Origin of the sequence: Streptomyces sp. 1222.5, assembly GCF_900105245.1 — a bacterium.
Lineage (GTDB): Bacteria > Actinomycetota > Actinomycetes > Streptomycetales > Streptomycetaceae > Streptomyces > Streptomyces albidocamelliae.
Window position 1 is genome coordinate 6,866,802 of sequence record NZ_FNSZ01000001.1, and the last position, 55,976, is coordinate 6,922,777.

Below are 55,976 nucleotides of genomic sequence, written 5' to 3' on the forward strand. Positions count from 1 at the left end.
CTCCGCGCGGACAACGTCCTGCTGACGGCCGACGGCCGCGTCGTCCTCGTGGACTGGCCGCACGCCGTGCGGGCCGCCGCCTGGTTCGACCTGCTGGTGATGCTGCCGTGCGTGCGGGCCCAGGGCGGGCCCGACCCCGAGGAGGTGTTCACCGCGCACCCGCTCGGCCGCGCGGCGGACCGGGACGCGGTGACCGCCGCGCTGGCCGCCCTCACCGGTTACTTCCTGCGCGGTTCGCTGAAGCCCGCCCCGCCGGGACTGCCCACCCTGCGGCCCTTCCAGCGGGTCCAGGGCGAGGCCGCCCTGGCCTGGCTCAGGAGGCGGCTGTGACCAGGGCCCGCATCACCCGCAGGTCCTCGCCCATCTCCGGATGCCACTGGACGCCCAGCACCCAGCCCCGCTCCCGCGGCAGCTCGACCGCCTCCACGGTGCCGTCCGCCGCGTAGGCCGACGGCACGAGCCCCGCGCCGAGGGTCTCCACCGCCTGGTGGTGGTACGTCGGCACCGTCACCTCCTCCGGGACGATCCCCGCGTACAGGGTGCCCGGCACCGGCTTCACCGGGTGGCCGCCGAACACGCCGACCACCTCCGCGTGCCCGTCCAGGTGCTGCACGAGGGTCCCGCCGAGGGCCACGTTCAGCAGCTGCATGCCCCGGCAGACGCCGAGCAGCGGCACGCCCGCCGTCAGGGCCGCGTCGATCAGGGCCAGCTCCCAGGCGTCCCGCTCGTGCGCCGGCGGCCCCGTGCGGGGCGAGCGGTCGGCGCCGTAGCGGGCGGGATCGACGTCCGGGCCGCCCGCGATCACCAGCCCGTCCAGGCGGGCGACGGCGGCCGCCGCGTGCGCGGGAGCGTCCGGCGGCAGCATCGCCGCCAGTGCCCCGGCGCGCTGCACCAGCCGGGGATAGGCGGCCGGCAGCAGCGCCGCCGCCAGCTCCCAGACGCCCCAGCGCGCACCGGCCTCCAGGTAGGTGCTCACACCGATCAGCGGTCGTACGGTCATGCTGCCCTTCCCGAAAAGCTCAAAGGTGCCCACACACACCTTTGCAGAAGCGGGCTCAGGTCAGGAAGCCCCGCAGCAGGGCCGCCGTGCCCGCGCAGTGCTCGCGCATCATCTCCCGCGCGCCGTCCGCGTCCCCGTCCAGCACCGCCTCCACCAGCGCGGTGTGCTGGCGCTGGGAGTGCTCCAGGTTGCGCACCAGCAGCGGGATGCAGTCCAGCAGGTCGTTGACGGTGGCCCGGACGGCCGCGTACTGGGCGGTCAGGGACGGCGACCCGCACAGCTCGGCGAGCGTCAGGTGCAGCAGCGTGTCCTGCCGCCGGTAGTCGGCGAGCGGTGCCTCGTGCGTACGGTGCAGCGCCTCCCGGAGCCGGCCGGCCCGTGCGTCCGTCAGCCCGTGCGCCGCGCACAGCCCGGCCGCCCCCACCTCCAGCACCTCGCGGAAACGCAGCACGTCCTCGACGTCGACCCCGGCGACGCGCCGCCGCAGCTCGTCCTCGCCACCCGCGTCCGTGCGCGGCAGCACGAACGTTCCGCCGTACCGCCCGCGCCGCGCCTCCACCAGCCCCTGGTCCTGCAGCACCTTCAGCACCTCGCGCAGGGTCACCCGGCTGATCCCGAGCCGCTCCGCCAGCTCCCGCTCGGCGGGCAGCCGTTCGCCCCCGGGCACCAGGCCCAGCCGGACGACCTGGAGGATCTGCTCCAGCGCCTCCTCGAAGCCGTTGCCCGCCCGCACCGGCCGCAGCACCGGAGCGAGGCGGTCGCCGATCCCCCCGGTGCCCGCCCGCTGCCACTCCGTCTCCCGCGACACCCGCCGTACCCCCTTCCCAAGCAATGGTTCTGAGCAATACCTTATGGCTCCCGGCCCGGCCGAAGAGGCGCGAAGGCGCCGAAGGAGGCTCTCCCGTGGCAGACCGCACAGCCCCGCTCAGCGTCGAGGAACTGCACGCCCTCGTCGCGGGCGGTGAGATCGACACTGTCGTGCTGGCCTTCCCCGACATGCAAGGGCGTCTCCAGGGCAAGCGGTTCGCGGCCCGCTTCTTCCTGGACGAGGTCCTGCACCACGGCACCGAGGGCTGCAACTACCTCCTCGCCGTCGACACCGAGATGAACACCGTGGACGGCTACGCGATGTCCTCCTGGGACCGCGGCTACGGCGACTTCGCCATGCACCCCGACCCGTCCACCCTGCGCCGCATCCCCTGGCACCCCGGCACGGCGCTGCTCGTCGCCGACCTCGCCTGGAACGACGGCTCCCCGGTGGTCGCCGCCCCGCGCCAGATCCTGCGCCGCCAGCTCGACCGCCTCGCCGGTCTCGGCCTCACCGCCCAGGTCGGCACCGAGCTGGAGTTCATCGTCTTCAAGGACACCTACGAGCAGGCCTGGAACGCGAACTACCGCGGCCTGACCCCGGCCAACCAGTACAACATCGACTACTCCGTCCTCGGCACCGGCCGCATCGAGCCCCTGCTGCGCCGCCTGCGCAACGACATGGCCGGCGCCGGCCTCACCGTCGAGTCCGCCAAGGGCGAGTGCAACCCCGGCCAGCACGAGATCGCCTTCCGCTACGACGAGGCCCTCGTCACCTGCGACCAGCACGCCCTGTACAAGACCGGCGCCAAGGAGATCGCCGCCCAGGAGGGCGTCTCGATCACCTTCATGGCCAAGTACGACGAGCGGGAGGGCAACTCCTGCCACATCCACCTCTCCCTCGCCGACGCCGACGGCGCCAACGCCATGGCCGACGACGAGGGCGGCATGTCGGAGGTCATGCGGCACTTCCTCGCCGGTCAGCTCGCCGCACTGCGCGACTTCTCGCTCCTCTACGCGCCGAACATCAACTCCTACAAGCGCTTCCAGCCCGGCTCCTTCGCCCCGACCGCCGTCGCCTGGGGTCACGACAACCGCACCTGTGCCCTCCGGGTCGTCGGCCACGGCCGCTCCCTGCGCTTCGAGAACCGCCTCCCCGGCGGAGACGTCAACCCCTACCTCGCCGTCGCCGGACTCGTCGCGGCCGGCCTGCACGGCATCGAGCAGAAACTCGAACTCCCCGAGCCGTGCCCCGGCAACGCCTACACCGCCGACTTCGAGCACGTCCCGACCACCCTGCGGGAGGCCGCCGGACTCTGGGAGAACAGCCCTCTCGCGAAGGCAGCGTTCGGCGAGGAGGTAGTGGCCCACTACCGCAACATGGCGCGCGTCGAACTGGACGCCTTCGACGCCGCGGTCACCGACTGGGAGCTGCGCCGCTCCTTCGAACGCCTGTGATGCGCACGCCTGTGAAAGGTCACCACGTGTCCGATCCGCACGAGCTGACGGTCCTCAACCCCGCCACCGAGGAGACCGTCGCCACCGTCCCCGCGGCGAGCGCCGAGGACGTCGGCGCCGCCGTCGTACGCGCCGTACGCGCCCAGGCCCGGTGGGCCGCCCTCGCCCCCGCCGACCGGGCCCGGCTGCTCCGCCGGTTCGCCGACACCGTCGACGCGCACCTGGAGGAACTCGCCCAGCTGGAGGTCCGCGAGGCCGGCCACACCGTCGGCAACGCCCGCTGGGAGGCCGGCAACGCCCGCGACCTGCTCCTGTACGCGGCCGGCGGCGCCGAACGCCTGCTCGGCGCGCAGATCCCGGCCCCCGGCGGCTTCAACGTCACCTTCCACGAACCCCTGGGCGTCGTCGGCGTCATCGCGCCCTGGAACTTCCCGATGCCGATCGCCGCCTGGGGCTGCTTCCCGGCACTGGCGGCGGGCAACGCGGTCGTCCTCAAGCCCGCCGAGACCACCCCGCTCACCGCGCTCCGCCTCGCCGAACTCGCCCTGGACGCGGGCCTGCCCGAGCACGTGTTCCAGGTGCTGCCCGGCCACGGCCACATCGCCGGACGCGCCCTGGTGGACCACCCCGACGTCGCCAAGATCGTGTTCACGGGCTCCACGACCACCGGCCGCGAGGTCATGGAGCGCTGCGCCCGCCTGGTCAAGCCGGTCACCCTGGAACTCGGCGGCAAGAGCCCCAACGTGGTCTTCGCCGACGCCGACCTGGAAGCCGCCCTCGACCCCTTCTCCTTCCTGGACAACTCCGGCCAGGACTGCTGCGCCCGCACCCGCGTCCTGGTGCAGGAGACGGTGTTCGAGGAGGCCCGCGAGTTCCTCGCCGACGCGCTGGCCGCCGTCGTCGTGGGCGACCCGGCCGACGGCAAGACGCAGATGGGCCCGCTGATCTCCCGGCAGCAGCTGGACCGCGTCCGCTCCTACGTCCCCGAGGACGCCCCGGCCCTGCGCGGCACCGCCCCCGAAGGCCCCGGATTCTGGTTCCCGCCGACCGTCCTCACCGGGGAACGGCCGGACGGCCGGGCCGCCCGCGAGGAGATCTTCGGCCCCGTCGCCGTCCTCCTGCCGTTCTCCGACGAGGCCGACGCCGTCCGCCTCGCCAACGACACCCCCTACGGCCTCTCCGGCTCCGTCTGGACCCGCGACCTGGGCCGCGCCCTGCGCGTCTCGCGGGCCGTCCGCGCAGGCAACCTGTCCGTCAACTCCCACTCCAGCGTCCGCTACTGGACCCCGTTCGGCGGCTTCAAGCAGTCCGGCCTCGGCCGGGAACTCGGCCCCGACGCCCTGACCGCCTTCACCGAGACCAAGAACGTCTTCATCAGCACGGAGGGCCCCGCACAGTGACCGACACCACCGTCTGCCGCCGCCTGGTCGGCCGTACCGCCGTCGTCACCGGAGCCGGCAGCGGCATCGGCCTCGCCGCCGCCCGCCGGCTCGCGTCCGAGGGCGCCCACGTGGTCTGTGCCGACGTGGACGAGACCCGGGGCAAGGCCGCGGCCGACGAGATCGGCGGCCTCTTCGTGAAGGCCGACGTCACCGACCCCGAGCAGGTCGAGGCACTCTTCAGGGCCGCCCACGACACCTACGGCAGCGTCGACATCGCCTTCAACAACGCCGGCATCTCCCCGCCCGACGACGACTCCATCCTGGAGACCGGACTGGACGCCTGGAAGCGCGTCCAGGAGGTCAACCTCACCTCCGTCTACCTGTGCTGCAAGGCCGCCATCCCCTACATGCGCCGCCAGGGCAAGGGCTCCATCATCAACACCGCGTCCTTCGTGGCCAGGATGGGTGCGGCCACCTCGCAGATCTCGTACACCGCCTCCAAGGGCGGCGTGCTGGCCATGTCCCGCGAACTGGGCGTGCAGTTCGCCCGCGAGGGCATCCGGGTGAACGCCCTGTGCCCCGGCCCGGTCAACACCCCCCTGCTCCAGGAGCTGTTCGCCAAGGATCCGGAACGGGCCGCCCGCCGCCTCGTCCACATCCCCGTCGGCCGGTTCGCCGAGGCCGAGGAGATCGCCGCCGCCGTCGCCTTCCTCGCCAGCGACGACTCCTCCTTCGTCAACGCCACCGACTTCCTGGTGGACGGCGGGATCTCCGGCGCGTACGTCACCCCGCTGTAGGGGCCGAACGGTACGGTCCACGCGTATGCGACACCTTCTCGCGTGGACCCTGGCCGCGGCCGCCGTCCTGGCGGCCGCGCCCGCCGCGGACCCGGCCGCCCGGCAGTGCCCCCGCCTGACCACCCGCTGGTACGGCGACAACCGCGCCCGCCTCCAACAGGTCGTCGACGCGTACGGCAGCTGCTCCGGCCGTTCCGGTGCCGTCGCGGTCTTCGACTGGGACAACACCGTCACCAAGAACGACGTCACCGACGCCACCCTGTCCTGGGCGCTCCGGCACGACAGACTGCCGCGCCCCGCCCGCTGGAAGGACACCAGCGCCTGGCTGACGGACACGGCCGACCACGCCCTCACCGAGGCCTGCGGCACGGGCACCACCGCACCCCTGCGGACGTCCACGCGCCCCCGCTGCACGGACGAGATCGTGGAGATCCGCGAGAACGGCACCACCACGAGCGGCGCCCCCGCCTTCGCCGGCCGCTGGAACCACCGGCGCACCGTCCCGCAGTACGCCTGGGTCCCACAGCTCTTCGCCGGCCGCACCCCCGCCGAGCTCGCCTCCTACGCACGCGCCGCCCGCCGCGAGGCCCTCGCCGCCCCGCTCGGCGCCACCCGCACCCTCGGCACCCACACGGTCCCCGCCGCCGTCCGCTACTACGACCAGCAGCGCGACCTGATCCGCACCCTCCAGCGGGCCGGCTTCCGGGTCTACGTCGTCTCGGCCGGCGCCGAGCCCGTCACCGAGGTGTGGTCACGGGCCGTCGGCGTCGACGCCGCCCACACCATCGCCATCCGCTCGGTCCTCGACCGGCGCGGCCGGATCACCGTGCGCAACGAGGGCTGCGGCGGCGTTCCTGTCACTCAGGGCGCGGTGATCCCGTACATCGACGGCAAGCGCTGCTGGATCGCCCAGGAGATCTACGGCGTCCGGGGCGCCCGGGCCTGGCGACGGCAGCCCGCGCGGCTCCGGCCCGCCCTCGCCGCCGGCGACGCCGACACCGACGTCACCTTCGTCGGCGACGCCACCGGCGCCCACCTCGTGATCAACCGGAACAAGCCCGAGCTGATGTGCCGGGCGTACGACGACGCGGACCGCCGCTGGCTGGTCAACCCCATGTTCCTCGCGCCGCTGCCGCGCCGGACCGCGCCCTACCCCTGCTCGACCACCGCCCGCACCGCGCCCGACGGCAGCCGCGGGCCCCTGCGCCGTCCGGACGGCACGGTGGTACCGGACCAGCCGGACGGCGTGCACTGACCGCAGGTCAGAGGAACGTCCGCCCCTCGCCCCGGTAGGTCGGCACGGTCGCCGTGACCTCGTCGCCCGCGATCAGGTGCAGGACCTCGAACCGCTCGCACAGCTCGCCCGCCTTGGCGTGCCGGAACCACACCTTGTCCCCGATGAGCAGGTCGTCGGCGGGCGAGCCGAGCAGCGGGGTCTGCACCTCGCCGGGACCCTCCTGCGGGTCGTAGGCCAGCCCCTCCGGCAGGTACGGCACCGGCAGCCGGTCCGGTCCGGCGGCGCCGGAGGCCGGGTAGCCGCCACCGAGCACGGTGACGACGCCCACCCCGGGCCGCCGGACGACCGGCTGCGCGAAGAGGGCGGCCGGACGGCCCGTGAACGAGGTGTAGTTGTCGAAGAGCCGTGGCACGTACAGCCCCGAACCGGCCGCGATCTCCGTCACCGCGTCCTCGGCGGCGGTCTGCTGCACGCTGCCGGTGCCACCGCCGTTGACGAACTCCAGGTCCGGGACGACGGACCGCACCGCACGCACCACGGCCGCCCGCCGGTCGGCCAGCTCCCGCCGGGCCGCGGCCTGCATCAGCCGGATCGCCCGTGAGCGCAGCGGCCGGCCGGCCACCGCGTCGCCGACCCCGGCGATGTGGCCCTCGTACGCCATGATCCCCACCAGCCGGAAACCCGGCCGCCGGGCCACCGAGCGTGCCAGCTCGGCGAGTTGCGCGGGGGAGCGCAGCGGCGAGCGCCGGGCCCCGACCCGCATCCGGCCGCCGAACAGCTGCAACGAGGTGTCCAACTCCAGGCAGACGCGCACCGCTTCGCGGCCGCCGTCGCGCGCCGCCTCGATGAGGTCGAGCTGCGCCGGATCGTCCACCATCACGGTGACGGCAGCGGCGAGCTTCGGATCGGCGGCCAGTTCCCCGAACCCGGCGCGGTCGGCCGACGGGTAGGCCAGCAGGACGTCGTCGAACCCGGACCGCGCGAGCCACAGCGACTCGGCCAGGGTGAACGACATGATGCCCTGGAAGCCGTCCCTGGCCAGGACCCGCTCCAGCAGGGCGCGGCAGCGGACCGACTTGCTGGCGACCCGCACGGGCTTGCCGGCGGCGCGGCGCACGAGGTCGTCCGCGTTGGCGTCGAAGGCGTCCAGATCGACGATCGCGAGGGGGGCGTCGAGATGGGCGGTGGCCCGGTCGTAACGGGCCCGGTCGGCGGCGAGCGCAGTCATGACGGAAGCCTGCCAGACAGGCCTACCGCAGGGTAGGGGGATGTTCCGGGCAGATGCCCCGGGGGCCGCCCACGGGTTCTCTGCCGGTGCCCGACAACCCGTAGAGTGACGCGCACGAACGGCGGAACGCACCCGGCGCACATCTGAACCGGGATGCCGGTCCGGCCGTACGGGTATGCGTGCCCGGAGGGATCTTCCGCACCGGGCGCGGCCGAGCGGCAGGACGGCCCGCGTACGAGAGCGGCCCGGGCACGAGGGAACGGGGGGTGCATGAGCACGGAAGCGCGCCACGCCCCGATTCCGCCGCGCCCCTCCACTCCACCCGGCACCGCCCGCGAGCCGTCGCCCCAGGGCACGCCGGCACCGGCACGCGACACCCGCCCACCCCACGTCACCCCGCCCCGCCCGTCCCACCCGCCCACACCTCCCGACCCCGAGGACGAACCCTCCGTCTTCACCCCCAGAGACCCCGGCGCCCCCGCCCGGCCCCGGGTCCACGACTCCCGGCTGCCCGCCGGGGGGCCGCGTGACGGCCGTCCGTCGGCAGGTGGCGCTCTCCGTGACGGGCTGCCTGCCGGGCCCGCTCGCGACGGTCGGCTGCCCGCCGGGGGCTCCGCGCGTGCCGGCGGCCCGCCGGCCGGTGGTACCGCTCGTGGCGGCCTGCCGTCGGCGGGTGGTCGCGGTGTGGGGCTGTCCGCCGGGGGCCCCGCTCGGGACGAGCGGGTGTCCGGGGGCGGGGCTGTCTCCGGGGGCGGGCGCGGGGAGAGCCTGGGGCGCAGCCGTGCCGTGGACCCTTCGGCTCCCGCCGTGCCCGAGATCGCCGACCTCGTGAGTCCGCCTCCGCCACCCGCGTCCGCCCGCTTCCCCGACGCGCCGCCGAGTACGCGCCGCGCGGCCGCGGCCGGTCCGGCCCACCGGCCCGGCAGGCCGCCGGCGCCGGGGGAGACCGCGCCGGAGACGACGACCCGGCTCCGTCCCGCGGGGGAGCCCCGCCGCCAGGCGGCTCCGCGGGAGACTCCCGCCGAGACGACGACCCGGCTCCGTCCGATCCGCTCGGCTCCGCCCTCCGCCCCGGCGCCCGCCGCAGAGCGCCGCACCGGCAGTGAGAGCGGCACACCGGCGGTGGCCGGGGGCACCGCTCCCCGGCGCCCCGAGCCGGCCCCCAAAAGGCCCACCTGGAGCCCCGCCCCGCCGCCGGCCGCGCCCACCGCGCCGGACCCGGCCCTCTCCTGGAGCGCCGGGTCCGCCGCCCGGCCGTACGTGTCGTTCGCGGAGCCCGAGGCGTTCGCCGAGCGCCGGCGTCCGCGGATACGGCCGCGCACCGCCGCTGCCGCCGCCTGCCTCGTGCTCGGCCTCGGACTCATCGGCGGTGCCGTGACCGGCAGTTGGCTCACCGGGGGCGGCACGGAGGACACCACGGGCAACGCGTACACCACCGCCGGCACGCTGTGGCACAGCGTGCCCGTCGACCAGCTCTTCCCCCGCACCGTCGAGGGCACCGGCGCCGGACCCGGCGGCGCCGACCGCACCTGGACCCGTATCGCCGTGGCCCCGGACAGCGGCTGCGCCCAGGCCTTCGACCCGCTGCTGCGGAAGGCCCTCGCCCCCGTCGGCTGCCGGCGGCTCCTGCGTGCCACCTACACCGACGCCACGCAGAGCTACGTCACCACGGTCGGCCTGCTGTTCACCAAGGCCGACCCCGCCGCCATGTCCGCGCTCGCCCGGCGCTTCGGCGACGAGCGCCTGGACCGGCGCGACGACCTGATCCCCCGGCCCTACGCGGCCAAGGGCACGGTCGCCGCCCACTTCGGCGACGCGCAGCGCGCCTCCTGGACCGTCTCCGTCGTCACCGACGCACCCGTCGTCGCCTTCGCCGTCTCCGGCTGGGCCGACGGCCGTACGGTCGACTCACCGCAGCCCGCCGCGGAAGCGGCCCGCTCCGGCGCCACCACGGCACCGGCCCAGGCGGGCCTCGGCAACGAGGCCCAGGGCCTGGCCGACCGCATCGAACGGCGCCTGCGCCGGACCATCGGCACGGCCACGGAGAAACCCTCATGAGGCGATCGATACCCGGCCACCGCCGTACCGGAGCCGCGGTGAGCGCGCTGCTCGCCGGCTCCCTCGTCCTGCTGCCGTCCACCGCCGCCCACGCCGACGGCATCCGCGCCCAGCAATGGGCCCTGTCCGCGCTCCACCTGACGGAGGCCTGGCAGACCACCAAGGGCCGGGGCGTCACCGTCGCCGTCCTGGACACCGGCGTCGAGGCCGACCACCCCGACCTCGCCGGAAACGTGCTGCCCACCAAGGACATGATCGGCTTCGGCGCCGGTCCGGGCGACCGCGACTGGGCCCGGCACGGCACCGCCATGGCCGGCATCATCGCCGGACACGGCCACGGACCCGGCGACACCGACGGCGTGATGGGCGTCGCGCCGGAGGCGAAGATCCTGCCGGTCCGGGTGATCCTGGAGGACGGCGACTCCGCCCGCACGAAGGCCCGCACCACCCGTGGCAACGCCCTCGCCGAGGGCATCCGCTGGGCCGCCGACCACGGTGCCGACGTCATCAACCTCTCCCTCGGCGACGACTCCGACTCCGCCCACCCGGAACCCGGCGAGGACGAGGCCGTGCAGTACGCCCTGAAGAAGGGCGTGGTCGTCGTGGCCTCCGCGGGCAACGGCGGCGCCAAGGGCGACCACGTCTCCTACCCGGCCGCCTATCCCGGCGTCATCGCCGCCACCGCCGTCGACCGCTACGGCACCCGCGCCTCCTTCTCCACCCGCCGCTGGTACGCCGCGGTCAGCGCGCCGGGCGTCGGCGTCGTCATCGCCGACCCCGACCACAAGTACTACGAGGGCTGGGGCACGAGCGCGGCCTCGGCGTTCGTCTCCGGCGTGGCGGCCCTGGTCAGGTCCGCCCACCCCGGCCTGAAGCCGGCCCAGGTCAAGAAACTCCTGGAGGACAGCGCCCGGGACGCCCCCGTGGGCGGCCGCGACGACTCCCGCGGCTTCGGCATGATCGACCCCGCGGCGGCCCTCCGGTCGGCCGCCCGCCTCAAGCCGCGGGGCCTTCGTGCGGCGGCCTACGACGGCGAGTACTTCGGCCCCGGCCCGGACACCCCCAGCACCACCGGCAGCACCGCCGACTGGGCGGCCCCGCTCGCCGGCGGCGTCGGTGGAGTGCTCCTGGTGGCGGGCGTGATCCTCTGGCGGGGACGCAGGACCGCCCCGTAGGGCGGCGGACCGATCCGCGGACCCGGGCACCTACCGCACCGGCTCCCACGGGGCCCCTGCGGCACCCGGACAGCCGGACCCCTACGGCACCGACGCGAACGACCCCACCGCGGCCTCGGCCGCGGCCTCCACCAGCGCGATCCCCTTCGCCTGCGTCACCGTCCCCCGGGACAGCACCGCCACCAGGTACTCGGCCGAGTCCACCGTCACCCGCCCGATGCTGTTCACGTCCCACAGCCCGGTCGAACTCCGCGGCAGCCACCCGTTCTTCAGCGCCCAGGAACCGCCCTCCGCGGCGGCTGAGACCCCCCACCGCTGATCGGCCTCCACCCCCTGCATCAGCCCCCGCACATACGTCCGCGACGCGGCACTCAGCCGCGACTCCTCCCCGAACACCTGCTGGAGCAGCACCAGTTGGTCGGCGGCCGTCGTCTGCGTCAGCCCCCACAGATCCCCGGAACCCCCCGAGGTGCCCGTCAGCCCGAACCGCTCGTTCGCCGCGTCCAGCCCCTCCGCGCCGCCGATCGAGTGCCACAGCTCGGTCGCGGACGCGTTGTCGCTGTTCTCGATCATCTTCGTGGCGCACGCCCGCTCGGCCGCCGTCAGCCGCCTGCCCGCGTCCTGCGCCTGGAGCAGCAGCGCGGCCAGGATGTCGACCTTGACGATGCTCGCCGAGTCGAAGGCGGCGTCCCCGTGCACGGCGCTCTCACCGGAGCCCAGCTCCAGGACCGCCACCGACACCGCCGCACCCGACGGCACGGGCACCTTCGCCATCGCCCTGTCCAGCAGCGCCTTCCGGTCCACCGCCACGGGCCTGGTCACGGGCTCCACCGATGCCTCCTCGCCCGCCCCGGCCGAGGGGGAGGCCGAGGGCTTCGCCGGCGACGATACGGCCGCGGACACCGGGTGCGCCCGCGTCTGTACGTACACCGAGCCGCCGGCCGTGAATCCGGTCACGGCGACGACGGCCAGCGCGCCGACGAGAAGGGGGCGGCGCCGGGACGGGCGCGCACGGCGGCCGCGGCGGGCTCCGGGGGACTCCATGCCGGCGATGCTCGGCGCCCGGACTGTGCGCCCCGTTGGACGGACCTGAGACCCGGATCAGGGAACCCTGAGATTCCTGTGAGGACGGGGCGACGGGAGGCCGGCCCGGCCCCGTACGGGCCCGGCGCCCACCCCCCTATAGGGTCGGTGACCGTGGCGAACAAGAACATCCCCGACCCCGGCTTCTCCGACGACGACGGCTCCGCCGACCCGCGGCTGAGCGCGGCGCTCGCCGCCTGGGCCGAGGACCGCGGCGCGTCCGGCCCCGTCCTGGAGGCGCTCAAGGGCGCCCGGCTGCTGGTCCCCGTCGTCGCCGTGCTCGGCGAGGTCGAGGAGGACGAGAACGGGCTGCGCCGCGAGAAGACCAGCGACATGGCCGTACCCACGCTGAAGGCCGGCCACCGCACCGCTCTGCCCGCCTTCACCTCCACCGACTCCCTCGCCCGCTGGGACCCCGCGGCCCGCCCGGTCGCCGTACCCCTGCATCAGGCCCTGGAGGCCGCCGCGCACGAGAAGGCGGACACCGTCGTCCTGGACCTCGCCGGGCCCGTGCCGTTCGAGCTGACCGGGCCCGCGCTGCTCGCCCTCGCCGAGGGGCGCACCAGCACCGACCCGCTCGCGGACCCGGCCGTCGTCGAGGCCGTCCGTACGGCCGTGGCGGCGGAGCCCGCCGTGCTCCGCGCCCACCTCGGGCCCGGGCGGGCCGACGGCACCCTCGCGCTCGTCCTCGACCCGGCCGCCGCGCCCGCCGAGGCCGCCCGGGCGGTCGCCGAGCGGCTCGCGGCCGACGAAACACTGAGGGCCCGCCTGGTGCGCGGCCTCGACCTGGCACTGCTGCCGGCCGGGACGACGCCTCCGGGCGAGCCCCTGTACGTGAAGGAGTAGATCAGCCGTAGACGGGCCCGGTGTACTTCTCACCGGGACCCTGGCCCGGCTCGTCCGGGACGATCGACGCCTCGCGGAACGCCAGCTGCAGCGACTTCAGACCGTCGCGCAGCGGTGCCGCGTGGAAGGAGCTGACCTCGGTCGCGCCCGCGTCCAGCAGGCCCGCGAGTGCGGTGATCAGCTTGCGGGCCTCGTCGAGGTCCTTGTACTTCTCGCCCTCCTCGCTGAGCCCGAGCTTCACGGCGGCGGCGCTCATCAGGTTGACGGCGACCGTCACGATCACCTCGACGGCGGGGACCTCGGCGATGTCCCGGGTCATCGCGTCGAAATCGGGGGACTCGGCAGGGGTGTCACTCATGCCCCACACGATAGGTGGTCCGGCCCGGCCTCCCTCAATTAGCCCTTGTCAAGCGATCCTGCTAACCTGATGGACGACCGGCCGGACGTGCCATGAGCGCAATCAGGGCATCCGGCCCACAAGTGGAGGCTCCGATCTCCCACCTGACCGTCCTCCGGGACGGCGGGTACCCGGTCAGGCGGCCGCCATCGTTCCGTACGGACGATGGAGTCGCCCGAAAGCGCGCCCCGCGACATCGCGGCGGTGCTCCGGTAGTCATTGGAGCCCGCCTGTGATCGTCCGGGGCATTTTTGTGCCCCGGTGCGGTTGGGTCACAGGAACAAGATGTTACGCGGCTGTCCGCCAGACCGTCGCGTGGTGCTATCGAGGAGGATCCATCAGCGCCGAGCCCCGCATCAACGACCGGATTCGCGTTCCCGAGGTGCGACTTGTCGGTCCCAGTGGCGAGCAGGTGGGCATCGTCCCGCTCGCTAAGGCACTGGAGCTTGCGCAGGAGTACGACCTGGACCTGGTCGAGGTCGCGGCGAACGCCCGTCCGCCCGTGTGCAAGCTCATGGACTACGGGAAGTTCAAGTACGAGTCGGCCATGAAGGCCCGTGAGGCGCGCAAGAACCAGGCGCACACGGTCATCAAGGAGATGAAGCTCCGGCCGAAGATCGACCCGCACGACTATGACACCAAGAAGGGTCACGTCGTACGGTTCCTCAAGCAGGGCGACAAGGTCAAGATCACGATCATGTTCCGTGGTCGCGAGCAGTCCCGGCCCGAGCTGGGCTACCGACTGCTGCAGCGTCTCGCGGAGGACGTCCAGGACCTCGGCTTCGTGGAGTCGAACCCGAAGCAGGACGGCCGAAACATGATCATGGTTCTCGGTCCGCACAAGAAGAAGACCGAGGCGATGGCCGAGGCCCGTCAGGCGCAGGAGGCCCGCAAGGCCGAGGCGAAGGCGAACCCCGGTAAGTCGCAGAACCCTGCCGAGGCCGAGGCGCCGTCCGAGGAGCCTGCCGAGGCGTGATCCCGGGGGACCCGTGTCCCCGAGGATGTAACCGATACAAGAGCGACGCTCCACCGTGCCCGGTTTCACGACCGGGCATCGGAGCGCCACCGACGAGGAGAGAACGGCGCTATGCCGAAGAACAAGTCGCACAGCGGTGCCAGCAAGCGCTTCAAGGTCACCGGCTCCGGCAAGGTGCTCCGCGAGCGCGCCGGCAAGCGCCACCTGCTCGAGCACAAGTCGTCCCGCGTCACGCGTCGCCTCACCGGCAACGCCGAGATGGCCCCGGGCGACGCCGCGAAGATCAAGAAGCTTCTCGGCAAGTGACGCACCGGCGCTCACCGTTCGCCGAGCGCCGTACGTCAGGACCGGGACCCAGTCGTTTCCGGGTCGTGTGAGTACCCCCCACGACCCCGCTACAAGGAGTTAACAAGTGGCACGCGTCAAGCGGGCAGTCAACGCCCACAAGAAGCGCCGGGCGATCCTCGAGCAGGCCTCCGGCTACCGCGGTCAGCGTTCGCGCCTGTACCGCAAGGCCAAGGAGCAGGTCACCCACTCGCTGGTCTACAACTACAACGACCGCAAGAAGCGCAAGGGCGACTTCCGTCAGCTGTGGATCCAGCGCATCAACGCCGCTGCCCGCGCCAACGGCATCACCTACAACCGCTTCATCCAGGGTCTGAAGGCCGCGAACGTCGAGGTCGACCGCAAGATCCTGGCCGAGCTGGCCGTGAACGACGCGAGCGCCTTCGCCGCGCTCGTCGAGGTCGCGCAGAAGGCGCTGCCGTCGGACGTCAACGCGCCGAAGGCCGCGTGACGCTGCGCCGGCTCTAGCCGACGCTCACTGGACCCGCAGGCCGTCATGGCTTGCGGGTCCTGTTGTTTCGTTCCGGCTGCCGTCGTTCGGCCGCGGGCTCATCGTGGTTGCTCGCGCAGTTCCCCGCGCCCCTTCCGGGGCGCCATGACTTTTCGAAGGTATGAGGATGCCGCCCGTCTCCCCTGAGCTGATCTCGTCCCGGTCCGCCCGTGTCCTGGCCGCGCGCCGGCTCGCCAAGCGGAACTTCCGGGGCAAGGACCGGCTGTTCCTCGCGGAGGGGCCGCAGGCCGTGCGGGAGGCCGCGGGACACCGGGGCCCGGACGGGACCGCGACGCTCGTCGAGCTCTTCGCCACGGTCGAGGCCGCCGAGCGGTACGCCGACATCGTCGGCCCGGCGCGCGGTGCCGGCGCCCGGGTGCACCTCGCCGCCGACGAGGTCATCGCCGAGATCTCCACCACCGTCACCCCGCAGGGCCTCGTCGGGGTCTGCCGGTTCCTGGACACCCCGTTCGAGGACGTCCTCGCCGCCCGGCCGCGGCTCGTCGCCGTCCTCGCCCACGTACGCGACCCGGGGAACGCCGGCACCGTGCTCCGCTGCGCCGACGCCGCCGGCGCCGAGGCCGTGATCCTCACCGACGCCTCCGTCGACCTCTACAACCCGAAGGCGGTACGGGCCTCCGTCGGCTCGCACTTCCACCTGCCCGTCGCCGTCGGCGTGCCCGTCGAGCGGGCCGTAGCCGGACTGCAGGACGCCGGTGTGCGCATCCTGGCCGCCGACGGCGCGGGGGACCACGACCTCGACGAGGAACTGGACAAGGGCTGCATGGGCGGGCCGACCGCCTGGGTGTTCGGGAACGAGGCCTGGGGGCTCCCGGAGGAGACCCGCGCCCTCGCCGACGCCGTCGTACGCGTCCCCATCCACGGGAAGGCCGAGAGTCTGAACCTGGCCACGGCCGCCGCCGTATGTCTCTACGCGTCGGCCCGTGCACAGCGCGCCTCCGGAGGGTGCCGCTCCGTCACCCAGAGCTAGTAGGGTGACCCACTCGGGGCCCTGCGCCGTCTGAGAGGTGGGGTACGGGGATGAGTGTGGCCGGCACGAACGCTGCGCCGGAGGGACGGGACGCGCCGGGCACTCCCGCGCCCCGGCACGCCGAGGCCGGCCTCGGCATGGACCCCGACCAGCTGCCCGACGGCCTGGTCGTCGCCGACGAGCGGGGCCGCGTGGTCCGTTTCAACGCCGCCGCCGCCCGCATCACCTCCGTGCCCGCGGCCGACGTCCTCGGGCTGCCCCTGGAGAAGGCGCTGCCCCTGGAGGACCTGGAGGGCCGGCGCTGGTGGCAGCTCACCGACCCCTACGGCGGGCTCGCGATCCGGGTCCGGCAGCCGGAGCGCAACCTGCTGCTGCCCGGCGGCCGCGAGGTGCTGGTCTCCGCCCGGTACGTGCGCGACGCACCCCTCGCACCCGTGCGGTGCGTGGTCGTCTCCCTGCGCGACACCGAGGCCCGCCGCCGCACCGAACGCAGCCACGCCGAACTCATCGCCACCGTCGCCCACGAGCTGCGCTCCCCGCTGACCTCCGTGAAGGGCTTCACGGCCACCCTGCTCGCCAAGTGGGAACGGTTCACCGACGACCAGAAGCGGCTGATGCTGGAGACCGTCGACGCCGACGCCGACCGGGTCACCCGGCTCATCGCCGAGCTGCTGGACATCTCCCGGATCGACTCCGGGCGGCTGGAGGTCCGCCGCCAGCCCGTCGACATCGGCGCCGCCGTGTCCCGGCACATCCAGGCCTACGTCGCCGCGGGCCAGCGGGCCGACCGCTTCCTGCTGCGGCTCGAACAGCCGCTGCCCGCCCTGTGGGCCGACCCCGACAAGGTCGACCAGGTGCTCAGCAACCTCATCGAAAATGCGGTGCGGCACGGCGAGGGAACCGTCACCATTGACGTCACGCCCTCGGCGTCCCCCCGCGAGGGCGAGGAGACCGGCACGTCGGTCACGGTGAGCGACGAAGGGCCCGGCATCCCGGAGGAATCCATGAACCGCGTCTTCACCCGCTTCTGGCGGGGCAGCAAGCGCGGCGGAACCGGTCTCGGGCTGTACATCGTCAAGGGCATCGTGGAGGCCCACGGCGGCACCATCACGGTCGGCCGTGCGCCCGGCGGCGGCGCCGAGTTCCGATTTACGTTGCCCGTGGCGACTCCGGCGTATCTCGCCTGACGGCCCACGGGCCCTTCGTGCACCTCCACCCCGTTAGACTCGGCCTTTGGCACCTTTGTGTCCTGCGCACGGCCCGCACGAGTCGGTGACGGGGACCATCCGCCTGGGGGCACCTCCCAGCGTCAGCTGGGGGACAAACGGAAGTACGGGAAGAGATGTCGGCACCCAATAAGTCGTACGACCCTGTCGAGGTCGAGGCGTTGAAACCGGAAGAGATCGAGCGCATGCGGGACGAGGCGCTCGCCGCCTTCGCCGCCGCGGACTCCCTCGACGCGCTCCACGAGGCCAAGGTCGCCCACACCGGCCCCGCCTCTCCGCTGGCGCTCGCCAACCGCGAGATCGGCGCCCTGCCCCCGCACGCCAAGGCCGAGGCCGGCAAGCGCGTCGGCATGGCCCGCGGCGCCGTGAACAAGGCCCTCGCCGGCCGTCAGACCGAGCTGGAGGCGGAGCGGGACGCCCGCGTACTGGTGGAGGAGGACGTCGACGTCACGCTGCCCTACGACCGCGTGCCGGCCGGTGCCCGCCACCCGCTGACCACGCTCTCGGACCGCATCGAGGACATCTTCGTGGCCATGGGCTACGAGGTCGCCGAGGGTCCGCAGGTCGAGGCGGAGTGGTTCAACTTCGACGCCCTCAACATCGGCCCGGACCACCCGGCCCGCGGCGAGGCCGACACCTTCTTCGTCCAGGGCCCGGACGGCGGCACCGAGTCCGGTGTGGTGCTGCGCACCCACACCTCGCCGGTGCAGATCCGCTCCCTGCTCGACCGCGAGCTGCCGGTCTACGTGATCTGCCCGGGCCGCGTCTACCGCACCGACGAGCTGGACGCGACCCACACGCCCGTCTTCCACCAGGTCGAGCTGCTCGCCGTGGACGAGGGCCTGACCATGGCCGACCTCAAGGGCACCCTCGACCACATGGTCCAGTCCCTGTTCGGCGAGGGCATGAAGACCCGGCTGCGGCCCAACTTCTTCCCCTTCACCGAGCCGAGCGCCGAGATGGACATGCTCTGCTACGTGTGCAAGGGCGAGTCCGTCGGCAACCCCGACCGGCCCTGCCGCACCTGCTCGTCCGAGGGCTGGATCGAGCTCGGCGGCTGCGGCATGGTCAACCCGCGGGTGCTGGCCGCCTGCGGTGTCGACCCGGAGAAGTACAGCGGATTCGCCTTCGGGTTCGGCATCGAACGGATGCTGATGTTCCGCCACAACGTCGAAGACATGCGAGACATGGTCGAGGGTGACCTCCGGTTCACCCGGCCCTTCGGGATGGAGATCTGATGCGGGTCCCGCTTTCCTGGCTGCGGGAGTACGTCGACCTGCCGGCCACCGAGACCGGACGTGACGTCCAGGCCAAGCTCGTCTCGGCCGGTCTGGAGGTCGAGACGGTCGAACAGCTCGGCGCCGACCTCAAGGGGCCGCTCGTCGTCGGCCAGGTGCTGACCATCGAGGAGCTGGAGGGCTTCAAGAAGCCGATCCGCTTCTGCACCGTCGACGTCGGTCAGGCCAACGGCACCGGCGAGCCCCAGGAGATCGTCTGCGGCGCCCGCAACTTCGCGGTCGGCGACAAGGTCGTCGTGGTCCTCCCCGGCGCCACGCTCCCCGGCGGGTTCTCCATCGCCGCCCGCAAGACCTACGGCAAGACGTCCCACGGCATGATCTGCTCCACCGACGAGCTGGGCATGGGCGACGACGGCACCCACGGCATCATCGTGCTGCCGCCGGAGACCGAGGTCGGCAAGGACGCCATCGAGCTGCTGGAGCTGGTCGACGAGGTCCTGGACATCGCCGTCACCGCCAACCGCGGCGACTGCCTGTCCATTCGCGGCGTCGCCCGCGAGACCGCCATCGGCTACGGCCTGCCGCTGCGCGACCCCGCCCTGATCGACGTACCGGCCCCGAACGCCTTCGGCTACCCGGTGAAGGTCTCCGACCCCGCGGGCTGCGACCGCTTCACCGCCCGTACGGTCACCGGCCTGAGCCCCGAGGCACGCTCCCCGATCTGGCTCCAGCGCCGGCTGCAGAAGGTCGGCATGCGGCCGATCTCGCTCGCCGTCGACGTCACGAACTACGTGATGATGGAGCTGGGCCAGCCGCTGCACGCCTACGACCGGCGGCTCGTCCAGGGCACCATCGGCGTGCGCCGGGCCGAGGAGGGCGAGAAGCTCGTCACCCTCGACGGCGTCGAGCGCAAGCTGCACTCCGACGACCTCGTCATCACCGACGACCGCGGCCCCATCGGCCTCGCCGGTGTCATGGGCGGCGCCAACACGGAGATCGCCGACCACGACGACCTCCAGAACGCCACCACGGACGTGGTCATCGAGGCGGCCCACTTCAACGCCGTCTCGGTCGCCCGCACCGGACGCCGGCACAAGCTGCTGACCGAGGCGTCCCGGCGCTTCGAGCGCGGCGTCGACCCGCAGGCCGCGGCCGCCGCCGCGCAGCGCACGGTCGACCTGCTGGTGCTCCTCGCGGGCGGCACGGCCGAGGCCGGCGTCACCGAGATCGTCGCGCCCTCCGCGCCGCACACCATCACGATCCCCGCCGACCACCCGGACCAGGTCGCGGGCGTCGACTACGGCCGCGAGACGGTCGTGCGCCGGCTCCAGCAGGTCGGCTGCGACGTCATCGGGCAGGACGAGCTGGTCGTCACCGTCCCGTCCTGGCGGCCCGACCTCGCCGACGCGAACGACCTGGCCGAAGAGGTCATCCGCCTGGAGGGCTACGAGAACCTGCCCTCCACGCTGCCCAAGCTCCCCTCGGGGCGCGGGCTGACCCACCGACAGCGGCTGCACCGCCGGGTCGGCCGCGCGCTGGCCGGCGCGGGCTACGTCGAGGCGCCGAACTACCCGTTCATCGGCGAGCAGGTCTTCGACCAGCTCGGACTCGAGCCGGACGACCCGGCCCGCCGCGTGGTGAAGCTGGTCAACCCGCTCAACGACGAGGAGCCCGCGCTCCGCACGACGCTGCTGCCGGGCCTGCTCGGCGCGCTGCGCCGCAACGACGGCCGGGGCTCGCACGACCTGGCCCTGTTCGAGACGGGGCTGGTCTTCCACCCGCGCGAGGAGCCGGGGACCGCCCCGCACCTGTCCGTCGACCGGCGTCCCACCGACGAGGAGATCGCCGCGCTGAACGCCGTGCTGCCCGAGCAGCCCCGGCACGTGGCCGTCGTCCTCGCGGGCGCCCGCGAGCAGGCCGGCTGGTGGGGCAAGGGCCGTCCGGCCGACTGGGCCGACGCGGTGGAGGCCGGACGCGCCGTCGCCCGGGAGTCCGGTGCCGAACTGGTCGTCCGCAAGGGCCAGTACGGCCCGTGGCACCCCGGCCGCTGCGCCGAGCTGGTGGTCGTCGCCGACGGCACCGAGCAGATCGTCGGCCATGCCGGAGAGCTGCACCCGCGTGTGCTGAAGGCGCTCGGCCTGCCCGAGCGCACCAGCGCGATGGAGCTGAACCTGGACGCGCTGGAGTCGGCGGGCGACGGCGTTCCGCAGGCGCCGCGGATCTCCACGTTCCCGGTCGCCACGCAGGATGTCGCGCTCGTCGTCGACCGGCCCGTGCCGGCGGCGGAGGTCGAGGCCGCGCTGCGGGAGGGTGCGGGTGAACTCCTGGAGTCCATCAGGCTGTTCGACGTGTACGAGAACGCCGAGCAGCTGGGCGACGGGAAGAAGTCGCTGGCGTACGCGCTGCGGTTCCGCGCGAGTGACCGGACGCTGACCGTCGACGAGGCGTCGGCCGCGCGGGACGCCGCCGTCGTCCTCGCGGGCGAGCGCACCGGGGCGGTGCTCCGGGGCTAGTCGCCTTTCCGGGCTCAGCGGCCGGCCGGTCACGACGACGTCGTGGCCGGCCGGCCGCATAAATGCAGGCCGGCCGGTGTTGCCTCACTCGTTCGGGTGGGAATCAGAGGTGATCAGGCCCGTCCGGGCCGTCCCTGTCGACAGAATCGGACCGGCCTTTCGGGGTCGGTCCATCTGCTCTGTCAGGGCCCGGATGGGGGACCACAGGCATGATCCGCATCAAGGCACGGCCGACCACCGCGCGCGGAGCGGTACTGCCCACCATGTGGGGGGCCGTGGCGGTCGCCTACAAGTTCGGCTGCCCGCTCGCCCAGCAGAACGGGCTCGGCGCACGCATCGTCACCAGCGCGGTGTTCTTCGCCGTGGGCACCGGCCTGGTGGTCCACGTCCGCCGCTCCCTCCTCCGCGAGCTGCGGCTGGCCCGGCGGGCGGCGCGCGTCGCGCAGAGCGTCGTGCTGCGTCCGCCGCCCCCGCGTCTCGACGGGCTGAGCGTCGCCGCCGCACAGCTGTCCGCGGACCGGGGCGCGAGCGTCGGCGGCGACCTGTACGAGGCGATCGCCACCGAACACGGCGTCCGCGTGGTGATGGGTGACGTACGGGGGCACGGTCTGGCGGCGCTGGGCACGGTCGCCGCCGTCCTGGGCAGCTTCCGCGAGGCCGCTCACGACGAGCCGGCACTCGACCTGGTCATGCGCCGGCTGGAGCGGGCGCTGGGCCGGCACCTGCGCGAGCGGGCCCGCGCCGAACACCCGGCGGCCGGCGGCCCCGACCCGGACCGGCCGGTCGCCGAGGAGTTCGTCACCCTCGTGCTGCTGGAGATCGGCCGGGACGGCGAGCTGCGAGCCCTCAACTGCGGCCATCCGTGGCCGTATCTGCTGAGCGGTACGACCGTCGAGCCGTTGACGCGTGCGGATCCGCTCCCGCCGCTGGGCCCCTTCCCGCTGCCGCCGGACCTTCGGGCCCGCCCCTGCGGCCGGCTGCTCCCGGACGAGTCGCTGGTCCTCTTCACGGACGGCGCCGAGGACGCCCGGGACGCCCGGGGCCGGTTCTTCGCGCTCCCGGAGGTGCTGCGCAAGGCGGTGCGCGACCATCCGCTCTCCGCCCAACTGGTCCTGCGCAGGGTCTTCACGGCCCTGCTGCACCACACGGCCGGCAGACCCGCCGACGACGTGGCGCTCCTGGTCCTGCGCAACGACCGCGGCGGCGCCCGGCTCTCCTGCCTGGGAGCGCGGGGGAGCGCGCGGCCGGCCGCCACCGGCCCGCAGCCGACGACACGTCCCTGACCCGGGCCCCGCGCGCCGACACCGGCCCGCGGGCCGGGCCGCCGCTTTTCGAGGGGGAGCCGGCGGCCCGGCCGACCTCTTGCGAGGGATGCCAGTCAACCGGCGGAACACGCTGAGCGACAGCGCGCGTACGCACCGGATGCGCGTACTCCGTTCACACCCCGTGTGAACCCGGTGCCACTACGCTGACCGCACCAGGCCATTCGGGGGGCATCCATGCAGCCCAACACTCTGCTCGACGCGATCCTGGACGAGGCGGGGATCTCGCACGCGGGTCTCGCCGCCCACGTCAACCAGGCGGGCCGGCGACGGGGCCTCGCGCTCCGGTACGAGCACACCGCCGTGGCGCGGTGGCTGAAGGGACAGCGGCCCCGCGGCCAGGTGCCCGACCTGATCTGCGAGGTGCTCGCCGGGCGTCTGCACCGTCCGGTGACCCTGGACGACATCGGCCTCGGGGTGCCCGGCGAGCCGAGCACCCCGCACGCCGGTTCGCTGAGCGGGTTCGTGGAGCGGGCGACCGCGCTGTGGCGGTCCGACGAGCAGCAGCGGGCGCACGTGCTGGGCGCTCCGGCCGTCACGGGCACCCCCGCCGTCATGCCGGTGTGGGAGTGGGAGAACCCGCCGGAGGACGTCGACGTGTCCCGCGGCGGCCGGCACCGGGTGACCGCCGCCGACATCGAGATGCTGCGGGCCGCCCGCACGCACTACGAGCAGATGTACCGCAAGGCCGGGGGCGTCGCGACGCGGACGCGGATCGTCGGCTTCCTCAACGCCGAGGCCGCGCCGCTGCTCCGCGGCAGCTACACCGACGCCACCGGCCGTCAACTGCACCGCTCCACCGGTGGGTTGGTGGCGATCGCCGGGATCTGCGCGTACGACTCCGACGCCCACGGCCTCGCCCAGCGCTACTTCCACCAGGCGCTCAGGCTGGCCAAGGCCAGCGGGGACCGGGGACTCGGCGCGTACGTGATAGCGCTGCTGGTCAACCAGGCGCTGTTCATGCGGGAGTACCGGCAGGCCGTCGCCTTCGCCGAGGCCGCGCTGCGGGCGGCGGGCCGGCACATCACCCCGGCGCTCGCCTCCGACCTGTACGCGATGCAGGCCAAGGCGTACGCCCACCTCGGCGATTCGGGCAGCGCCCTGTCCTGCATCCGGCGCGCCGAGACGGCCGCCGACCGCATCCGCCGCGGATACGAGCCCGACGAGACCGGCTACGTCCAGCCCGGCCTCGTCAACGTGCAGGTGGCCGAGGCGCTGTTGAGCCTCGGGGAGCTGGCGGCCGCCCGGGAGCACGCGGCTGCCGCGGTCGACAATCCGGCGCACGACCGGGGGCGGGTGCACCGGCTCGCCATGCTGAGCACGATCGAACTGCGCCAGGGCAACGCCGACAAAGCGGTGGTCACGGCCGTGCGGATGGCCGAGCAGGCCCGCGGGATGGAGTCCCAGCGGCTGCGCGACAGACTCCGCGCGGTGCGCGAGCATCTGGTGCGCTGCGGCTCGGCCGGGACCGCCGAAGCCGCCGAACTCATCGACGGCGCCCTGCGCGTACCGCTGTAGGCCCACTGTAGGAGCACCGTCCCTGCTGCGATATTGCCACTTACTCGGCGGAAGGTGGCAGAACCGTGCAGTGGACGAAACAGAACGAACAAACTGTGTATGCAAATCGCTGGTTCAGGGTCAATCTCGCGGATGTCGAGCTGCCCGACGGCCGGCACCTGGACCACTTCCTGATCCGGCTGCGGCCCGTGGCGGTGGCCACGGTGGTCAACGAGGCCAACGAGGTCCTCCTGTTGTGGCGCCACCGCTTCATCACCGACAGCTGGGGCTGGGAACTGGCCGCGGGCGTCGTCGAGGACGGCGAGGACATCGCGGGCGCGGCCGCCCGGGAACTGGAGGAGGAGACCGGCTGGCGGCCGGGGCCCCTGCACCACCTGATGAGCGTGGAGCCGTCCAACGGCCTCACCGACGCCCGGCACCACATCTACTGGTCCGACCGGGGCGAGTACACCGGACACCCGGTGGACGACTTCGAGTCGGACCGGCGGGAATGGGTCCCCCTCAAACTGGTCCCCGACCTGATCGCCCGTGGGGAGGTCCCGGCCGCCAACATGGCGGCCGCGTTACTCCTGCTGCACCACCTCAGGCTCGCCGAGGGCTAGCGGGCCGTCAGCACCTGCCAGACGGCCACGACGAGCGCGCCCAGCGCCGTCAGCGCGGCGAGCGAGGGCAGCGGCCAGCGGGCATGTTCGAGCGAGACCATGCGGGTGCTCAGCTCGTCCAGCTCCTTCGCCGTCTCCTCGGTGCGGTGACTGAGCAGCGCCAGCCCTCCCTCGACGCGGGCGTAGGCCACATCGAGGCGGCGCCGTAACTCTGCGAGTTCTCCCTGGACCACGGGATGCTCCGGATCGGCGGTCACGGGTCCGCTCCTTTCGGTGGTCGGTAGGGATGGTTCCGCATCCCTTGCATGCGCATGCAGAGTCAACTCGCCTGGTGGGCGCGAGGGGAGCGTGTGCGAGGGGCATATGCGGGCCCGGCGCGCACACGGAGTGTGAAACGCGCGGGCCCGGCACCGATGTCCGGTGCCGGGCCCGCGGGGGTCGCTCTGCGTGATCAGCCGTAGGGGTAGAAGCCCGAGCCGGTCTTCCGGCCGAGCCGGCCCGCCTCGACCATGCGCTGCAGCAGCGGGGGAGCGGCGTACAGCGGCTCCTTGTACTCGGCGTACATCGAGTTCGCGATGGAGACGATGGTGTCCAGACCGATCAGGTCGGACAGCTTGAGCGGGCCCATCGGGTGGGCGCAGCCCATCTCCATGCCGTTGTCGATGTCCTCGCGGCTCGCGATGCCCGACTCGAACATCCGGATCGCGGACAGCAGGTACGGCACGAGCAGCGCGTTGACGACGAACCCGGAGCGGTCCTGGGCGCGGATGGCGTGCTTGCCCAGCACCTTCTCGGCGAAGACCTGGGCGCGGCTGAGCGTGCCCTCGGAGGTGGTGAGCGCCGGGATCAGCTCGACCAGCTGCTGGACCGGGGCCGGGTTGAAGAAGTGGATGCCGACCACGTGGTCGGGGCGGGAGGTGGCGACGGCCAGCTTCACCAGCGGGATCGAAGAGGTGTTGGAGGCCAGGATCGCGTCCGCCCGGGTCACCACCTGGTCCAGCACCTGGAAGATCTCCGTCTTGACCTGCTCGTTCTCCACGACGGCCTCGATGACGAGGTCGCGGTCGGCGAACTCGCCGAGGTCGGTGGTGAAGCTCAGGCGCGCCTGCGTGGCGTCCCGCTCCTCCTCCGTGATCTTGCCGCGTTCGGCGGCCTTGGCCAGGGAGCCGAACAGCCGGGTACGGCCGATCTCCAGGGCCTCGCCGGTGGTCTCGGCGACCTTCACGTCCAGTCCCGCACGGGCGCACACCTCGGCGATGCCCGCGCCCATCTGGCCGCAGCCCACGACTCCGACGCGCTCGATGTCGGTCACATCGTTCCCTTCGCTGGATTCTCCGGCTCGCTGGCAGACCTCCGGGTTCGGCGCCTGCTCCGATCGTGCACGTTACCGCCAAGTATCGATGATCGATCGGCGGGGTGGGGGCATCCTAAGCCGCGGAACGATCCGTGACGGAGCGGATCCGGAGGGTATGGGGTGTGCGGATGGTTCGGATGTCCCGGCGGGCCTTGACGCTGACCGCGCTGTCGGCGCTGGCCACGGCCGCCCAGGGCGCGACGACGGCATGCGGCGCGGCACCCGGGGAGCCGTCCCCGCGCGGGGGGCGGCAGGGCGCCGGGGCGGAGAACCGGATGGCCGCGCAGGGCGGGGCGGCGGCGGGGCGGCGGGGTGAGGTCGCCGAGATGCGGGGCGTGTGGCTCGCGACCGTGGTCAACCGGGACTGGCCCTCGCGGCCCGGCCTTCCGGCGAGCACCCAGCGGCGGGAGCTGCTCGCCCACCTCGACAAGGCGGTGCGCAACCGGCTCAACACGGTGATCCTCCAGGTGCGGCCCACCGCGGACGCCCTGTGGCCCTCGCCGTACGAGCCCTGGTCCGAGTACCTCACCGGCACGCAGGGCGGGGACCCCGGCTGGGACCCGCTCGGCACGGCCGTGCGGGAGGCCCACGCGCGGGGCCTGGAACTGCACGCGTGGTTCAACCCGTTCCGGATCGCCAACCACACGGACCCGGGCCGGCTCGTCGCCTCCCACCCGGCGCGCAGACACCCGGACCGGGTGGTGTCCTACGGCGGGAAGCTCTACTACAACCCGGGCCTGCCCGAGGTCCGCGCCTTCGTCCAGCAGGCCGTCCTCGACGCGGTCGCCCGGTACCCGGTCGACGGGGTGCACTTCGACGACTACTTCTACCCGTACCCGGTCGCCGGCCAGACCTTCGACGACGACGACGCCTACGACCGCCACGGCGGCGCGTTCGACAGCCGGGCCGCCTGGCGGCGGGACAACACCGACCGGCTGGTGCAGGAGACGGCCGCGGGCATCGACCGGGTACGGCCCGGCACCCGGTTCGGGATCAGCCCCTTCGGGGTGTGGCGCAACGCCTCGACCGACTCCCGCGGCTCGGACACGCGGGCGGGCGTCCAGACGTACGACGACCTGCACGCGGACACCCGCAAGTGGGTCAGGAAGAACTGGATCGACTACGTCGTCCCGCAGCTGTACTGGCACATCGGCAACGGTGACGCCGGCTACGCCGAGCTGGTCGACTGGTGGGCGCGGACCGTCGAGGGGACCAGGACGCGCCTGTACCTCGGCGAGGCGCTGTACAAGGCCGGCGCGGCCGGGGAGCCGTCGGCCTGGCAGGACCCGGTGGAACTGTCCCGGCACCTCACCCTCGCCGCCGGGTATCCGCAGGTGCGCGGCCATGTGTTCTTCGCCGCCAAGGACGTCGCGGCGGACGCGGTCGGGGCGATGGCGCGCGTGGTCGCCGATCACTACCCGCGACCGGCGACACCACCGCGCTGACCTAACGCTGTTGTTCGCCCCGGTGCTCGACCTGGCAGTCGGGGCCGGGAGACATGATCGCCTCGTGTCCGTCCTGGAAGCGGACCCGGTAGGGCGGGTTGCCCTCCTGTCCCATCACTTCGACGACTTCCGAGACCTGGTCGTGTTGGCCGACCACCCTGCCGTGCTGGACAAGACGGTCGCCCTTGGATGCGCGCATCTACCGGCCCTCCTCATGTTCACGACCGCTGGGTGACGGCGATGCACACGAGCACGGCGAGGGCGGTCAGGGGAGCGGCCGCCGTGACGCGCTCGCCCAGCAGCAGCGCCGACCACACCAGTGTGAGCAGGGGCTGGGCCAACTGCAACTGGCTGGCCCGGGGGATGCCGATGACCGCCATCCCCCGATACCAGACGACCAGGCCGAGGAACTGCGAGCCCAGCGCCACCCAGAGCACCCCGGCGATGCCGTGGGCGGTGAGGTGGACCGGCTCGTACGCCAGCGCCACGGCGGCGGCCGGCACGCTCAGCGGCAGGCACAGCGTCAGCGCCCAGCCGATCACCTGCCAGCCCGGCATGACCCGGGCCAGCCTGCCCCCCTCGGTGTACCCCGCCGCACACACCAGCAGGGCCGCGAAGAGGTAGGCGTCGGCGGTGGTGAGCGCTCCGCCGCTCTGCCCGATCGTGAAGGCGAGCACGGCCGCGGCGCCCGCCACGGCAGCCAGCCAGAACCCGCGGGAGGGCCGGCTGCCCGTGCGCACGGCCGAGAACACGGCGGTGGTCAGCGGCAGCAGCCCCACCACGACGGCCGCGTGCGCGGTGGTGGAGGTCTGCAGGGCGAGCGTGGTCAGCATCGGGAAGCCCAGCACCACGCCGAGGGCGACCACGGCCAGCCCCGGCAGATGACGCCGCCGCGGCAGCCGTGCCCGCAGCACCAGCAGACAGCCGCCCGCGACCAGCGCGGCGAGGACGCTGCGCACGGCCACCAGTGACCAGGGGCCGAAGCCCTCCAGTCCCCAGGCGGTGGCCGGGAAGGTCAGGGAGAAGGAGGCGACGCCGAGGGCGGCCAGTCCGGTGCCGAGGGCCCGGTGCTCCCGAGGAGCGGTCACCGCTATCGGGGTGGGTGCAGTAGCGCTACTCTGTACTCTCATGTACGAGCGTAGCAGTGTGAGTGAGCTGGCAGAAGAGCTGCGCCGGGGGCTCGACCGCTACTCTCCCGGTGGAAAGCTGCCGTCGAGTCGTGCTCTGGTGGAGCGGTTCCGGGTGAGCCCCGTGACCGTCTCACGGGCCCTCGCCCAACTGTCCGCCGAGGGGCTCGTGATCACCCGGCCCGGCGCCGGCGCCTTCCGGGCCCGGCCGCGCGCGACGGAGACCGCCGCCGGGGACACCTCCTGGCAGGAGGTCGCGCTGAGCGCCGACGGCGCCGCCGAACTCGTACCGCGCACCGTGGACGCCTCCGGTGTCACCGTCTCGCTGGCCGCCCCGCCGCCCGGCGTACTGGAGTTCAACGGCGGGTACCTGCATCCCTCGCTCCAGCCGGAGCGGGCCATGGCGGCCGCCCTCGCCCGGGCCGGCCGGCGACCGGGCGCCTGGGGCCGGCCGCCGCTGGAGGGGCTGCCGGAGCTGCGGGAGTGGTTCGCTCGCGGGATCGGCGGCGCCGTCACGGCGGCCGAGGTGCTGATCGCGGCAGGCGGCCAGGCCGCGCTGGCCACCGCACTGCGCGCGCTCGCCCAGCCCGGCGCCCCGGTCCTCGTGGAGTCGCCGACCTACCCGGGCATGCTGGCCCTCGCCCGCGCGGCCGGTCTGCGCCCGGTGCCGGTGCCCGTCGACGCCGAAGGAGTGCGCCCCGACCTGCTCGCCGATGCCTTCCGGGCCAGCGGCGCCCGGGTGTTCGTCTGCCAGCCCCTGTTCCAGAACCCGACCGGTGCCGTGCTCGCCCCCGCACGGCGCGCCGAGGTGCTGCGCATCGCCCGCGAGGCAGGCGCGTTCGTCGTCGAGGACGACTTCGTCCGGCGCCTGGTGCACGCCGACGCGGGCCCGCTGCCCCGGCCGCTGGCCGCCGACGACCCGGACGGCGTGGTCGTCCACGTCGGCTCGCTGACCAAGGCGACCTCGCCCAGCTTCCGGGTGAGCGCCCTGGCGGCCCGCGGCCCGGTACTGGAACGTCTGCGGGCCATCCAGGTCGTGGACAGCTTCTTCGTCCCCCGGCCGCTCCAGGAGGCCGCGCTGGAACTCGTCGGCGCCCCGGCCTGGCTCCGCCATCTGCGGACGATCGCGGGGGAGTTGCAGGCACGGCGGACCGCCATGACGAGCGCGCTCGCCTTGCACCTGCCCGAACTCGCCCTCCCGCACGTCCCGTCGGGCGGCTACCACCTCTGGCTGCGCCTGCCCGACGGGGCCGACGAGTCCGCGCTGGCCGCGGCCGCCCTCCGCGCGGGTGTCGCCCTCACCCCCGGCCGCCCCTACTTCAGCGCCGAACCCCCCGCCGCCCACGTCCGGTTGAGCTTCGCCGCGGTCGCCGGAACCGGCGAGATCACGGAGGGTGTGCGGCGGCTGCGGGCGGCCTGCGACGAGGTGCTGTAGCCGAAGCGGGCCGCACCGGCCGGGATATCCGCTCGACTCCGCCGCCCCGGCCTGTGATGATCACGCGATGACCGACCGGACCGAGCTTCCCGAGGGCTACGAGTTCTCCGCCGACCCCGCACGCGTCGACGTCGACCGCGTCCACCGCTGGCTGTCGACCGACGCCTACTGGGCGATCGACCGGCCGCGCGAGAAGCACCGGCGGGCGATGGAGTCGTCGCTGAACTTCGGGGTGTACGAGACGGCGTCCGGGGAGCAGGTGGCCTACGCGCGGGTGGTCACCGACCGGGCGCTGTTCGCCTGGCTCGCCGATGTGTACGTCGCTCCGGCGGCGCGCGGCAAGGGGGTCGGCACGGCGTTCGTCGGCCGTATCCGCGACCAGTTGGAACCGTACGGACTGCGCCGCATCCTGCTCGCCACCGAGGACGCGCAGGAGGTCTACCGGAAGCTGGGCTTCCGGCCGCTGGACCGTCCCGAGCAGTGGATGATCCACCCCTTCGAGTAAGCGCCCGGATACCGCGGGTGACTCCGCACGGCAGCTCTTGACCTGCGCACCCGCGCGGCTCACCATCACCGCATGCCACTGAGGGTGACGTTCGTCGCCGCCGCGCGCAGCTCCTCGCTGCTCGCCGAGCGCTTCGAGGACGACCGGCAGCTGGACCAGGCCGGCTGGGACGAGGTGCAGCGTGCCGCAGGGGACCTGCTGCCGCTGGCGGCCGCCGACCTGCGCTACTGCTCGCCGACCCCGCGCAGCCGGGCCACCGGCGACGCCCTGGGGTACGCCCCGCTGGTGCAGCTCGCCCTGCGGGACTGCGACATGGGCCGCTGGCGCGGGCTGACCCTGGGCGAGGCGATGGCCCGGGAGCCGGGGGCCGTCGACGCCTGGCTCGCCGACCCGCGGGCCACGCCGCACGGCGGCGAGTCGCTGCTCGGGTTCATCTCCCGGGTCGGCGGCTGGCTGGACACCCGGCCGGCGGACGACAGCGGCCGGATCGTGGCGGTCGCCGAGCCGTCCGTGATCCGCGCGGCGCTGGTCTACGCCCTGAAGGCGCCGCCCCCGACCTACTGGAACATCGACGTGCGCCCGCTGTCCACGACCACCCTCACCGGCCGCGGGGGCCGCTGGAACCTCCGCCTCGACGGCGTCGCCCCCCAGCCCTCGCGCACCTAGCTAGCCGCCGGTCTCGGCCTCGCGCTCGTACTCGGTGGTGAGGACGAGGTCCTTGGCGGGACCGCCGACCCGCCAGACCGTGCGCCAGTGGTCGGCGTCGAGGACGGTGAACTCGCCGCGGTAGTGGTCGGCGGCGCAGGGGTGGCCGGCGACGTACCGTCCCGAGGTCAGGTCCAGCTCGTGGAAGGGACGGCCGTCCGCGAAGCGCACGTCCGCCGTGCCCGGGGCGTGTCCCGGCAGGAAACGCAGAGTCCGGGTCGCGGGGCGGGCGACGCCCTGCCAGGTGAACGTGCCGGACTCCTCGTGCAGCAGTCCGCCCTCCGGGAGGCGGCTGAAGACGGTGGTGCCGTCGAAACGCCCTTCGTCCCCGCCGGCCAGGTCCCGCACGGTCCGCCGCACGCGCCAGCGCCCCGCGAGGTGGGCCAGCACGTCCGGCACCGGCCAGAACCCGCTCATCGTCGCGCCGTCCCCCGGGCAGGGAGGCCGAACACGGGAACGGAGGGAGGAGGAGCATGCATGGGTCGAGCTTACGGCGACGCCGCCCCGCTTCCCGCGGATCAGGCCGAAGCGGCCGGAGGCTCCTGCGCGGGCTGCTCCAGCGGCAGCAGCCCGCGCTCGGCGAAGACCTTCTTCGCGACGAACGTGGCGTTGAGCGCCTTCGGAAAGCCGCAGTAGCCGGCCGAGTGCAGCAGCGCCTCCACGATCTGCTCCGGGGCGAGACCCACGTTCAGCGCGGCGTTGACGTGCACCTCCAGCTGCGGCTCGCAGCCGCCCAGAGCGGTCAGCATGCCCAGGGTCACCAGCTGGCGGTCGCGGGGCGCGAGCTGCGGCCGTGCGTAGATCTCGCCGAACCCCCAGGAGACGATCTGGTGCCCCAGCTCGGGGCTGATGTCGGCGAGCGAGTCGATCACCCGCCGGCCCGACTCGCCGTCGACCGCGTTCAGCACCTCCAGGCCGTGGGCGAAACGCTCTTCACGGGTCGTGCTCTCGCTCATACCGACTCCTCCGTCTCCGGGCCCCCGCTTCCGCGGCGGCCGTCGCTGGTACGTGCGGAGAACCGTAGGAGTTGGAGTGCACTCAAGGTCAACCCGTCCACGCGATTCACCTCCGCATCACCCTCCGGAAAAGCCGGGTACACCACGGAGCGGCGAAATTCATAAGGCGTTCACCGAATTCGGAGGGATGCGCCTCACTTATCGATGAGCACACAACCAACCGGAAAGTCGCCCCGTCTAAGTCGGCGAAATCCATGAAGTGAATTCGCTGGGGGCCTGCCGAGAAATGCAACGCGTCACCACGCCCGGTGGGCCTCGCACACCCGCACGCGCCGCCGCGCTGCTCGCGGCGGCCGTCACGGTCACGGCCCTCTGCGCCGCCGACGTCCTCGCGCGCAGCTATCCCTTCGGCCCCCGCACCCGCAGCGTCAACGACCTCGGCAATCAGTACGTCCCCTTACACGCCCACCTGTGGGACCTGCTGCACGGCCGGGCCGACGGCGGACTCCTGATCAACTGGCAGTCCGGGTACGGCACCAGCTTCCTGCCGGACCTCGGCACCTACCTCGGCAGCCCCTACGCCCTGCTCGTCGCCGTCTTCCCCCGGGACCGGATCGACCTCGCGGTCTATGTCGTCACCGCCCTGAAGACCGCGTCGGCCGCCGCCGCCATGGCCTGGCTGCTGCTCACCCTGCGCCCCGGCCGCTGGTGGGCGGCCGGACTGCTCGGCGCCTCCTACGCGCTGTGCGGCTGGAGCGTCGCCGACGCCTCCTACAACCCGATGTGGCTCGACGGCCTGATCGCCCTCCCACTGCTCTGCCTGGTCGGTGAACGGGCGATCGCCGGCCGCGGAAGGCTCCCGGGCGTCCTGGTCGTCGCCCTCGCCTGGACCGCCAACTTCTACACCGCCTACATGGCCACCCTCGGCGCCGTCCTCGTCCTGCTGCTGCGCCTGCTGCTCATCCGCCCGCCCCGCAGGCAGGCCCTCGCCGCGGCCGGCCGTGCCGCCCTCACCGTCACCCTCGGCGTGGGCCTCGCCGCCCCGCTCGTCACGGTGATCTGGTCCGGCACCCGGCACGCCTACCCGGGCCGCGTACGGCAGTTCGCGCCGGTACCGGCCGAGGACGTGGCGGCCCGGCTGCTGCCGGCGACGTACGGCTTCGGCTCCCCGGCCCTCTACGTCGGGGCCCTCGCCCTGCTGCTCGCCCTCTCCCTGCCCTTCCACCGGGCGGTCCCGGTCCGGGTGCGCGCGGGCTGGACGGCACTGGTGCTCGCGGTGGCCCTGTCGCTCCAGTGGGGCCCCACCCACCTGGTCTGGCACGCCTTCGCCACCCCGCAGGGCAGCGGCTACCGTCAGGCCTTCGTCCTGTGCGGACTGCTGGTCCTCGCCGCCTGGCACGCCCTGGCCTACGGCCCGCCCGGCCCGCGCGCCCTCGGTGCCGCGACCGCGCTGCTCGCCCTGATCACCGCCGTCGCCGCACGCAGCGAGCTGGTCCGGCCGTACACCTGGCCGGTGCTGGGGCTCGCCGTCGCGGGCGCGCTGGCCGGCCTCGTGCTGCTGGGACGGGCCGGGCGGCGCGCCGGACCGGCCGCACTCGCCGTCGTCCTGCTCCTCGGCGCGCAGCTCGGGGAGACCGCCGCCACCTCGGCCGTGGCCACGAAGCTGCGCCTCGGGCACCTGGACGACTACGAGCCCTGGGGGCCACGCCAGGAGCGGCAGGCCGCCGCGGTCGCGCGGGCCGACGACTGGCCCCGGTACCGCACCGATCCCGGCCGCGAACAGACCGTCGGCAACGACCCGATGCTGGTGGGCGGCCAGGGTGCCGCCTACTACAGCAGCCTGACCCCGGACGTCCTCAGCCGTACCCTCACCGCCCTCGGCGGCGGCTGGACCTCCCGCGGCCGGAGCGTGCAGAGCCTCGACAACGCCGTCACGGACGTCGTGTTCTCCGTCGGCGCACGGGTGCACTCCCCGCCGGACCCGCACCAGAAGTACCTGCCGCCGGACGGCACCCCGGTGACCGTGGGCCGGCAGGACGTCCCGCCGCCGGTGACCGTGCGGCCCACCGCCGCCACCGGGTCCTTCGGGCCGTCGCCCTACCGCAACCAGGAACTGCTGCTCGGCAGCCGCGTCTACACCGTGCCCCGCCTCACCGTGCGCGACGACGACGGGCGGCCGGTCCGGACGCGCCGGGTCGGTACCGGGACCGCCGTGGCGAAGCCGGCGATCACGGCCGTCTGCCCGGCCGGCACCCAGGTGCAGCTGTGGGCGCCGCACTTCTCCGGCACCGCGCGCCTCGCCGGCACCGGCGCCCCGGCGGCCGTCTTCCGGTTCGAGCACCCGCGCAACCGCGCCGCCATGGAGCCGCTCGGCCGTACCCCGGCCTCCGGCCGGGTGCGCGTCGAACTGACCTCGAGCCGCCCCGGCCGCGTCCCGGCCGGCGCCGTCGGCTGCCTGGACACCGGCCGGCTGCACACCGCCGCCGCCCGCCTGAAGGCGACCGGAGCCACCCGCGTGACGGTTTCCGACGGTGTCGTACGGGCCGAGCTGCCCGCCGGCAGCAAGGGGGTCGCGGTCGTCGCCGCACCCCGCATCGCCGGCTGGCGGTGCGCCGCGGGCGACGGCCCCGCCCGCCCCGCCGAGCAGTACCACGGTCTGATCGCCGTCCCGCTCGACGCCGGTGCGACCAGCCTGACCTGCACCTTCCATCCACCCGGCCTGCGGCTGGGCACGACCGTCGGGGCCGCCACGCTCGGCGCCCTCGTCCTGCTCACCGCCTTCACCGCCGTCCGCCGCCGGCGCACCACCGCGGCGCCCACGCCCACATCACCGCGCGAGCGCGTGACCACCGCTTCCTGACCGCGCCCAGGGGGACCGCCATGCTGATATCGATCGTCGCACCCTGCTACAACGAGGAAGACGTCGTGGAACGCTTCCACCAGGAGGTGCAGAAGGTCGCCGACGACCTGCTGCCGCTCGGCCACGACATGGAGTTCGTGTACGTCGACGACGGCAGCCGCGACCGCACCCTCGCCGTCCTCCGGCACCTCGCCGACCTCGACCCGCGGGTGCGCTACGTCTCCTTCAGCCGCAACTTCGGCAAGGAGGCCGCCCTGCTCGCGGGCCTGCGGCACGCCTCGGGCGACGCGGTGATCGTCATGGACGCCGACCTGCAGCACCCGCCGGAGCTGATCCGGCGCATGGTGGAACTGCGGGAACAGGGCCACGACCAGGTCATCGCCAGGCGCTCGCGCACCGGTGACCGCCTCACCCGGACCCTCACCGCGCGCCTGTACTACCGGCTCGTCAACCGCCTGGTCGACGTCGAACTCGTCGACGGCGTGGGCGACTTCCGGCTGCTGTCGCGCAGGGTCGCGGACGCGGTGCTGGCCCTCACCGAGTACAACCGCTTCTCCAAGGGCCTGTTCGCCTGGGTGGGCTTCCCGAGCACGACCTTCGAGTACGAGAACGCCGTCCGCGAGGCCGGCCGCAGCTCCTGGAACCTGCGCGGCCTGCTCAACTACGGCCTGGACGGCCTGCTGTCCTTCAACAACCGCCCGCTGCGCGCCGCCCTGTGGCTCGGCATGGGCCTGCTGCTGTGCGCGGGCCTCTACACCGCCTGGATCGTGGGCGCCGCGCTCGCCAACGGGGTCCAGACCCCCGGCTATGTGACCATCATCACCGCCGTCACCGCCCTCGCGGGCGTCCAGATGGTCATGCTGGGAGTGATCGGGGAGTACACCGGCCGCATCTACTACGAGGTGAAGGGCCGCCCGCACTTCCTGGTGAAGGCGACCAACGTGGAACGCGCGAAAGACCTCATTCCTTGAAGCGACAGATCATCACCTTCGCACTGGTCGGTGTGATCAACACCGCCACCTATTACTGCCTCTATCTGCTGTTCCTGATGTGGCTGCCCTATCTCGCCGCCCACGTGCTCGCCTTCGCGCTCAGCATGGTCGGTTCCTTTTTCCTGAATGCGCGCTTCACCTACCGGACGCGGCCCACCTGGCGGAAATTCCTGCTGTTCCCGCTGACCAACGCGACCAACTTCGTGATCACCACGGCCGGGGTGTACGTCATCGTCGACGTCCTGCACGCGGGCAGCCGCTTCGCCCCACTGCTCGCCTCCGCGGCGGCGATCCCGGTCACCTTCGTCGTCTCCCGCTGGGTGATGCTCCCCGGCCACGAGACCGGGTCGATTGCATAAACGTGCAGCGATACGTATAGTCATGCCATCCAGAGGAGGATGGACATGGTGGTACGTGCGGCGGTGGCCGGGGCGAGCGGATACGCGGGCGGAGAGCTCCTGCGCCTGCTCCTCGCGCACCCCGAGGTCGAGATCGGCGCCCTGACCGGCAACACGAACGCCGGGCAGCGGCTCGGCGCGCTCCAGCCGCACCTGCTGCCGCTGGCCGGCCGCGTGCTCACCGAGACCACGGCCGAGCACCTCGCCGGGCACGACGTGGTCTTCCTGGCGCTGCCCCACGGGCAGTCCGCCGCCGTCGCCGAGCGGCTCGGCCCCGACGTCCTCGTCGTCGACATGGGCGCCGACTTCCGGCTGCGGAACGCGGCCGACTGGGAGACGTACTACGGCTCGCCGCACGCCGGCACCTGGCCCTACGGCCTCCCCGAACTTCCGGGTGCCCGCGCCGCGCTGGAGGGGTCCAAGCGCATCGCGGTGCCCGGTTGCTACCCCACCGCCGTCACCCTCGCCCTGTTCCCTGCCTACGCGGCGGGGCTCGCCGAACCCGAGGCGGTGATCGTCGCCGCGTCCGGCACCTCCGGCGCCGGCAAGGCGCCCAAGCCGCACCTGCTCGGCAGCGAGGTCATGGGCTCGATGTCGCCGTACGGCGTCGGCGGCGGCCACCGGCACACCCCCGAGATGATCCAGAACCTCAGCGGTGCGGCGGGGAAGCGGGTCGCGGTGTCCTTCACCCCGATGCTGGCGCCGATGCCCCGCGGCATCCTGGCCACGTGCAGCGCCTCCGCCGTGGCGGGGGTGACGGCCGACTCCGTCCGCGCGGTCTACGAGAAGGCCTACGCCGACGAGCCCTTCGTCCACCTGCTCCCCGAGGGCCAGTGGCCCGCGACGGCGTCCGTCCACGGTTCCAACGCCGTTCAGGTGCAGGTCGCGTACGACGCCTCCATGGGTCGCATCATCGCGATCAGTGCCATCGACAACCTGACCAAGGGCACCGCGGGCGGTGCCGTACAGAGCATGAACCTCGCCCTGGGACTCGACGAGACCACCGGGCTTTCCACGATCGGAGTCGCACCGTGAGCGTCACGGCAGCCAAGGGATTCACGGCGGCGGGCATCGCCGCCGGGATCAAGGAGAACGGCAACCCCGACCTGGCCCTCGTGGTCAACGACGGGCCCCGCCGTGCCGCCGCGGGCGTCTTCACCTCCAACCGCGTGAAGGCCGCGCCGGTGCTGTGGTCCGAGCAGGTCCTCAAGGGCGGCCAGGTGTCCGCCGTGGTACTCAACTCCGGCGGCGCCAACGCCTGCACCGGACCCAAGGGCTTCCAGGACACCCACGCAACCGCCGAGAAGGCCGCCGAGGTGCTCGGCCGGGGCGCCATCGAGATCGCGGTCTGCTCCACCGGCCTGATCGGCGTCCTGCTGCCCATGGACAAGCTGCTCCCGGGCATCGAGACGGCCGCCGCGCAACTCTCCGAGCACGGCGGTGAGAAGGCCGCCATCGCCATCAAGACCACCGACACCGTCCACAAGACCTCCGTCGTGACGAAGGCCGGCTGGACCGTCGGCGGAATGGCCAAGGGTGCCGGCATGCTCGCCCCGGGCCTCGCCACCATGCTGGTCGTCCTCACCACCGACGCCGACCTCGGCGACGAGGAGCTGGACAAGGCCCTGCGTGCCGCGACCAGGGTCACCTTCGACCGCGTCGACTCCGACGGCTGCATGTCCACCAACGACACCGTCCTGCTGCTCGCCTCCGGCGCCTCCGGCGTCACCCCGGAGTACGCCGAGTTCGCCGAGGCCGTCAGGCAGGTCTGCGACGACCTCGGCCGGCAGCTCATCGGGGACGCCGAGGGCGCCAGCAAGGACATCAAGGTCGAGGTGATCAACGCGGCGAGCGAGGAGGACGCCGTCGAGGTGGGACGCTCCGTCGCCCGCAACAACCTCCTCAAGTGCGCCCTGCACGGCGAGGACCCCAACTGGGGCCGGGTCCTCTCCGCGATCGGCACCACCGGGGCCGTCTTCGAGCCGGACCAGCTCAACGTCGCCATCAACGGCGTCTGGGTCTGCAAGAACGGCTCCGTCGGCGAGGACCGCGAACTGGTCGACATGCGCTATCGCGAGGTGCACATCGTCGCCGACCTCGCCGCCGGCTCCGACACCGCGACGATCTGGACCAACGACCTCACCGCCGACTACGTCCACGAGAACAGCGCCTACTCCTCATGACACCCACGCGAAAGCACACCGCGCTGCCCAAGGCGCAGATCCTCATCGAGGCGCTGCCCTGGCTGACCCGGCACAACGGCAAGACCGTCGTCATCAAGTTCGGCGGCAACGCCATGGTCGACGAGGAACTGAAGGCCGCGTTCGCCAAGGACGTGGTGTTCCTCCACCACGCCGGCCTCAAGCCCGTCGTCGTGCACGGCGGCGGCCCGCAGATCAGCGCCGCCCTGGACCGGCACGGCATCGTCAGCGAGTTCAAGGCGGGCCTGCGCGTCACCACCGAGGACGCCATGGACGTCGTACGGATGGTCCTCGCCGGGCAGGTGCAGCGCGAGCTGGTCGGCCTGCTCAACCAGCACGGCCCGCTCGCCGTCGGCCTCACCGGCGAGGACGCCCACACCATCACCGCCACCCGCCACCAGCCCGAGATCGACGGCGAAGTCGTCGACATCGGGCGGGTGGGCGAGATCACCGAGATCGACACGGGCGCGATCGAGGCCCTGCTCGCCGACGGCCGCATCCCGGTCGTCTCCTCCATCGCCCGCAGTCAGGACGACGGACATGTCTACAACGTCAATGCTGATACGGCGGCTGCGGCACTCGCTGCGGCACTGGGCGCCGAGACCCTCATGGTCCTCACCGACGTCGAGGGCCTCTACGAGGACTGGCCCCACTCCGACGAGGTGATCAGCCGCCTCACCGCATCCCAGCTGGAGAAGCTGCTGCCGGAACTCAGCTCCGGCATGGTGCCGAAGATGGAGGGCTGCCTGCACGCCGTGCGCAACGGCGTCACGACCGCCCGCGTCATCGACGGCCGGGTACAGCACTCCATCCTGCTGGAGATCTTCACCGACGAAGGCATCGGCACCATGGTCGTGCCCGACGAAGCCGAGGGGGAACAGTCATGACGGGGACCGGGAGCAACGCGGAGCTGACCACGCGGTGGCAGGGCGCGCTCATGAACAACTACGGCACTCCCCGGCTGCCCCTCGTGCGCGGTGCGGGCACGACGGTGTGGGACGCCGAGGGCCGCGCCTACCTCGACTTCGTCGGCGGCATCGCCACCAACGCCCTCGGCCACGCCCACCCGGCCGTCGTCGAGGCCGTCAGCCGGCAGATCGGCTCCCTCGGCCACATCTCGAACCTCTTCCTGGCCGAGCCCACCGTCGCCCTCGCCGAGCGGCTGCTGCAGCTGTTCGGCCGCGAGGGCCGGGTCTTCTTCTGCAACTCCGGCGCCGAGGCCAACGAGGCCGCCTTCAAGATCGGCCGGCTGACCGGGCGGACCCACATGGTCGCCACCGAGGGCGGCTTCCACGGCCGCACCATGGGCGCCCTCGCCCTCACCGGCCAGCCCGCCAAGCAGGAGCCGTTCCGGCCGCTGCCCGCCGACGTCACCCACGTGCCCTACGGGGACGCCCAGGCCCTGGCCGCGGCGGTCACCGAGGAGACCGCCCTCGTCGTCATCGAGCCGATCCAGGGCGAGAACGGCGTGGTCGTACCGCCGCCCGGCTACCTGAAGGCGGCCCGCGCGATCACCGCGGCCACCGGCGCCCTGCTCGTCCTCGACGAGGTGCAGACCGGCATCGGCCGCACCGGCACCTGGTTCGAGTACCAGGCCCACGAGGGCGTACTGCCCGACGTCGTCACCCTGGCCAAGCAGCTCGGCGGCGGACTCCCGCTCGGCGCCACCGTGGCCTTCGGCCGCGCCGCGGACCTGCTCGGGCCCGGCCAGCACGGCACCACCTTCGGCGGCAACCCGGTCGCCTGCGCCGCCGGACTCGCCGTCCTGGACACCATCGCCGGCGACGGACTGCTGGAGAATGTCAAGCGGCAGGGCGCGGCGCTGCGCGAGGGAATCGAGTCGCTGGGCCACCCGTTGATCGATTATGTCCGGGGCTCGGGCCTGCTCCTGGGTATCGTGCTCACCGGGCCGCACGCGCCTCAGGTGCAGCAGGCGGCCCAGGAGGCCGGTTTCCTGGTGAACGCCCCCGCCCCCGACGTCGTACGGCTCATGCCGCCGCTGAACCTGCGGGACGACGAGGCGGGAGCGCTGCTCCAGGCACTGCCCGGCATCCTCGAGGCGGCCCACGGGGACGGACGATCCGGAGAATGAGACGACGATGAGCCAGGCGCAGGACCACGAGCAGGCGGCGGGCGCCGGGCCGGCCGTGCCGCAGACCCGCACCGCACGGCACCGCCGGATCGTGGACATCCTCAACCGGCAGCCGGTGCGTTCGCAGAGCCAGCTGGCGAAGCTGCTCGCCGACGACGGGCTGAGCGTCACCCAGGCGACGCTCTCCCGGGACCTCGACGAACTGAACGCCGTGAAGATCCGCAACAACGACGGCGACCTGATCTACGCGGTGCCGAGCGAGGGCGGGTTCCGCACCCCGCGCGCCCCGCTCGGGGAGTCGGCGAAGGAGGAGCGGATGCGGCGCCTGTCCCAGGAGCTGCTCATCTCCGCGGAGGCCTCGGCCAACCTGGTCGTGCTGCGCACCCCGCCCGGGGCGGCGCAGTTCCTCGCCTCGGCCATCGACCAGGCCGAGCTGCACGACATCCTCGGCACCATCGCCGGTGACGACACGCTGCTGCTGATCAGCCGGGAGCCGACCGGCGGGCAGGCCCTCGCGGACCACCTGCTGCGACTGGCGCAGAACGGGCACTGACCCGCGTGCGGGGCCCGGCCCGCCGACGGAGAATGGGTATGTGATCTTCCGCGGCGAGCGGTCAGGCGGGCGGGCAATCCCCTGGCGGCCGTCGAACGTATACAGAGGTGTGTCGGGTTCCCGGTTCCCCGTCGGCCGTCTCCCGGACGAGGCTCTGCTGTCCGGGCTGGCCACCGGCGATCCGGAGCTCGCCGTGCTCTTCGTACGGAGGTTCCAGCACCGGGTCTTCGGTGTCGCCATGACCGTCACCGGGGACCAGCAACTCGCCGAGGACGTCGCTCAGCAGACGTTCGAGCGTGCGTGGCGGCATGCCCAGATCTACGACTCGCGCCGCGGTTCGGTCACGACCTGGCTGACCACCATCGCGCACAACCTCGCCATCGACGCCGTCCGCGCACGGCGGACGGAGCCGATGGCACCCGAGGACCTCGACCCCCTCCTCGGAGTCGTCACCGAGACCCCCGAGCGGTGGGCGCTGGCCGACGAGGCCTCCTCCCAGCTCCGGGCGGCCCTGGCACGGCTGCCGCGGGAGCAGGCCAGGGCCCTGATGATGGCAGGCATCTACGGCATGACGGCCCAGCAGGTCGCCGACGCGGAGAAGATCCCGCTGGGCACCGCCAAGACCCGGATCAGGGCGGCGATGGCGAAACTGCGCACCACGCTCGCGTCTCCGAAGCGAGGCGACCATGTCCAGTGACGCGAACTGCGAGAAGCTGCGGGAGGTCGGCGCCGAGCTGGCGCTGGGCGTGCTGCCCGGCCGCGAGCGGGCCGAGGCGATCGCCCATCTGGACCGGTGCGCGGGCTGCCGGGAGTTCGTCCGGCAACTGACCGGGATCGGCGACCGGTTGATCGGCCTGCTGCCCGACGGGGAACCGCCGCCCGACTTCGAGACGCGGGTGGCGCGCCGGCTGACGCAGCGGGCGGCGGGATCCGAGGGGCAGCGGGCCGCCCGTGCCGTCGGCCGCGCCCCGCAGGGGCCGCGCAGCCGTGCCCGGCGGGCCCGGCTGCGGGTCACGGCGGTCGCCGCGGCGGTCACCGTGGCGATCGGGTTCAGCGGCTGGGCGGTCGGCACAGCCGTCCAGCAGGTCACCGCCTCGGCGCCGCCCGCCGTCGAGTCCGAGCCCGTGCTGGTCGGCGACATGACCCCGGCCGGCGGCGGCGCGGAGCCCGTGGGCGAGGTCTACGCCCACCCGGGCAGCCCCGGCTGGCTGTTCGTCTCCGTCGCCCTCACCGGCTCCGGCACCCCCTACGACGGCCAGGTCACCTGCCTCCTCGAACGCGCCGACGGCACGACCGTCCGGGCCGGCGACTTCCCCGTGCGCGACGGACACGGGGCCTGGGGTGTCGCGGTGCCGCACGACCTCAGCGGTTTCTCCGGCGCCCGGCTGACGGCCGCCGACGGCACGGTCCTCGCCACCGCCCAGCTCGAAAAGGGCCGGGTCGTGACCCCGCAGGCGTGAAGGGGGTGAGCCGCCTCGGGCGGGCCCGCCCGCTCACCTGCGGTGCGGGGGCACCGGCAGCGCCGCCGCCAGGGCGGCGGTCAGTTCGGCCATGTGGGGCCGGGCCGTGGGATCGGCCCGGAGGCAGCCGTCGACGGCGGCGGCGAGCGTGTGGGGCAGCCGCCGCAGGGACGCGACCGGCGGGGCGCCCCGCTCCAGTTGCGGGAACCACTCGTCGCCACCACCGGTCCCGGTGCCGTCGTACGGCTCGCCGCCGCTTGCGTCGTCCCCTCCCGGGCCGAACGGCGCGTGGCCGCAGGCGAACTCGAACAGGGTGACCCCGATGCCCCACACGTCGGCGGCGGCCGAGAGGGTCCCGCCGCGGGCCTGCTCTGGGGAGAGGTAGCCGCGGGTGCCCAGACCGGCCGGGGCGGGCCCCGGAGCCCGCGCGACGCTCAGGTCCAGCACCGTCGCGTGACCGCGCTCCACCACGACGTTGGACGGCTTGAGGTCCAGGTGCAGCAGGCCCCGCCCGTGCAGGTAGTGCACCGCCGAGCACAGCTGGACCCCCAGCAGCGCCACATCGGCGGCGGCCGGCCGGCGCCGCAGCCGGTGCAGCAGATGCGACAGCGTCTCGCCGGTCAGCGTCTCCAGGACGACGAGCGGCTCGGGCCGGTCCAGGACGTCGTAGGCGCGGACCAGGTGCGGGTGGGTGAACTCGCGCAGCCACCGGCCCTCCCGCAGCAGCCGCTCGCCCAGCCGGCGCTCGCCCCGGCGGTCCGGGCGCACCATCTTGAGTACGCACCGGCAGTCCCGCTCCGCGCTCCAGGCGTCGTGCACGTCGAGCCAGCCGGTGCGGGCGAGATGCGCCAGCACCTCGTAGCCCGGGGCCGGTTCGGTGCCGGGCAGCAGGGGCGGGACCGGTCCGGCGGCGGTGCGGTTCACGACGGCACCGCTCCCGCGCTCAGCCGGTGCAACCGGGCGTACGACCCCTCCCGGCCGAGCAGTTCCCGGTGGTCGCCGTGCTCGACGACGCGGCCGTGGTCGAGCACCACGATGCGGGTGGCGTCGCGGACGGTCAGCAGGTTGTGGGAGATGACGACGGTCGTCCGCCCGGCCATGAGCCGCCGCAGCGGTTCCATGATCCGCCGGCCCGAACCGGCGTCCAGCCCGGCGGTCGGTTCGTCGAGGAGGAGGACCGGCGCGTCCCGGATCATCGCCCGGGCGATCGCCAGCCGCTGGCACTGCCCGCCGGAGAGGGTCCGGCCGCGCTGGCCGACGAGCGTGTCGTAGCCCGCCGGGAGCCGCTCGACGAACTCGTGCGCGTCGGCGGCGCGCGCGGCGGCGGCGATCTCCGCGTCCGTGGCGTCCGGCCGGCCGTAGGCGATGTTGTCCCGCACGGTGCCGTGGAAGACGAGAGTCTCCTGCAGCACCACGGCGACGCTCTCCCGTACGTCGGCCAGCGCGAGTTCCCGCAGATCGGTCCCGTCCAGCCGGACCGCTCCCCGGTCGGGGTCGTAGAAGCGCAGCTGGAGCTTGGCGAGGGTGGACTTGCCCGCCCCGCTCGCCCCGACCAGGGCCAGCGTCTCCCCGGGCGCCACGTGGAAGGACACGTCCGACAGCGCCCAGGCGTCCGTACCGGGATAGCGGAACCACACCCCGTCGAACTCCACGTCCCCGCGGGCCCGCCGGATCCGCCGGGCACCGGGCGCCTCGGCCACCTGGGGCCGCTGGTCCAGCAACTCGATGATCCGTTCCGCCGAGGCGGAGGCCGCGTAGAAGGTGGTGCCGAGGTGGGACAGCCCGCGCACCGGGCCGTACAGCTTGCCGATCAGCGCCAGGAAGACCAGCAGCCCGCCCAGCGTGAGCTGTCCCTGGGCCAGCTTCCAGGTGCCCAGAGCCATCACCGCCAGGCCGCCCGCCACCTCGATGGTCTCGACGACCGGCCCGTAGACGGCGCGGATCCGTACCGAGGCCATGGCGGCCCGGAACCTGCCGATGTTCTCCCGCTCGAACCGCCGCGCCTCCCACCCCTGCCGGTTGTACGCCTGCACCAGCGCGACGTTGCCGAGGGTCTCCTCGGCGATCGCGCTGAGCGAGCCGCTGCGCCGCCGCCGCTCCCGCGAGGCCTCCTTGATCAGCCGCGAGAAGTGCCGGGCCGAGGCCCAGAACAGCGGCACGATGACCAGGGCGAGCAGGGTCAGGTCCCAGCGCAGGTAGAACAGCAGACCGAGGAAGACGGCCAGGCGCACCACGTAGTAGAGGGCGTCGGCGACACCCGAGAGCAGGAACGTCTCCACCGCGTCGACGTCGCCGGTGACGCGGGACAGCACGTCCCCGAGCCGCCTGCGTTCGAAGAAGCCCAGTGACAGGCCTTGGACGTGCCGGAACACATCGGAGCGCAGCCTGAGCAGGAAGCGCTCGCCCACCCAGGTGGACGTCACGTCGTCGGCGAAGCCGAGCACCCCGGAGCAGACGACCAGGCCCAGGTAGACCGGGGCGATCCACAGGAAGGGCCGCAGGTCCCGCGGGACGAGCACGTCGTCCACGACGGTCTTGAAGAGCCAGAGCTCCGCCGCGTCGACGACGGGGGCGGTCAGGCTCAGCAGGACGACGGGCAGCAGCCAGCGCCGGCCACCGCGGGTGTACGGCCAGAACCGGCGGAACACCTCGCGCGGGGGCACGTGGGGCGCGGCCGCGACGACGGGGTCGGAGGTCTCGCCCCTCGGCGGCGGACGGCGAAGAACGGTCACCATGGCGCGGGTTCACGGACGGGGGGGAAGCGGGCCGGAGCCTCCTGTCCCCGGTCCGCTCGGTCCTCGTCGTCGGGTCAGTAGCCGCCGTGTCCGTGGCCGCCGTGTCCGTGGCCGTGACCGTTGCCCTGTCCGTGGTCGTGACCGTGTCCGTGGTCGCCGTGATCACCGTGGTCGTGCCGGTTCCCGTGCCCGGAACTGTCGTGCCCGGACGTGTCGTTGCCGTCGTCCCGGTGCCTCGCGGGCATCAGATGGCTGAAGATGGCCATGTTCGTTCCTCCCGAAACTTGCCTCACACCGGATACGTCCGAGACCGGGAGACGGATGGCGTTCCGGGTGGAAAAGTTGAAAAAGGCGCTTTCTCACCCCAGCCGGGCCGCCAGCCCTCCGGTGCACCGCACCTCGTCGCCCGCCGTGATCAGCAGCGCCTCCACCTCGGGCAGCGACTCCAGCCACGCCAGACCCGCCCGTGATCCCATGGCGAAGGCCGCCGTGGCCCAGCAGTCCACCCAGGTCAGCCGGGGCCCCACGACGGTCACCGCGACCAGGTCCGTGACCGCGGGCCGACCCGTGCGCGGATCCACGATGTGCGCTCCGCGCTCCGCCGTCCCGGACGTCGCGACGGACAGCTCCGCCACCCCGGCCGCCGAGACCACCGCCGCGAGACCGCCCGGCCGCAGCGGATCGGCCACCCCCACCCGCCACGGCCGGTGCGGGTCCGGCGCGCCGAGCATCTGGACGTCGCCGCCCCCGTTGACGCTGACCCCCCGCACCCCGTCGACGCGCTCCAGCAGCCGGGCCGCACGCTCGGCCGCCCAGCCCTTGACGATGCCGGTGGGGTCCACCGAGCCCCGGTACCGCGGGCTGAACCAGCCGTCGCTCACCCGCTCGGCCTCGGCGGCGAGCTCCAGCACCGCGGCCACCTCGGGAGCGCAGCGCGCCACGGTCAGCTCGCCCCGGGCCAGCCGGGAGACCTCGCTGTCCTCGCGGTAGGTGCTGAACAGGGCGTCCACCCGGTGCAGGCCCGCGACGGCCTCGGCGAGCGCCGCACGTACGGCATGGGGTTCCCCGCCGCGGACGTCGAAGGAGAAGACGGTCCCCATGACCTCCTCCGCGTGACGCACCGCGGCGGGAGCCTCGGCCGGTTCGGCCACCGTGTCCGTCACCGGGCCTGGTCCAGCGCCGACTGCAACGACTGCTTGTAGCCCGTGCTGGTGTAGGTCGCCCCGGAGACGGCGTCGATGTCGGCGTTGCCGGCGGCGACGGCCTCCTGGTTGAGCTTGGGGACGGCGAGCCGGGTCTTCTGGTCGCTGAGCCCGCCCTTGGGGGCCTGGACCGCGTCGGCCTTGACGATCTTCCCGCCGCCGACCGTGATCCGCACCTGGACCGGCCCGTACTGGGTCTGCACGGCCTTCCCGGTGACCGTCCGGGCCTGCCCGGCCGCCGAGCCGGCTCCGCCGGAGGACCCGGAATTTCCCGAACCGCCCGAGGGCGCCGCCGTCTTCATCCTGTCCAGCGCCGACTGGAGCGACTTCTTGTACCCGGCGCTGGTGTAGGTCGCCCCGGAGACCGCGTCGATGTCGGCGCTCCCCGCGGCGACGGCCTCCTGGTTGAGCTTGGGGACGGCGAGCTGGGTCTTCTGGTCGCTGAGCCCGCCCTTGGGCGCCTGGACCGCCTCCGCCCTGGTGATCTTGCCGTTGCTGACGGTCAGCCGCACCTGCACGGCCCCGTACTGCGTCTGCGCCGCGTCACCGGTCACCGTGCCGGAACCGCCGGCCCGGCCGCCGCCGCGGGTGCCGCCCTGCGGGGACTCCTGCCCCGCCGCGGGCTGCTGCGGGACGGCTCCCACCGCCGACGCCGAGGCCGGGTCGGACGCCGGCTTCAGCGACAGCAGCAGCACGACACCGGACACCGTCGCGGCGGTGGCCAGCACGACCCGCCGAATGGGGTGGCTCTTCCTCATCTGTCCGTAGCTCCCGCTCACATCTCGAACGACTCGTGATGGATGCGGCGGGCGGGTACCCCCGCGCCGCGCAGTGCCTCGTACACCGACTGCGCGAACCCGGGCGGGCCGCACATGAAGACGTCGTGGTGGTCGATGTCCGGGATCTTCTTCTGGAGGTTCTCCGCGGAGATGTCCGGCCGCTCGCCCTCGGGGCTGTTGACCGCGTACATCAGCCGGGCGCCCCGCTCCTCGGCGATCGCCGCGAGCTCGTCCCACAGCGCCAGGTCCCCGGTGGTGTTGGCCCGGTAGAGCAGGGTGATGTCCCCGGCCCCCCCGGGCAGCGTCTCGAACAGCGCGCGCATCGGCGTGATGCCGACACCGCCCGCCACCAGCAGCACCTTGCCGCGGCTGCGGCGCTGTGCGGTGAGCGCGCCGTACGGCCCCTCGGCGTACACCCGGGTGCCGGGCGTCAGTTCGCGCAGCCGGGCACTGTGGTCGCCGATCGCCTTCACCGTGATCCGCAGCATGTCGGGCCGGGGCGCCGCCGACAGGGAGTAGGGGTGGGAGCTGAACCGCATGCCCGGCGCGAGGAACCGCCAGCGGAAGAACTGGCCCGCCTCGGCGCCCATCCGGTGCAGCTTCCGCCCGCCGATCAGCACCGACACGATGCCCGGGGTCTCCTCGATGACCGCCTCGACCCGCATCCGGTGACGGACGTTCAGCCGGATCGGGGTGAGGATCCGGTACCAGACCACGAGGGCGGTTACCGTGCCGTACAGGCCGTACCAGAACGTCTTGGCGGCCGGCTCGACCGCGAAGTCGTTGCCGGTGGTGATCTGGTGCCAGAACGTCAGGAACACGGCCGCGTACGTCAGCAGATGGACGTGGTACCAGGTGTCGTACGGCATCCGGCGCCGGATGCCGCCGATGGACGTCAGCCCGATGAGCACGAACAGGCCCGTGCCGATGGCGGCCTTGCCCATGTCCGGCAGCTGCTCGACGGAGTCGACGGTCTGCTGCACGATGTCGCCGAGCGACTTGCCCGCCTGCAGCGCATACCCCCACATGGTGAGGAACACGTGCGCGACGATCAGGCAGAGCGTGTACCGGCCGCTCATCGCGTGCCAGCGGGCCACCCGGTCGGAGCCGACCCGCCGCTCCAGCGCCGGCACCCGTGCCATCTGGAGCACGACGAGCGCCATCAGATAGCCCGCCAGCAGTCCGGTGATCCGGCCCGCGTTGAGGATCCTGCTGTTGTCGTCGGCGATCGAGGGGGTGTTGTGCCACCAGAGCCACAGCACCGCCGTCGCACCCGCCCAGACCGCGAGCAGCAGCGGGACGGCCGGGGAGCGGCGCGGGCGGATGCGGCGCATCGTCTGGCGGCGGGCGGCACGTCCGCCTGCGAGCGTGGTGGTCACGGTTCCTCCGGGGGACTTGACCCATGGCCCACAGATACGTGCCGCGTCCGCCGAGTGTTCAGAGGCCGGCCGAGTCGAGGGCGGACTGGAGGGACTGCTGGTAGCCGGTGCTCGTGTAGGTGGCGCCGGACACCATGTCGATCTGCGCGCTCTGCGCCGCCAGCACCTCGCGCCGCAGCTGGGGCAGCGCGTAGCTGTTGATCTCCTGGTCGCGCGGGTTGTCCTGCGGGTACTGCACGGCCGTCACGTCCGTGACCCTGCCGCTCTCGATCGTCACCCGCACCTGCACCGGTCCCCAGCGGGTCTGGACGGTGTCACCCGTGACGGTCCTGCTCTTCGAGGTGGTACCGCCCGGGGCCGTACTGCCCGACACGGCGGGCGACTTCGCGTCGGCGGTCACCACCGTGGGCGGGGTGTGCGGTTTCAGCGACAGCAGCATGACCATCCCGGACACCGTGGCGGCACTCGCCAGGACGATCCGGCGCAGGGGGCGGTTCTTCTTCAGCGCGTGCACTTTGAGGGCCTCACAGCTCGAACGACTCGTGGTGGATACGGCGGTCCGGCACCCCGGCCGCCCGCAGTGCCTCGTACACGTCCCGTGCGAAGCCGGGCGGCCCGCACACGTAGACGTCGTGGCCGGGCAGGCCGGGGAACGCGGCGCGCAGCGACTCCGCGGTGACGGACGGGCGTTCGCCCCCGGGACCGTTCAGGGCGTACAGCACGCGGGCGCCGCGCCACCGGGCGATCGCCTCCAGTTCGCCGCCGAGCGCGAGGTCCTCGGCGGACCGCGCCCGGTACAGCAGGGTGACCTCGCCGGGCAGCGTCTCGAACAGCGCGCGCATGGGGGTGACGCCGACCCCGGCCGCGATCAGCAGCGAGCGGCCGCCGGTGGCCCGCTCCGCGGTCAGGGAGCCGTACGGGCCCTCCGCCCACACCCGGGTGCCGGGCCGCAGCAGCGACACGGCTGCGCTGTGGTCGCCGAGCGCCTTGACCGTGACGCGCAGCAGGTCGGGGCGCGGCGGCGCCGACAGGGAGTACGGCGTGGAGGTCCAGCCCATCCCGTCGGCCAGGAACCGCCAGCGGAAGAACTGCCCCGGTCGCGCGCCCAGTTCGTCCAGGTGCCGCCCGCGCACCACGACGGAGTACACCCCCGGTGCCTCCCGGTGCACGGAGTCGACGCGCAGCCGGTGCCGCCGGTTGAGCCGCACCGGGGCGAGGATCCGGAACCACACCACCAGCGCCGCGACACCCAGGTACAGGGCGTACCAGACGGCGGTGGTGGCCGTGCTGCCGGCGAACTGCTCACCCAGCGTCAGCTGGTGGAAGAAGGCCAGGAAGACGGCCGCGTAGGTGAGCAGATGGACGTAGTACCAGAACTCGTGGCGGACGCGGCGGCGGGCGGCCCGCACCGACGTGACGCCGACCGCGAAGAGGATCACCGTGCCGGCGGTGGCCTTGAGCATGTCCGGGTAGTCGAGCACCACGGTGACCGTCTCGCGCCACCACGAGACCCCGTCCTGGGCCGCGTACCCGGCCAGGACCAGCGTGACGTGCGCGACCAGCAGGCAGAGCGTGTACCGGCCGGCCATCGCGTGCCAGCGCGCCACCCGGTCCGAGCCGATCCGGGTCTCCAGCAGCGGCACCCGCGCCATCAGGCCGACCAGCACCGCGCAGGTGTACCCGCACAGCAGTCCGGCGATACGCCCGGCTCCGGTGAGCAGTCCGGCCGTACCGACCACCGCGCCGGTGTCCGCCCACCAGAGCGCGACCACGGCCGCCGCCCCGGCCCACAGCACGGCCAGCACCGGTCCGGCGGGGGAGGGCCGTGCCGTCCCCCGCCGGGGCGGGGCGGTCCGCCCGGTCTCCACGGTGGTCATCAGTGCCGTTCCCTTCGTCCGTCAGCCAGGCCACTGTGCGGGCCGAACCTCTGAGCCGGCTCTGAAAAGGGCGGCTTCAGAGGGTTCTCCGAGGGTCTTCTCAGGGAGGTCTCAGACAGGGGCGGCACCCTCTCAGAGGAAACTCACAGAACCTGGGGCCGCTGCTCGCCCCGCGCAGGAGCGATGCCGGTGGACGCGATGCACACGACCCGTTCGGGCCGCCCGGCCCTCACCCGTCCCGACGGGACCCCGCTGCGGGTCCTCGTCGTCGACGACGACCCCGACCTCGCGGAGGTCCTCACCGGTGCCCTGCGCTACGAGGGCTGGCAGGTCCGCGCGGCCGGCGACGGGGCCGGCGCGCTCACCGCGGCCCGCGAACTGCTGCCGGACGCCGTCGTCCTCGACGTGATGCTCCCGGACACCGACGGGTTCGCCGTGCTGCGCGGCCTGCACCAGGTGAAGCCCGACGTGTGCGTGCTGTTCCTCACGGCGCGGGACGCGGTGGAGGACCGGATAGCCGGCATCACCGCGGGTGGCGACGACTACGTCACCAAGCCCTTCAGCCTGGAGGAGGTCGTGGCCCGCCTGCGCGGACTGCTGCGCCGGGCCGGGATGGCCCGCCGGCCGGAGGAGGGACCGCGGCTGACCGTCGGCGACCTGGTGATGGACGAGGACGCACGCGAAGTGACCCGGGCCGGCGGGCTGATCGACCTCTCGCCGACCGAGTTCGAACTCCTCCGCTTCCTCATGCGCAACCCGCGCCGGGTGCTCAGCAAGGCGCAGATCCTCGACCGGGTCTGGTCCTACGACTTCGGTGGCCGGGCCCACGTGGTCGAGCTGTACATCTCCTACCTGCGCAAGAAGATCGACGCGGGCCGTGACCCCATGATCCACACCGTGCGCGGGGCGGGCTACGTCCTGAAGCCGGTGACCAGGTGAACCGCGCGCGCCGGCTGCCCCGCCCCCGCACCCTCCGCGCCCGGCTCACCGTCGGCCTGGTGGTCCTGCTGGCCGTGAGCTGCGCCGCCGTCGGACTGGCCGCGGTCGTCGAACTGAACGGCTTCCTCACCCAGCGCCTGGACCAGCAGCTCACCCAGGCCGGCACCCGCTTCCCGGAGAGCCTGGAGCACGCGGGGAAGCTGCCCGACGACAACGACGGCGACGAACACGGCGACACCCGCCGCATGGCCACCGGCACCTTCGGCGCCCGCCTGCTGCACGGCACCGTCACCCACAGCGGCCTCATCCGCTCGGGCGACCCCTCCGCCGACCTGGACGTCGGCCTGACCGCGCGGGACGCCCAGCGGCTGGCCCGGACACCGGCCGACGGCCGGCCCCACACCGTCGAACTGTCCGCGCTCGGCGACTACCGGCTCACCGCGTCCCCCGGCCGGGACGGGGACGTGCTGATCGTCGGACTCCCGCTGGAGCCGGTCGAGGCCACGGTGCACCGGCTGGAACGAGTGGCCGGCGCGGTCTTCGGGCTGGCCCTCGTGGTGACCGGGGTGGCGGGTGCCCTCTGGGTCCGCTGGTCCCTGCGCCCCCTGGGCCGGGTCACCACCACCGCCACCCGGGTCGCCGAACTCCCGCTGGCCAGCGGCGAGGTGACCCTTCCGGCGCGGACCGCGGACAGCGACCCGCACAGCGAGGTCGGCCAGGTCGCCGCGGCCCTCGACCGCATGCTCGGCCACGTCGGGGACGCCCTCGCCCAACGGCACGCGAGTGAGGAGCGCCTGCGCCGCTTCGCCGCGGACGCCAGCCACGAACTGCGCACCCCGGTCGCCTCGGTCCGCGGTCACGCCGAACTGGCCCTGCTGCACCACGGTCCGGTGCCGCCCGAGGTCACCCGGGCCCTGGAGCGCATCGCGGCCGAGTCGTCCCGGATGGGTCTGATGGTCGACGACCTGCTGCTGCTCGCCCGGCTCGACGCCGGCCGCCCGCTGGAGCGCCGGCCGGTCGACCTGACCCACCTGGTCCTGGACGCGGTCACCGACGCCCGGGCCGCGGGCCCGGACCACCGCTGGACCCTCGACCTGCCCCGGGAGCCGGTCACCGTCACGGGGGACGCCCACCGCCTCCAGCAGGTGCTGGCCAACCTGCTCGCCAACGCGCGTCTGCACACCCCGAAGGGCACCCAGGTCACGGTGACCCTGGAGGCCGGGCCGGAGACGGTCGGGCTGTCCGTGCACGACGACGGCCCCGGGATCCCCGAGGACGTCCGGCCGGCCGTCTTCGAGCGGTTCACCCGGGCGGAGCACCGCCGCAGGCCGGACGCCCCCGGCGGCGGAGCGGGGCTGGGGCTGGCGATCGTGGCGGCGGTGGTGGAGGCGCACGGGGGCGGCGTCGGGTTGGAGAGCGCTCCGGGTTCGACCGCCTTCACCGTGCGGCTGCCTGCCGGTGCCGGGCTCAGTAGCGGGTGATCGCCGTGTCCCCGCCGTCCGTCCCGATGGCGACGTGCGGCTTCCTCCCCGGCTCCGCCCACCGCAGGATCCGCCGCATCGCGTCCTCCGGGACGGACACGCAACCGGCTGTCGCGGCACGGCCGTTGACATGCAGGAAGATGCCGGCGCCGCGCCCGTGCACCGGCCGGTCGTAGTTGAACCCGATGACGAGTCCGTACGCGTACTGGGTCGGGTAGGAGACCAGGTGCTCGGACTCGGCGGCGCGGCAGTCGGCGGGCAGGGGGTCCACCCACCGGTTGTACGCGTCCGAGTCGTTGTCCTGGCACCACCAGGAACTCTCCAGCACCGGCCGGTACGTGACGTGGGTCCCCTCGGGCGCCGCCTTGGTCCCGAAGGCGAACGGGAGGTCGTACAGGCCGGTGGGCGTCGTGTTCGTGCCCTGTTTCCGCGACCCGCCCTCGACGAGCCCGTTCGCCCCGAACCGTGCCGGTGCGGAGCCGGCCTGCACCCACTGCCCGTCCCGCAGGTCCCACCAGGCGACCGTCCCCGACGTCGCGCCGGTGTCCGCGGCCTGGGCGGTGATCAGCTGGGTGCCGCCGCCCGTGTCCGCCAGCCGCGCGGGCAGCGCGGCCGGCTCGGGGGCGGCCCGGAGGCCGAGCAGGCCGAGGGAGGAGACCGAGACGAGGGCGAGGACGACACCTGGGCGCATGGCTCAGACCGTAGACGGAGGCAGTGGCAGCGGCAGCCCGGGTAGTCCGTCCAGGCTGGTCGCGATGTGCTCCTTCTTGGCGAAGTAGGCGCTCAGCGAGGCGTCGTCCTCCCGGGAGAAGCGCCTGCCGTGCAGATCGCGGTCCTCCTCGTAGGCCATGTGGGGAACGGCGTACCCGCAGCTGTCCCGGACGGTCTCGGCGTGCACGACGACGATCGCGCGCAGCCCGTGCGCTCCCGGCTCGATGTCCGGGAAGCGGGTCAGCAGCTCCGCGAAGCGCGGGTCGTCCCGGAAGACGGGCTCGCCCCGGCCGTGCACGCGCACGATGTTCGGCGGTCCCTGGAAGGCGCACCACATCAGGGTGATCCGTCCGTTCTCCCTGAGGTGCGCGATCGTCTCGGCGGTGGAGCCGGCGAAGTCCAGGTAGGCGACGGTCAGTTCGTCCAGCACGGCGAACGAGCCGCGCAGTCCCTTCGGGGAGAGGTTGACCGTGCCGTCGGCGGACAGCGGGGCGGTGGCGGTGAAGAAGAGGGGCTGCTCCTCGATGAAGGTGCGGAGCCTGCCGTCGATGCGCTCATAGGTCTTTCCCATGTCTAACGATTATCGACGAACATCGTTCGGCTGTCTAAGGAATAGTCGGAGTCGGGAGTCCCGCGCAGCGGGTCACCCGGAAGCGCGATTGACGAATCATGCAGAGTTCTGCATACTCATGCATGTCAGCGAATGCACTGTGAGGAGAAACCCGTGACCGAGCGCGTCGTACTCGCCTATTCGGGCGGTCTGGACACCTCCGTCGCCATCGGCTGGATCGCCGAGGAGACGGGCGCCGAGGTCATCGCCGTTGCGGTCGACGTCGGCCAGGGCGGCGAGGACCTGGACGTCATCCGCAAGCGCGCCCTCGCGTGCGGCGCGGTGGAGGCCGAGGTCGCCGACGCCAAGGACGAGTTCGCCGACGAGTACTGCCTCCCGGCGATCAAGGCCAACGCCCTGTACATGGACCGCTACCCGCTGGTCTCCGCCCTCTCCCGGCCGACGATCGTCAAGCACCTCGTCGCCGCCGCCAAGAAGCACGGCGCCACCACGGTCGCCCACGGCTGCACCGGCAAGGGCAACGACCAGGTCCGCTTCGAGGCCGGCATCGTCGCCCTCGCCCCCGACCTGAAGTGCATCGCCCCGGTCCGCGACTACGCGATGACCCGGGACAAGGCGATCGCCTTCTGCGAGGCCAAGCAGCTCCCGATCGCCACCACCAAGAAGTCCCCTTACTCCATCGACCAGAACGTCTTCGGGCGCGCGGTCGAGACGGGCTTCCTGGAGGACATCTGGAACGCCCCGATCGAGGACATCTACGAGTACACCTCCAACCCGGCCGTCCCGCGCGAGGCCGACGAGGTGGTCATCACCTTCAAGCAGGGCGTCCCGGTCGCCCTCGACGGCAAGCCCGTCACCGTCCTGCAGGCCATCCAGCAGCTCAACGAGCGCGCCGGCGCCCAGGGCATCGGCCGGATCGACATGGTCGAGGACCGCCTCGTCGGTATCAAGTCCCGCGAGGTCTACGAGGCCCCGGGCGCGATCGCGCTCATCACGGCCCACCAGGAGCTGGAGAACGTCACCGTCGAGCGTGAGCTGGCCCGCTACAAGCGGCAGGTCGAGCAGCGCTGGGGCGAGCTGGTCTACGACGGCCAGTGGTTCTCCCCGCTCAAGCGCGCCCTGGAGGGCTTCATCGACGAGGCCAACCAGCACGTCTCCGGCGACATCCGGATGACCCTGCACGGCGGCCGCGCGGTCGTCACCGGCCGGCGCTCGGAGTCGTCCCTGTACGACTTCAACCTGGCCACCTACGACACCGGCGACACCTTCGACCAGGCGGCTGCCAAGGGCTTCATCGACATCTACAGCCTGTCGTCGAAGATCGCCGCCAAGCGCGACCTCGCCTGACCGCGTACGGCCTTCGGGTCGCCTCGCGCGCATCAGCCTGACAGCCGCCTCCTCGCCTGCAAGGGTGGGGAGGCGGTCGCACAGAGGCCTCTGTGCCACACAGACCACCTCCGAGGAGCAACGCAAGTGAGCAGCAACAGCGGTGACGTACGGCTCTGGGGCGGCCGTTTCGCCGACGGTCCC

General features: G+C 73.2%; 57 protein-coding genes (2 of these 57 cut by a window edge). 36 read left to right on the plus strand and 21 right to left on the minus strand.

Annotated features, from left to right (window positions below):
* A protein-coding gene (locus tag BLW57_RS31095; protein ID WP_093480973.1) for an aminoglycoside phosphotransferase family protein crosses the window boundary here: on the plus strand, positions 1-330 show its end. Its footprint begins 624 nt before the window's first position; only the last 330 of its 954 coding nucleotides appear in the window; its start codon lies off the left edge, out of view; its stop codon occupies positions 328-330.
* Here BLW57_RS31095 and BLW57_RS31100 read toward each other — a convergent pair.
* Complete coding sequence (locus BLW57_RS31100) at positions 314-1,000, minus strand: gamma-glutamyl-gamma-aminobutyrate hydrolase family protein (RefSeq protein WP_093479077.1); 687 nt, start codon at positions 998-1,000, stop codon at positions 314-316. The two genes, BLW57_RS31095 and BLW57_RS31100, sit on opposite strands and share 17 nt — an antisense overlap.
* 55 nt (positions 1,001-1,055) lie before the next feature.
* Positions 1,056-1,766, minus strand: coding sequence for a FadR/GntR family transcriptional regulator (locus tag BLW57_RS31105; RefSeq protein ID WP_093480974.1), 711 nt, complete (start codon positions 1,764-1,766; stop codon positions 1,056-1,058).
* 137 nt (positions 1,767-1,903) lie between these two features.
* Here BLW57_RS31105 and BLW57_RS31110 point away from each other — a divergent pair, with 137 nt between their 5' ends.
* The 4 genes from BLW57_RS31110 to BLW57_RS31125 are packed head-to-tail and all read left to right on the plus strand — an operon-like array spanning position 1,904 to position 6,699.
* Positions 1,904-3,265, plus strand: a complete 1,362-nt coding sequence (locus BLW57_RS31110) for a glutamine synthetase family protein (RefSeq protein ID WP_093479079.1) — start codon at positions 1,904-1,906, stop codon at positions 3,263-3,265.
* 26 nt (positions 3,266-3,291) lie between these two features.
* Positions 3,292-4,665 carry an aldehyde dehydrogenase family protein gene (locus BLW57_RS31115; RefSeq protein WP_093479080.1) on the plus strand — a complete coding sequence of 458 codons (1,374 nt, stop codon included), beginning with the start codon at positions 3,292-3,294 and terminating at the stop codon, positions 4,663-4,665.
* Entirely contained in the window at positions 4,662-5,444 is a 783-nt protein-coding gene (locus BLW57_RS31120) for a 3-oxoacyl-ACP reductase (RefSeq protein ID WP_093479081.1), read from the plus strand. The genes BLW57_RS31115 and BLW57_RS31120 overlap by 4 nt, the downstream gene beginning before the upstream one ends.
* Before the next feature lie 25 nt (positions 5,445-5,469).
* Complete coding sequence (locus tag BLW57_RS31125) at positions 5,470-6,699, plus strand: HAD family hydrolase (RefSeq protein ID WP_093479083.1); 1,230 nt, start codon at positions 5,470-5,472, stop codon at positions 6,697-6,699.
* Between the two features lie 7 nt (positions 6,700-6,706).
* Here BLW57_RS31125 and BLW57_RS31130 read toward each other — a convergent pair whose 3' ends face one another.
* Positions 6,707-7,909 carry an amino acid deaminase/aldolase gene (locus tag BLW57_RS31130; RefSeq protein WP_093479084.1) on the minus strand — a complete coding sequence of 401 codons (1,203 nt, stop codon included), beginning with the start codon at positions 7,907-7,909 and terminating at the stop codon, positions 6,707-6,709.
* Between the two features lie 807 nt (positions 7,910-8,716).
* On the opposite strand from BLW57_RS31130, the gene BLW57_RS42590 reads away from it, so the two are divergent.
* Positions 8,717-9,967: a hypothetical protein gene (locus BLW57_RS42590; protein WP_256339624.1), complete on the plus strand. Its 1,251-nt coding sequence runs from the start codon at positions 8,717-8,719 to the stop codon at positions 9,965-9,967.
* Positions 9,964-11,142, plus strand: a complete 1,179-nt coding sequence (gene mycP, locus BLW57_RS31140; protein WP_093479086.1) for a type VII secretion-associated serine protease mycosin — start codon at positions 9,964-9,966, stop codon at positions 11,140-11,142. Before BLW57_RS42590 ends, mycP begins: the two co-directional genes overlap by 4 nt.
* Positions 11,143-11,223: 81 nt before the next feature.
* Here mycP and BLW57_RS31145 read toward each other — a convergent pair whose 3' ends face one another.
* Positions 11,224-12,186 carry a serine hydrolase gene (locus BLW57_RS31145; RefSeq protein WP_093479087.1) on the minus strand — a complete coding sequence of 321 codons (963 nt, stop codon included), beginning with the start codon at positions 12,184-12,186 and terminating at the stop codon, positions 11,224-11,226.
* A gap of 153 nt (positions 12,187-12,339) precedes the next feature.
* On the opposite strand from BLW57_RS31145, the gene BLW57_RS31150 reads away from it, so the two are divergent.
* Complete coding sequence (locus BLW57_RS31150; protein WP_093480976.1) at positions 12,340-13,071, plus strand: SseB family protein; 732 nt, start codon at positions 12,340-12,342, stop codon at positions 13,069-13,071.
* Position 13,072: 1 nt separating this feature from the next.
* On the opposite strand, the gene BLW57_RS31155 is transcribed toward BLW57_RS31150, so the two are convergent.
* Positions 13,073-13,429, minus strand: a complete 357-nt coding sequence (locus tag BLW57_RS31155; protein ID WP_093479089.1) for a DUF1844 domain-containing protein — start codon at positions 13,427-13,429, stop codon at positions 13,073-13,075.
* Positions 13,430-13,805: 376 nt separating this feature from the next.
* Here BLW57_RS31155 and infC point away from each other — a divergent pair, with 376 nt between their 5' ends.
* From infC to BLW57_RS31210, 10 genes are all read left to right on the plus strand, one after another.
* Positions 13,806-14,444: a translation initiation factor IF-3 gene (infC, locus tag BLW57_RS31165; protein ID WP_078637498.1), complete on the plus strand. Its 639-nt coding sequence runs from the start codon at positions 13,806-13,808 to the stop codon at positions 14,442-14,444.
* A gap of 111 nt (positions 14,445-14,555) precedes the next feature.
* The gene (gene rpmI / locus BLW57_RS31170; RefSeq protein WP_004933563.1) at positions 14,556-14,750 is read left to right on the plus strand and encodes a 50S ribosomal protein L35; all 195 of its coding nucleotides are present in this window, start codon (positions 14,556-14,558) and stop codon (positions 14,748-14,750) included.
* 106 nt (positions 14,751-14,856) lie between these two features.
* Positions 14,857-15,240 (plus strand): 50S ribosomal protein L20, encoded by a 384-nt coding sequence (gene rplT / locus BLW57_RS31175; protein WP_014671645.1) that lies wholly within the window; start codon positions 14,857-14,859, stop codon positions 15,238-15,240.
* Between the two features lie 166 nt (positions 15,241-15,406).
* The gene (locus BLW57_RS31180) at positions 15,407-16,270 is read left to right on the plus strand and encodes a TrmH family RNA methyltransferase (protein WP_093479090.1); all 864 of its coding nucleotides are present in this window, start codon (positions 15,407-15,409) and stop codon (positions 16,268-16,270) included.
* Between the two features lie 50 nt (positions 16,271-16,320).
* Positions 16,321-17,457, plus strand: coding sequence for a sensor histidine kinase (locus BLW57_RS31185; RefSeq protein WP_093479092.1), 1,137 nt, complete (start codon positions 16,321-16,323; stop codon positions 17,455-17,457).
* Between the two features lie 155 nt (positions 17,458-17,612).
* The gene (gene pheS, locus BLW57_RS31190) at positions 17,613-18,734 is read left to right on the plus strand and encodes a phenylalanine--tRNA ligase subunit alpha (protein ID WP_093479093.1); all 1,122 of its coding nucleotides are present in this window, start codon (positions 17,613-17,615) and stop codon (positions 18,732-18,734) included.
* The gene (pheT, locus tag BLW57_RS31195; RefSeq protein ID WP_093479094.1) at positions 18,734-21,247 is read left to right on the plus strand and encodes a phenylalanine--tRNA ligase subunit beta; all 2,514 of its coding nucleotides are present in this window, start codon (positions 18,734-18,736) and stop codon (positions 21,245-21,247) included. The genes pheS and pheT overlap by 1 nt, the downstream gene beginning before the upstream one ends.
* A 209-nt stretch (positions 21,248-21,456) precedes the next feature.
* Positions 21,457-22,530 (plus strand): PP2C family protein-serine/threonine phosphatase, encoded by a 1,074-nt coding sequence (locus BLW57_RS31200; protein ID WP_093479096.1) that lies wholly within the window; start codon positions 21,457-21,459, stop codon positions 22,528-22,530.
* A 216-nt stretch (positions 22,531-22,746) separates the two neighbouring features.
* Positions 22,747-24,087, plus strand: coding sequence for an NsdA family TPR-like regulatory protein (locus BLW57_RS31205; protein ID WP_093479097.1), 1,341 nt, complete (start codon positions 22,747-22,749; stop codon positions 24,085-24,087).
* Between the two features lie 65 nt (positions 24,088-24,152).
* Positions 24,153-24,689 carry an NUDIX hydrolase gene (locus BLW57_RS31210; protein WP_073899608.1) on the plus strand — a complete coding sequence of 179 codons (537 nt, stop codon included), beginning with the start codon at positions 24,153-24,155 and terminating at the stop codon, positions 24,687-24,689.
* On the opposite strand, the gene BLW57_RS31215 is transcribed toward BLW57_RS31210, so the two are convergent.
* Both BLW57_RS31215 and BLW57_RS31220 read right to left on the minus strand, forming a co-directional pair.
* On the minus strand, positions 24,686-24,946 hold the full coding sequence (locus tag BLW57_RS31215; protein WP_093479099.1) for a hypothetical protein: 261 nt from the start codon (positions 24,944-24,946) through the stop codon (positions 24,686-24,688). The genes BLW57_RS31210 and BLW57_RS31215 overlap by 4 nt on opposite strands.
* Positions 24,947-25,140: 194 nt before the next feature.
* Positions 25,141-26,001 carry a 3-hydroxybutyryl-CoA dehydrogenase gene (locus BLW57_RS31220; RefSeq protein WP_073899603.1) on the minus strand — a complete coding sequence of 287 codons (861 nt, stop codon included), beginning with the start codon at positions 25,999-26,001 and terminating at the stop codon, positions 25,141-25,143.
* 179 nt (positions 26,002-26,180) lie between these two features.
* On the opposite strand from BLW57_RS31220, the gene BLW57_RS31225 reads away from it, so the two are divergent.
* Positions 26,181-27,488, plus strand: a complete 1,308-nt coding sequence (locus BLW57_RS31225; RefSeq protein WP_256339625.1) for a glycoside hydrolase family 10-like protein — start codon at positions 26,181-26,183, stop codon at positions 27,486-27,488.
* A gap of 1 nt (position 27,489) precedes the next feature.
* On the opposite strand, the gene BLW57_RS31230 is transcribed toward BLW57_RS31225, so the two are convergent.
* Together BLW57_RS31230 and BLW57_RS31235 are read right to left on the minus strand one after the other, a co-directional pair.
* Positions 27,490-27,687, minus strand: a complete 198-nt coding sequence (locus BLW57_RS31230; RefSeq protein WP_073899599.1) for a DUF1918 domain-containing protein — start codon at positions 27,685-27,687, stop codon at positions 27,490-27,492.
* Between the two features lie 19 nt (positions 27,688-27,706).
* The gene (locus BLW57_RS31235) at positions 27,707-28,618 is read right to left on the minus strand and encodes a DMT family transporter (RefSeq protein WP_093479102.1); all 912 of its coding nucleotides are present in this window, start codon (positions 28,616-28,618) and stop codon (positions 27,707-27,709) included.
* Here BLW57_RS31235 and BLW57_RS31240 point away from each other — a divergent pair.
* From BLW57_RS31240 to BLW57_RS31250, 3 genes are all read left to right on the plus strand, one after another.
* Positions 28,617-30,050 (plus strand): aminotransferase-like domain-containing protein, encoded by a 1,434-nt coding sequence (locus BLW57_RS31240; protein ID WP_176985787.1) that lies wholly within the window; start codon positions 28,617-28,619, stop codon positions 30,048-30,050. The genes BLW57_RS31235 and BLW57_RS31240 overlap by 2 nt on opposite strands.
* A gap of 67 nt (positions 30,051-30,117) precedes the next feature.
* Positions 30,118-30,555, plus strand: a complete 438-nt coding sequence (locus BLW57_RS31245; protein WP_093479105.1) for a GNAT family N-acetyltransferase — start codon at positions 30,118-30,120, stop codon at positions 30,553-30,555.
* Between the two features lie 72 nt (positions 30,556-30,627).
* Entirely contained in the window at positions 30,628-31,221 is a 594-nt protein-coding gene (locus BLW57_RS31250; RefSeq protein WP_093479106.1) for a histidine phosphatase family protein, read from the plus strand.
* Here the strand turns inward: BLW57_RS31250 and BLW57_RS31255 are convergent, their stop codons facing one another.
* Entirely contained in the window at positions 31,222-31,677 is a 456-nt protein-coding gene (locus BLW57_RS31255) for a DUF6314 family protein (RefSeq protein ID WP_093479108.1), read from the minus strand.
* Positions 31,678-31,778: 101 nt separating this feature from the next.
* Positions 31,779-32,216 (minus strand): carboxymuconolactone decarboxylase family protein, encoded by a 438-nt coding sequence (locus BLW57_RS31260; RefSeq protein WP_093479109.1) that lies wholly within the window; start codon positions 32,214-32,216, stop codon positions 31,779-31,781.
* A 286-nt stretch (positions 32,217-32,502) separates the two neighbouring features.
* Here BLW57_RS31260 and BLW57_RS31265 point away from each other — a divergent pair, with 286 nt between their 5' ends.
* The 10 genes from BLW57_RS31265 (at position 32,503) to BLW57_RS31310 (ending at position 42,772) form a co-directional block, all read left to right on the plus strand.
* Entirely contained in the window at positions 32,503-35,076 is a 2,574-nt protein-coding gene (locus BLW57_RS31265) for a YfhO family protein (RefSeq protein ID WP_093479110.1), read from the plus strand.
* A 20-nt stretch (positions 35,077-35,096) separates the two neighbouring features.
* A complete protein-coding gene (locus BLW57_RS31270; protein ID WP_093479111.1) occupies positions 35,097-36,047 on the plus strand; it encodes a glycosyltransferase family 2 protein in 951 nt (316 codons plus the stop codon).
* Entirely contained in the window at positions 36,044-36,427 is a 384-nt protein-coding gene (locus tag BLW57_RS31275; protein WP_093479112.1) for a GtrA family protein, read from the plus strand. The genes BLW57_RS31270 and BLW57_RS31275 overlap by 4 nt, the downstream gene beginning before the upstream one ends.
* Positions 36,428-36,472: 45 nt before the next feature.
* A complete protein-coding gene (gene argC, locus BLW57_RS31280; RefSeq protein WP_093479113.1) occupies positions 36,473-37,501 on the plus strand; it encodes an N-acetyl-gamma-glutamyl-phosphate reductase in 1,029 nt (342 codons plus the stop codon).
* Positions 37,498-38,649, plus strand: coding sequence for a bifunctional glutamate N-acetyltransferase/amino-acid acetyltransferase ArgJ (argJ, locus tag BLW57_RS31285; RefSeq protein WP_093479114.1), 1,152 nt, complete (start codon positions 37,498-37,500; stop codon positions 38,647-38,649). The genes argC and argJ overlap by 4 nt, the downstream gene beginning before the upstream one ends.
* Positions 38,646-39,554 (plus strand): acetylglutamate kinase, encoded by a 909-nt coding sequence (gene argB, locus BLW57_RS31290; RefSeq protein ID WP_093479115.1) that lies wholly within the window; start codon positions 38,646-38,648, stop codon positions 39,552-39,554. Before argJ ends, argB begins: the two co-directional genes overlap by 4 nt.
* Positions 39,551-40,759 carry an acetylornithine transaminase gene (locus BLW57_RS31295; protein ID WP_093479116.1) on the plus strand — a complete coding sequence of 403 codons (1,209 nt, stop codon included), beginning with the start codon at positions 39,551-39,553 and terminating at the stop codon, positions 40,757-40,759. Before argB ends, BLW57_RS31295 begins: the two co-directional genes overlap by 4 nt.
* A gap of 7 nt (positions 40,760-40,766) precedes the next feature.
* Entirely contained in the window at positions 40,767-41,312 is a 546-nt protein-coding gene (locus tag BLW57_RS31300; protein WP_093479117.1) for an arginine repressor, read from the plus strand.
* A gap of 109 nt (positions 41,313-41,421) precedes the next feature.
* Positions 41,422-42,009 carry an RNA polymerase sigma factor gene (locus BLW57_RS31305; protein ID WP_093479118.1) on the plus strand — a complete coding sequence of 196 codons (588 nt, stop codon included), beginning with the start codon at positions 41,422-41,424 and terminating at the stop codon, positions 42,007-42,009.
* Positions 41,999-42,772 (plus strand): hypothetical protein, encoded by a 774-nt coding sequence (locus BLW57_RS31310; protein ID WP_093479119.1) that lies wholly within the window; start codon positions 41,999-42,001, stop codon positions 42,770-42,772. Before BLW57_RS31305 ends, BLW57_RS31310 begins: the two co-directional genes overlap by 11 nt.
* A gap of 33 nt (positions 42,773-42,805) precedes the next feature.
* Here BLW57_RS31310 and BLW57_RS31315 read toward each other — a convergent pair whose 3' ends face one another.
* From BLW57_RS31315 to BLW57_RS31350, 8 genes are all read right to left on the minus strand, one after another.
* Positions 42,806-43,696 (minus strand): serine/threonine-protein kinase, encoded by an 891-nt coding sequence (locus BLW57_RS31315; RefSeq protein WP_256339626.1) that lies wholly within the window; start codon positions 43,694-43,696, stop codon positions 42,806-42,808.
* Positions 43,693-45,507, minus strand: coding sequence for an ABC transporter ATP-binding protein (locus BLW57_RS31320; RefSeq protein WP_093479120.1), 1,815 nt, complete (start codon positions 45,505-45,507; stop codon positions 43,693-43,695). Before BLW57_RS31320 ends, BLW57_RS31315 begins: the two co-directional genes overlap by 4 nt.
* Positions 45,508-45,581: 74 nt before the next feature.
* Positions 45,582-45,773, minus strand: coding sequence for a hypothetical protein (locus tag BLW57_RS31325; RefSeq protein WP_093479121.1), 192 nt, complete (start codon positions 45,771-45,773; stop codon positions 45,582-45,584).
* 93 nt (positions 45,774-45,866) lie between these two features.
* Entirely contained in the window at positions 45,867-46,670 is an 804-nt protein-coding gene (locus tag BLW57_RS31330) for an FAD:protein FMN transferase (RefSeq protein WP_371127820.1), read from the minus strand.
* Positions 46,667-47,467, minus strand: coding sequence for an FMN-binding protein (locus tag BLW57_RS31335; RefSeq protein WP_176985788.1), 801 nt, complete (start codon positions 47,465-47,467; stop codon positions 46,667-46,669). The genes BLW57_RS31330 and BLW57_RS31335 overlap by 4 nt, the downstream gene beginning before the upstream one ends.
* A gap of 17 nt (positions 47,468-47,484) precedes the next feature.
* Positions 47,485-48,867 carry a ferredoxin reductase family protein gene (locus BLW57_RS31340; protein WP_176985789.1) on the minus strand — a complete coding sequence of 461 codons (1,383 nt, stop codon included), beginning with the start codon at positions 48,865-48,867 and terminating at the stop codon, positions 47,485-47,487.
* 58 nt (positions 48,868-48,925) lie between these two features.
* Positions 48,926-49,381, minus strand: a complete 456-nt coding sequence (locus BLW57_RS31345; protein WP_093479122.1) for an FMN-binding protein — start codon at positions 49,379-49,381, stop codon at positions 48,926-48,928.
* Between the two features lie 10 nt (positions 49,382-49,391).
* Entirely contained in the window at positions 49,392-50,744 is a 1,353-nt protein-coding gene (locus BLW57_RS31350) for a ferredoxin reductase family protein (RefSeq protein WP_093479123.1), read from the minus strand.
* Between the two features lie 198 nt (positions 50,745-50,942).
* On the opposite strand from BLW57_RS31350, the gene BLW57_RS31355 reads away from it, so the two are divergent.
* On the plus strand, positions 50,943-51,683 hold the full coding sequence (locus BLW57_RS31355; protein ID WP_093480981.1) for a response regulator transcription factor: 741 nt from the start codon (positions 50,943-50,945) through the stop codon (positions 51,681-51,683).
* Positions 51,680-53,164 carry a sensor histidine kinase gene (locus tag BLW57_RS31360; protein WP_256339627.1) on the plus strand — a complete coding sequence of 495 codons (1,485 nt, stop codon included), beginning with the start codon at positions 51,680-51,682 and terminating at the stop codon, positions 53,162-53,164. The genes BLW57_RS31355 and BLW57_RS31360 overlap by 4 nt, the downstream gene beginning before the upstream one ends.
* Here BLW57_RS31360 and BLW57_RS31365 read toward each other — a convergent pair.
* Both BLW57_RS31365 and BLW57_RS31370 read right to left on the minus strand, forming a co-directional pair.
* Complete coding sequence (locus BLW57_RS31365) at positions 53,151-53,855, minus strand: L,D-transpeptidase family protein (protein WP_093479124.1); 705 nt, start codon at positions 53,853-53,855, stop codon at positions 53,151-53,153. The genes BLW57_RS31360 and BLW57_RS31365 overlap by 14 nt on opposite strands.
* 3 nt (positions 53,856-53,858) lie before the next feature.
* Positions 53,859-54,446 (minus strand): pyridoxamine 5'-phosphate oxidase family protein, encoded by a 588-nt coding sequence (locus BLW57_RS31370; protein ID WP_093479125.1) that lies wholly within the window; start codon positions 54,444-54,446, stop codon positions 53,859-53,861.
* Between the two features lie 153 nt (positions 54,447-54,599).
* Here BLW57_RS31370 and BLW57_RS31375 point away from each other — a divergent pair, with 153 nt between their 5' ends.
* On the plus strand, positions 54,600-55,793 hold the full coding sequence (locus BLW57_RS31375) for an argininosuccinate synthase (protein ID WP_180361917.1): 1,194 nt from the start codon (positions 54,600-54,602) through the stop codon (positions 55,791-55,793).
* Positions 55,794-55,919: 126 nt separating this feature from the next.
* A protein-coding gene (gene argH, locus BLW57_RS31380) for an argininosuccinate lyase (protein WP_093479126.1) crosses the window boundary here: on the plus strand, positions 55,920-55,976 show its start. It continues 1,377 nt past the right edge of the window; only the first 57 of its 1,434 coding nucleotides appear in the window; the start codon lies at positions 55,920-55,922; its stop codon lies off the right edge, out of view.

Coding starts and splice junctions, on each gene's coding strand:
- pheS (WP_093479093.1), top strand. CDS start 17,613: ATGTCGGCACCCAATAAGTCGTACGACCCTGTCGAGGTCGAGGCGTTG.
- BLW57_RS31245 (WP_093479105.1), top strand. CDS start 30,118: ATGACCGACCGGACCGAGCTTCCCGAGGGCTACGAGTTCTCCGCCGAC.
- BLW57_RS31295 (WP_093479116.1), top strand. CDS start 39,551: ATGACGGGGACCGGGAGCAACGCGGAGCTGACCACGCGGTGGCAGGGC.
- BLW57_RS31260 (WP_093479109.1), bottom strand. CDS start 32,216: ATGAGCGAGAGCACGACCCGTGAAGAGCGTTTCGCCCACGGCCTGGAG.
- BLW57_RS31300 (WP_093479117.1), top strand. CDS start 40,767: ATGAGCCAGGCGCAGGACCACGAGCAGGCGGCGGGCGCCGGGCCGGCC.
- BLW57_RS31325 (WP_093479121.1), bottom strand. CDS start 45,773: ATGGCCATCTTCAGCCATCTGATGCCCGCGAGGCACCGGGACGACGGC.
- BLW57_RS31130 (WP_093479084.1), bottom strand. CDS start 7,909: ATGACTGCGCTCGCCGCCGACCGGGCCCGTTACGACCGGGCCACCGCC.
- BLW57_RS31100 (WP_093479077.1), bottom strand. CDS start 1,000: ATGACCGTACGACCGCTGATCGGTGTGAGCACCTACCTGGAGGCCGGT.
- argB (WP_093479115.1), top strand. CDS start 38,646: ATGACACCCACGCGAAAGCACACCGCGCTGCCCAAGGCGCAGATCCTC.
- BLW57_RS31250 (WP_093479106.1), top strand. CDS start 30,628: ATGCCACTGAGGGTGACGTTCGTCGCCGCCGCGCGCAGCTCCTCGCTG.
- BLW57_RS31125 (WP_093479083.1), top strand. CDS start 5,470: ATGCGACACCTTCTCGCGTGGACCCTGGCCGCGGCCGCCGTCCTGGCG.
- BLW57_RS31205 (WP_093479097.1), top strand. CDS start 22,747: ATGCAGCCCAACACTCTGCTCGACGCGATCCTGGACGAGGCGGGGATC.
- argC (WP_093479113.1), top strand. CDS start 36,473: ATGGTGGTACGTGCGGCGGTGGCCGGGGCGAGCGGATACGCGGGCGGA.
- BLW57_RS31225 (WP_256339625.1), top strand. CDS start 26,181: ATGTCCCGGCGGGCCTTGACGCTGACCGCGCTGTCGGCGCTGGCCACG.
- BLW57_RS31270 (WP_093479111.1), top strand. CDS start 35,097: ATGCTGATATCGATCGTCGCACCCTGCTACAACGAGGAAGACGTCGTG.
- BLW57_RS31235 (WP_093479102.1), bottom strand. CDS start 28,618: ATGAGAGTACAGAGTAGCGCTACTGCACCCACCCCGATAGCGGTGACC.
- BLW57_RS31370 (WP_093479125.1), bottom strand. CDS start 54,446: ATGGGAAAGACCTATGAGCGCATCGACGGCAGGCTCCGCACCTTCATC.
- BLW57_RS31365 (WP_093479124.1), bottom strand. CDS start 53,855: ATGCGCCCAGGTGTCGTCCTCGCCCTCGTCTCGGTCTCCTCCCTCGGC.
- BLW57_RS31200 (WP_093479096.1), top strand. CDS start 21,457: ATGATCCGCATCAAGGCACGGCCGACCACCGCGCGCGGAGCGGTACTG.
- BLW57_RS31355 (WP_093480981.1), top strand. CDS start 50,943: ATGCACACGACCCGTTCGGGCCGCCCGGCCCTCACCCGTCCCGACGGG.
- pheT (WP_093479094.1), top strand. CDS start 18,734: ATGCGGGTCCCGCTTTCCTGGCTGCGGGAGTACGTCGACCTGCCGGCC.
- BLW57_RS31230 (WP_073899599.1), bottom strand. CDS start 27,687: ATGCGCGCATCCAAGGGCGACCGTCTTGTCCAGCACGGCAGGGTGGTC.
- BLW57_RS31310 (WP_093479119.1), top strand. CDS start 41,999: ATGTCCAGTGACGCGAACTGCGAGAAGCTGCGGGAGGTCGGCGCCGAG.
- BLW57_RS31255 (WP_093479108.1), bottom strand. CDS start 31,677: ATGAGCGGGTTCTGGCCGGTGCCGGACGTGCTGGCCCACCTCGCGGGG.
- BLW57_RS31155 (WP_093479089.1), bottom strand. CDS start 13,429: ATGAGTGACACCCCTGCCGAGTCCCCCGATTTCGACGCGATGACCCGG.
- BLW57_RS31320 (WP_093479120.1), bottom strand. CDS start 45,507: ATGGTGACCGTTCTTCGCCGTCCGCCGCCGAGGGGCGAGACCTCCGAC.
- mycP (WP_093479086.1), top strand. CDS start 9,964: ATGAGGCGATCGATACCCGGCCACCGCCGTACCGGAGCCGCGGTGAGC.
- rpmI (WP_004933563.1), top strand. CDS start 14,556: ATGCCGAAGAACAAGTCGCACAGCGGTGCCAGCAAGCGCTTCAAGGTC.
- BLW57_RS31185 (WP_093479092.1), top strand. CDS start 16,321: ATGAGTGTGGCCGGCACGAACGCTGCGCCGGAGGGACGGGACGCGCCG.
- BLW57_RS31240 (WP_176985787.1), top strand. CDS start 28,617: ATGTACGAGCGTAGCAGTGTGAGTGAGCTGGCAGAAGAGCTGCGCCGG.
- BLW57_RS31350 (WP_093479123.1), bottom strand. CDS start 50,744: ATGACCACCGTGGAGACCGGGCGGACCGCCCCGCCCCGGCGGGGGACG.
- BLW57_RS31335 (WP_176985788.1), bottom strand. CDS start 47,467: ATGAGGAAGAGCCACCCCATTCGGCGGGTCGTGCTGGCCACCGCCGCG.
- BLW57_RS31180 (WP_093479090.1), top strand. CDS start 15,407: ATGCCGCCCGTCTCCCCTGAGCTGATCTCGTCCCGGTCCGCCCGTGTC.
- BLW57_RS31265 (WP_093479110.1), top strand. CDS start 32,503: ATGCAACGCGTCACCACGCCCGGTGGGCCTCGCACACCCGCACGCGCC.
- BLW57_RS31145 (WP_093479087.1), bottom strand. CDS start 12,186: ATGGAGTCCCCCGGAGCCCGCCGCGGCCGCCGTGCGCGCCCGTCCCGG.